General features: G+C 44.4%; 38 protein-coding genes. 15 read left to right on the forward strand and 23 right to left on the reverse strand.

Annotated elements, in window-relative coordinates; translation table 11 throughout:
* Positions 1-175: 175 nt before the first annotated feature.
* The 6 genes from DV872_RS21200 to DV872_RS21225 form a co-directional block, all read right to left on the reverse strand.
* Positions 176-1,339: a uroporphyrinogen decarboxylase family protein gene (locus DV872_RS21200; RefSeq protein ID WP_114631971.1), complete on the reverse strand. Its 1,164-nt coding sequence runs from the start codon at positions 1,337-1,339 to the stop codon at positions 176-178.
* Between the two features lie 28 nt (positions 1,340-1,367).
* Positions 1,368-2,873, reverse strand: a complete 1,506-nt coding sequence (locus DV872_RS21205) for a sugar ABC transporter ATP-binding protein (RefSeq protein ID WP_114631972.1) — start codon at positions 2,871-2,873, stop codon at positions 1,368-1,370.
* The gene (locus tag DV872_RS21210; RefSeq protein WP_216664429.1) at positions 2,866-3,876 is read right to left on the reverse strand and encodes an ABC transporter permease; all 1,011 of its coding nucleotides are present in this window, start codon (positions 3,874-3,876) and stop codon (positions 2,866-2,868) included. Before DV872_RS21210 ends, DV872_RS21205 begins: the two co-directional genes overlap by 8 nt.
* Before the next feature lie 87 nt (positions 3,877-3,963).
* Positions 3,964-4,956, reverse strand: a complete 993-nt coding sequence (locus DV872_RS21215; protein WP_158547099.1) for a sugar ABC transporter substrate-binding protein — start codon at positions 4,954-4,956, stop codon at positions 3,964-3,966.
* A 47-nt stretch (positions 4,957-5,003) separates the two neighbouring features.
* Complete coding sequence (locus DV872_RS21220; RefSeq protein ID WP_114631974.1) at positions 5,004-6,224, reverse strand: ROK family transcriptional regulator; 1,221 nt, start codon at positions 6,222-6,224, stop codon at positions 5,004-5,006.
* Between the two features lie 161 nt (positions 6,225-6,385).
* Positions 6,386-7,219: an AraC family transcriptional regulator gene (locus DV872_RS21225; RefSeq protein ID WP_158547100.1), complete on the reverse strand. Its 834-nt coding sequence runs from the start codon at positions 7,217-7,219 to the stop codon at positions 6,386-6,388.
* Between the two features lie 103 nt (positions 7,220-7,322).
* Here DV872_RS21225 and DV872_RS21230 point away from each other — a divergent pair, with 103 nt between their 5' ends.
* From DV872_RS21230 to rbsK, 3 genes are all read left to right on the forward strand, one after another.
* Positions 7,323-8,378 carry a uroporphyrinogen decarboxylase family protein gene (locus DV872_RS21230; protein ID WP_158547101.1) on the forward strand — a complete coding sequence of 352 codons (1,056 nt, stop codon included), beginning with the start codon at positions 7,323-7,325 and terminating at the stop codon, positions 8,376-8,378.
* 81 nt (positions 8,379-8,459) lie between these two features.
* Positions 8,460-9,014: a tRNA-uridine aminocarboxypropyltransferase gene (locus DV872_RS21235; RefSeq protein WP_114632007.1), complete on the forward strand. Its 555-nt coding sequence runs from the start codon at positions 8,460-8,462 to the stop codon at positions 9,012-9,014.
* Positions 9,015-9,038: 24 nt separating this feature from the next.
* Positions 9,039-9,956, forward strand: coding sequence for a ribokinase (gene rbsK, locus DV872_RS21240; protein WP_114631977.1), 918 nt, complete (start codon positions 9,039-9,041; stop codon positions 9,954-9,956).
* A gap of 120 nt (positions 9,957-10,076) precedes the next feature.
* Here the strand turns inward: rbsK and DV872_RS21245 are convergent, their stop codons facing one another.
* The 12 genes from DV872_RS21245 to DV872_RS21300 all read right to left on the reverse strand — a co-directional run bounded on the left by DV872_RS21245 (position 10,077) and on the right by DV872_RS21300 (position 22,636).
* Positions 10,077-11,075, reverse strand: coding sequence for a Gfo/Idh/MocA family protein (locus DV872_RS21245; protein ID WP_158547102.1), 999 nt, complete (start codon positions 11,073-11,075; stop codon positions 10,077-10,079).
* Positions 11,076-11,108: 33 nt separating this feature from the next.
* Positions 11,109-11,678 carry a flavodoxin family protein gene (locus DV872_RS21250; protein WP_114631979.1) on the reverse strand — a complete coding sequence of 190 codons (570 nt, stop codon included), beginning with the start codon at positions 11,676-11,678 and terminating at the stop codon, positions 11,109-11,111.
* A gap of 81 nt (positions 11,679-11,759) precedes the next feature.
* Positions 11,760-13,154 carry a sulfatase-like hydrolase/transferase gene (locus DV872_RS21255; RefSeq protein WP_114631980.1) on the reverse strand — a complete coding sequence of 465 codons (1,395 nt, stop codon included), beginning with the start codon at positions 13,152-13,154 and terminating at the stop codon, positions 11,760-11,762.
* The gene (locus DV872_RS21260) at positions 13,147-14,496 is read right to left on the reverse strand and encodes a sulfatase (protein ID WP_114631981.1); all 1,350 of its coding nucleotides are present in this window, start codon (positions 14,494-14,496) and stop codon (positions 13,147-13,149) included. Before DV872_RS21260 ends, DV872_RS21255 begins: the two co-directional genes overlap by 8 nt.
* Positions 14,493-15,512, reverse strand: a complete 1,020-nt coding sequence (locus DV872_RS21265; RefSeq protein ID WP_114631982.1) for a LacI family DNA-binding transcriptional regulator — start codon at positions 15,510-15,512, stop codon at positions 14,493-14,495. Before DV872_RS21265 ends, DV872_RS21260 begins: the two co-directional genes overlap by 4 nt.
* 2 nt (positions 15,513-15,514) lie before the next feature.
* Complete coding sequence (locus DV872_RS21270) at positions 15,515-16,339, reverse strand: carbohydrate ABC transporter permease (RefSeq protein ID WP_114631983.1); 825 nt, start codon at positions 16,337-16,339, stop codon at positions 15,515-15,517.
* The gene (locus DV872_RS21275) at positions 16,336-17,232 is read right to left on the reverse strand and encodes a carbohydrate ABC transporter permease (protein WP_114631984.1); all 897 of its coding nucleotides are present in this window, start codon (positions 17,230-17,232) and stop codon (positions 16,336-16,338) included. The genes DV872_RS21270 and DV872_RS21275 overlap by 4 nt, the downstream gene beginning before the upstream one ends.
* Before the next feature lie 120 nt (positions 17,233-17,352).
* A complete protein-coding gene (locus tag DV872_RS21280; protein WP_114631985.1) occupies positions 17,353-18,651 on the reverse strand; it encodes an ABC transporter substrate-binding protein in 1,299 nt (432 codons plus the stop codon).
* Between the two features lie 174 nt (positions 18,652-18,825).
* Entirely contained in the window at positions 18,826-19,587 is a 762-nt protein-coding gene (locus DV872_RS21285) for an epoxyqueuosine reductase (RefSeq protein WP_114631986.1), read from the reverse strand.
* 107 nt (positions 19,588-19,694) lie between these two features.
* Positions 19,695-20,069, reverse strand: a complete 375-nt coding sequence (locus tag DV872_RS21290; protein ID WP_158547103.1) for a rhodanese-like domain-containing protein — start codon at positions 20,067-20,069, stop codon at positions 19,695-19,697.
* A 108-nt stretch (positions 20,070-20,177) separates the two neighbouring features.
* A complete protein-coding gene (locus DV872_RS21295) occupies positions 20,178-20,867 on the reverse strand; it encodes a response regulator transcription factor (RefSeq protein WP_114631988.1) in 690 nt (229 codons plus the stop codon).
* Positions 20,867-22,636 carry a cell wall metabolism sensor histidine kinase WalK gene (locus DV872_RS21300; protein WP_114631989.1) on the reverse strand — a complete coding sequence of 590 codons (1,770 nt, stop codon included), beginning with the start codon at positions 22,634-22,636 and terminating at the stop codon, positions 20,867-20,869. Before DV872_RS21300 ends, DV872_RS21295 begins: the two co-directional genes overlap by 1 nt.
* 142 nt (positions 22,637-22,778) lie before the next feature.
* On the opposite strand from DV872_RS21300, the gene DV872_RS21305 reads away from it, so the two are divergent.
* The 8 genes from DV872_RS21305 to cmk all read left to right on the forward strand — a co-directional run bounded on the left by DV872_RS21305 (position 22,779) and on the right by cmk (position 31,824).
* Positions 22,779-24,089, forward strand: a complete 1,311-nt coding sequence (locus DV872_RS21305; protein ID WP_114631990.1) for an efflux RND transporter periplasmic adaptor subunit — start codon at positions 22,779-22,781, stop codon at positions 24,087-24,089.
* Between the two features lie 57 nt (positions 24,090-24,146).
* Entirely contained in the window at positions 24,147-24,836 is a 690-nt protein-coding gene (locus DV872_RS21310; RefSeq protein WP_114631991.1) for an ABC transporter ATP-binding protein, read from the forward strand.
* Positions 24,829-26,193, forward strand: coding sequence for an ABC transporter permease (locus DV872_RS21315; RefSeq protein ID WP_114631992.1), 1,365 nt, complete (start codon positions 24,829-24,831; stop codon positions 26,191-26,193). Before DV872_RS21310 ends, DV872_RS21315 begins: the two co-directional genes overlap by 8 nt.
* 35 nt (positions 26,194-26,228) lie before the next feature.
* Entirely contained in the window at positions 26,229-27,545 is a 1,317-nt protein-coding gene (locus DV872_RS21320) for an ABC transporter permease (RefSeq protein WP_158547104.1), read from the forward strand.
* Position 27,546: 1 nt separating this feature from the next.
* Entirely contained in the window at positions 27,547-28,863 is a 1,317-nt protein-coding gene (locus DV872_RS21325) for a TolC family protein (RefSeq protein WP_114631994.1), read from the forward strand.
* A gap of 99 nt (positions 28,864-28,962) precedes the next feature.
* A complete protein-coding gene (gene murC, locus DV872_RS21330) occupies positions 28,963-30,423 on the forward strand; it encodes a UDP-N-acetylmuramate--L-alanine ligase (protein WP_114631995.1) in 1,461 nt (486 codons plus the stop codon).
* The gene (locus DV872_RS21335; protein WP_114631996.1) at positions 30,420-31,286 is read left to right on the forward strand and encodes a YicC/YloC family endoribonuclease; all 867 of its coding nucleotides are present in this window, start codon (positions 30,420-30,422) and stop codon (positions 31,284-31,286) included. The genes murC and DV872_RS21335 overlap by 4 nt, the downstream gene beginning before the upstream one ends.
* Positions 31,276-31,824, forward strand: a complete 549-nt coding sequence (gene cmk / locus DV872_RS21340) for a (d)CMP kinase (protein ID WP_114631997.1) — start codon at positions 31,276-31,278, stop codon at positions 31,822-31,824. The genes DV872_RS21335 and cmk overlap by 11 nt, the downstream gene beginning before the upstream one ends.
* A 57-nt stretch (positions 31,825-31,881) precedes the next feature.
* Here cmk and DV872_RS21345 read toward each other — a convergent pair whose 3' ends face one another.
* The 3 genes from DV872_RS21345 to DV872_RS21355 all read right to left on the reverse strand — a co-directional run bounded on the left by DV872_RS21345 (position 31,882) and on the right by DV872_RS21355 (position 34,977).
* Positions 31,882-32,139, reverse strand: coding sequence for an SHOCT domain-containing protein (locus tag DV872_RS21345; RefSeq protein WP_158547105.1), 258 nt, complete (start codon positions 32,137-32,139; stop codon positions 31,882-31,884).
* 83 nt (positions 32,140-32,222) lie between these two features.
* The gene (locus tag DV872_RS21350) at positions 32,223-34,664 is read right to left on the reverse strand and encodes a heavy metal translocating P-type ATPase (protein WP_230391635.1); all 2,442 of its coding nucleotides are present in this window, start codon (positions 34,662-34,664) and stop codon (positions 32,223-32,225) included.
* A 19-nt stretch (positions 34,665-34,683) separates the two neighbouring features.
* Positions 34,684-34,977, reverse strand: a complete 294-nt coding sequence (locus tag DV872_RS21355; RefSeq protein ID WP_114632000.1) for a metal-sensitive transcriptional regulator — start codon at positions 34,975-34,977, stop codon at positions 34,684-34,686.
* A gap of 121 nt (positions 34,978-35,098) precedes the next feature.
* Between DV872_RS21355 and DV872_RS21360 the strand changes: the two genes are divergently transcribed.
* A complete protein-coding gene (locus DV872_RS21360) occupies positions 35,099-36,004 on the forward strand; it encodes a DUF89 domain-containing protein (RefSeq protein WP_114632001.1) in 906 nt (301 codons plus the stop codon).
* Positions 36,005-36,062: 58 nt separating this feature from the next.
* Here the strand turns inward: DV872_RS21360 and DV872_RS21365 are convergent, their stop codons facing one another.
* A complete protein-coding gene (locus tag DV872_RS21365) occupies positions 36,063-36,677 on the reverse strand; it encodes a TetR/AcrR family transcriptional regulator (RefSeq protein ID WP_114632002.1) in 615 nt (204 codons plus the stop codon).
* Positions 36,678-36,758: 81 nt separating this feature from the next.
* Here DV872_RS21365 and DV872_RS21370 point away from each other — a divergent pair, with 81 nt between their 5' ends.
* The 3 genes from DV872_RS21370 to DV872_RS21380 are packed head-to-tail and all read left to right on the forward strand — an operon-like array spanning position 36,759 to position 40,770.
* Positions 36,759-38,048: an aconitase X gene (locus tag DV872_RS21370; RefSeq protein WP_230391634.1), complete on the forward strand. Its 1,290-nt coding sequence runs from the start codon at positions 36,759-36,761 to the stop codon at positions 38,046-38,048.
* The gene (locus tag DV872_RS21375) at positions 38,048-38,497 is read left to right on the forward strand and encodes an aconitase X swivel domain-containing protein (protein WP_114632004.1); all 450 of its coding nucleotides are present in this window, start codon (positions 38,048-38,050) and stop codon (positions 38,495-38,497) included. The genes DV872_RS21370 and DV872_RS21375 overlap by 1 nt, the downstream gene beginning before the upstream one ends.
* 5 nt (positions 38,498-38,502) lie before the next feature.
* Positions 38,503-40,770, forward strand: a complete 2,268-nt coding sequence (locus DV872_RS21380; RefSeq protein ID WP_171832148.1) for an FAD-dependent oxidoreductase — start codon at positions 38,503-38,505, stop codon at positions 40,768-40,770.
* 50 nt (positions 40,771-40,820) lie between these two features.
* Here DV872_RS21380 and DV872_RS21385 read toward each other — a convergent pair whose 3' ends face one another.
* Positions 40,821-41,666 carry a sugar phosphate isomerase/epimerase gene (locus DV872_RS21385; RefSeq protein ID WP_158547106.1) on the reverse strand — a complete coding sequence of 282 codons (846 nt, stop codon included), beginning with the start codon at positions 41,664-41,666 and terminating at the stop codon, positions 40,821-40,823.
* Positions 41,667-41,788: the final 122 nt, after the last annotated feature.

The following is a 41,788-nucleotide window of genomic DNA, read 5'->3' on the forward strand; positions in this document are numbered from 1 at the left end:
TATTGTTCATGAAAAAAGATATCTGGCTATGGTTGAATAAGCCAAAACCAATGGCAGAATCAATGTTTTTTTCAGATGGTCAAATGGGGCTGTTTTTATGAAGCAATTTTATCTTGGACAGCTGTGATGTTATTTATTAAATCGATTGACATATCCTATTCTCCTTATCAATTCATCAGTATGTACATTTTAGTGATTCATCGAAAAATGCTTCCAGTAATGCAGGTTTTGCATCAAAGAAATGATCAGAGGGAGCCAATATAAAGCCCCCGTCTTTTCCAGCCTGTTCAAAACAATTTCTTACAGCTTGACGAGTTTCAGAAGGAGTAGCACGATCAAAAAACAGACCCTGGTCAAAACCTCCGATCATACAAACTCTGTTCCCTATTCTTTTTTTTGCTTCCACCAGATCCGTATCCCCCCCCATTCCTATGGGAGTGAAGGTTTCCATGGCATCAGGGCCCATATCCGCAATATCTTCAAGGATAGGCATCATGCCTCCGCAGGTATGATACACGACCTTCTGATCTACCTTATGCACAGCCTCTATGATTGCACTGTCATAGGGTGCTACAAAATCCCGGAATATCTGGGGTGAGATAATTGTGGTGGATGCATCTCCTCCACCAAGTTCATGAATGTCGTAGGCCGCCCCTTTGAGTGTTTCCACATAGCGTATCTTTCGGTCTCTGAGGATTCCCAGAAAAGTATGAACCCATTCCGGATCATCAAATGTTGCCATGATCATTTTTTCAACGCCAAAAAGACAACAGGCATCCTGCCAGCATCCAGGTTGTCCAAAAAGATCAAAGGTTGGAATGTGACCTCGGATAATCCCTCTGTCTCCAAAGTTTTCTGCAGCAGCATTGACGGCTTCAACATCACAGGCAGGAAAGGTTACATGCTTGCCAATAATGTCAATATCACTCTCTTTTTTTACCAGAGGTTCGGCTACCCATGTTGTATATTCATTGGAATCAAGAATTGTAGTGAGATTTCCGCTGGGAGTCTGGATTGTATATTCCACTCGACGGAAGTTTTCTTTCTCCTCCACCACTTTCTTATCAATCTTCCAATCATCAGATGAGATCATTCTGGTTTCAAGAAATTCCATTTCTGACTTCTGAGCAGGATTCAGGTAATATCCTGTTGATTCGGGAGCTTTATAATCATATACCCAATCGATTGCATCAGCGTTGTATTTATTAAAGAAATCAATGATCTTTTTTCCAGGCATATATTTTTTTAAAAAGTAGGGCAGGATATGATGGGTTGTTACAGCCAGTCTATCTATAGGTTTCCGGTCTATTGCAGCCAGAAGCCTTTCTCTTGAGGTCATAATTTTTTACCTTCCATTTTCTTAATATTTAAGAGTGGATTGCTTTCGCCAGTAATTTCTCTTCATTGGCGTCTTCAATATCAAATTCACCGTTGATCCGGCCATCCTTCATCACATAGATACGGTCACACATGCCCAATATCTCGGGTAACTCAGATGACATCATGATGATAGCAAGCCCATCTTTTGCCAGTTGATCAATCAAGGCATAAATTTCAGATTTAGCACCTACATCAATTCCTCGTGTAGGCTCATCAATGATGAGTACACGTAGATCTTCATTCATCAGCCATCTGGCTAATATGGCTTTCTGCTGATTCCCACCGCTGAGCTTTGATATATTCTGACTGATAGAAGGAGTCTTTACAGATAGTTTCTCTACTATTTCTCCTACCTTTGTTGATTCCATCTGTGAATGAATTGTAAAACCCTTAAGGAGAGATTTCAGTGAAACGATGGATATATTCTTCAAGACATCCATATTTGTGAATATGCCGTCATGTTTACGATCTTCCGGAATCAGACCTAAACCCATAAATCGGGCTTTTGAAGGACTGTTGGAAGTAAAAGACATCTCGTTTATTAAGATTGTTCCATTCAGCTTTTTATCAGCCCCAATAAGAGCTCTGGCCAGTTCGCTTCTACCTGAACCCATCAGGCCTGAAAATCCGACAATTTCACCTTTTTTCACATTGAAGTTGATATCATGAATCTTTTCAGTTGAGAGATCTTTGACATCCAACATTATTTTTCCAACAGAGTGTTCTGTTTTAGGGAACAGATCTGTTAACTCCCGTCCGACCATCAGGGAAATCAGTTTATCGTTGCTAAGATCTTCAATGGGGTAGCGGCCTATCAGACAACCATCCCTCAATACTGTTACCATATCTGCCAGTTCAAAAATTTCATCGAGTTTGTGAGAAACATAAAGGATTCCAACTCCCTCTTTACGAAGTTTTTTTATCAGGGAAAATAAATTTTTAATCTCTTTCGGACTGAGTGCGGATGTAGGCTCATCCATAATTATCACTCTGGCATTTTGTGAGATGGCTTTCGCGATTTCTACCAACTGCTGCTGGGCAATCGGAAGGCGATCCACCTTCATCATAGGATCCACGTCCAATCCAATTTTTTTGAGAATACCAGTTGAATCTTCTTTCAGTTTCTTCCAGAGTACCCGGCCGCTTTGTGTATGGGGTAATCTTCCAAAATAGATGTTCTCTGCAATGGAGATCTCCTGAACCAGGTTCAGTTCCTGATAAATAACGCTTATTCCTTTCTTGATGGCATCCATGGGGTGGGAGACTTCTGCAGGCTTATTTTCAATAAGATATTCTCCCTCATAGACAGGATAAGCACCGGACATTATTTTTATTAATGTGGATTTCCCCGCTCCATTCTCACCCATCAGTGCATGAATAGTTCCGGGTAGAATTTCAAGATTGACAGCCCTGAGAGCATACACTCCAGGAAACCGTTTATGAATATCTCTCATTGAAACAAGAGGATGATTTCCTGCATTAGTATCAGTCATTGCATTCTCCGATCTTGTCAGTTTCCTTCAGAAGATCTTTTTCCAGTTTTCTTTTTCTGTATCCATCAAGATAAACTGCCAGTATTAATACAAGCCCTCTGGCTACTTCCTGATAAAAGGAGGAGACATTCATAAGAGTCAGTCCATTCTGAAGAACTCCCAGAATTAAAACTCCAAGGAAAGCACCGGTGAGAGTCCCTATTCCACCATTTAGACTCAATCCACCAAGTATTACCGCTGAAACAACTTCCAATTCAAAACCTATACCTGCATTGGGTTGTCCGGAATACATGCGTGATGCCAATATGCACCCTGTTAATCCGGTCAAAAGACCGCTGATTACAAAGGTTTGAATCTTGATGCGAATAACGGGGATACCTGACAGATGAGCTGCACTGCTGTTTCCACCGACAGCATAGATATAGCGTCCGTACATTGTATGATTCAGGATATAGTAGAACAGAATCAACAAGACAATCATTATCAGGACAGGAACAGGAACAGGTCCTATAAACCCGCTGCCTAATTCACTGAATTCCATTATTTCGACCTGAAAGGAGACTGCTTTGGTTGTAATGAAGGCAATCCCTCTGAGGATAGACAACATTCCCAATGTTGCAATGAGAGAGGCAATTTGCCCCTTCGTTACAAGAAGTCCATTGATAAGACCGATAAATCCGCCAATAAGTACTCCCGCCAGGACAGCCAGGAAAATACTCCCTGTATGATTTAGAACCCAGACACATGCGACTCCAACGACTGCAACCGATGAACCTACGCTCAGGTCTATTTCTCCTGTCAGAATAATTATGGCCATACCTATTCCGGTAATGGCAACAAGAGAGGACTGACGTAAGACATTCGTCAGATTAAAGGCAGTAAGAAAAACAGGAGATATTATAGAAATGACAACACCAAGTACAAACAGAGCTATAACTAGACTTTGCTGCTCACTTGATTTGATTTTATTAATAAGGGATTTGCCAATAGTTGAACTCGACAATGGAATCCTCCAGTATGTACTTTTTTTATATATAAATTTTGGTTAAGATGGAGGAGCGAAGTGCTCCTCCCTTATGAATTGTGTTATTTAGTCTTCGAGTTTTCTAACGGCTTCGAAGTCTATTACGTATTTTTCTCCGTCTTTGTTATAGAACTGATCAAAGTTATTAATATTTATGGCAACAGTAGGAGTCTTGTAATGTTCGGGGAGTGCTTCGCCTTTCGCTGCTTTTACAGCTGCATCGATACATCCAACACCAACATAATTGGGGAACATTGCCAGAGACGCCTTGTAAGGTGATCCGGAGAGAAGAGCAGTCTGTCCGACTACACCTTCAAAACCAAATCCGATTACAGTTAATTCAGATTCATTCAATCCTGCTTCTTTATACGCAGCCATTCCACCTGTTGCAGAGTTGTCATTGATTCCGAAAATAACATTGATGTCCGGATGGGCAGTCATGGCATCCTGTGAAACCATTAGAGATTTTTCTTTGTCTCCACCACCATCAACTTCCTGCTTGATTTCATAGTTCAATCCTGATTCTTCCAAGGCTTCTTTGAAACCATCGACTCTCTGACGACAGTCTTCATAATTAGGTAAACCGACTATGAGAACTTTAGGATCAATATTATTGTCTTTAGCATAACCAACAAACCATTCACCAACAGTTTTTGCTGATGCGAAGTTGCTTATACCAACAAAAGTTTCTGCACCTTCAATAACATTGGATTCAGATAAAACGGGAACTCCTGCCTGATTAGCCATTTTTACAATGGGTGCCATGGCTTTAGCATCAACCGGTGTAATAATCAGTACATCAACTCCCTGAGCAAGCAGGTTTTCAGCAGCGCTTATCTGACGGTTGATATCCATGTTTGCATCGGCTGTTACCAAAGTAATTCCTAATTCATCTGCCCGTGCCTGAGCACCCTGCAAGATATTCTGATACCATTCGTGTGTCATGAGGCTGAATACATAGCCAATCTTCAGTGTGTCATCTTCTTTTTCCTGCTGGCCAGTTGCCCATAAAGAGAAAGAACAAGTAATAAGAACCATAATCAATAAAGCTTTTTTCATATAAACTCCCTTGTATTTGTATCCGTTTTTCACGGTGATACACATTTTTATATTCCTGGAGATTCTTTCTCCAGGTAGTTTTCAAGAACAAGTGCCGCTCCGCCGTAAAGGTCAACATCTTTTCCTAGTGGGGATTTGATAACAACCACATTTTTTGCTATGACCTTAAAGGCTCTTTTGCTGACCAGGTTCTGAATAACAGGTATCATTCGGCTATAGTCGGTATCTCCAATTTCATTAGAAGTAATGATAATTCTCTCGGGTGAATACATATTGGCAAGTGTGACAGCTCCGATGCTTAGAATCTCCGCCTGTTTCCGTATCAATTCCTGGCAGATTAAATCTCCCTCATCAGCTTTTTTAAAGATACTTTCAATATTTCTGACATATTGATTATCTGTTATCTCGTTAAGTCCATAGCCCATTTCCTTATAATAGGAATCCACCAATGACCGGAAACCTCCATAGATTTCCAGACAGCCTTTGTTTCCACAGGAGCATTCAGGTCCATTTAAATCTACAGTGATATGCCCGACTTCACTGAATACATCTTTCTGTCCGCTCTGCATCTCACCATTAAGCACAACCCCGGCTCCGATACCAATTCCGACTGTATATATGACAAAATTGTCAAATCCGCGTCCGGCACCATACCAGCGTTCACCCAAAGCACTTATATTACAGTTGTTTTCAAGATAGACAGGTAGATTCAGGTTCTGTTCCATAACAGATTTAATGTTGTATTCTCCCCACCTATAGGGAGGTAGTTCTGATGTTTCACCTGTTTCAGATATTCCAATATTCTGTTGGCTGATAGGACCTGGACCGGCAATTCCGATTCCCAGTATGGATTCAATATTTAGCTGGCATGTCTTGGTAATATTTTTTACGAGCAGTAATAAGTGATCCAGTATTTCATATTTATTAAGCCCTGATTCACCATGAAAAAGCTCTTCACTGTAGAGCAGATTTCCACTTATATCAAAAAGGCCTCCAATGACTGAAAATCGACCTAGATATAAAGATATTGTCCTGAACTTGACGTTATTTATTGTCAGTGGAATAGTTTTTTTATTATCTGTCTGATCGGTCACTTCTGTAACCAATCCATCATTCATCATTGTGCTGACAATGCTTGTAATCGCGGCTCGGGTTAATCCGGTTTTCTTAGCAATTTCAGCGCGAGTAATCTGATCATTTTGTTGAATCATTTTCAGGATGACTGCCCTGTTTCTGATTTTATTAATTCTAGAATTGTTGCCTTTCATAATCACCACTTGTTAACTGAATTAACAATATTAAAGCATGTGGACGTGTTTATGTCAAATTAATTGTTCTTAATTGTGATAAATGGTACTTTTAAGGGATCTGTATTGTTAACATATTTAACTATAAGAATATAATAAAAGAAGGTTTCATAAGCGATTTCTCAATTTATATGAGATTCTTTCTCTATCTTTTTTTGATATTGCAGGGGAGTCTGATTGTAGAGACTTCGGAATTTCCTGATGAAATAGGAAACATCGGAAAACCCCGATTTCCCGGCTGTTTCTGAAACAGAAAAACCCCTGTTCAGGTAGTACAGACTGTTTTCCAGTCTCAGATTCATGAGGAATTCCATATAACTGGAGCCCGTATGGGCCTTGAACTTTCTTGAAAAATGGTAGCGGCTCAGGTTAACGGCAGAGGCCGCATCATCGAGGGTAATCTGTTCGGTAAAGGAGCTCTCAGTCCACCCTATAATCCTATGCAGGAATGGATTCAGCTTCTTCTCTTCTTCATTTTTCCGTTTTGGATTATAGAAAAGGTTAAGGAGCTGCAGAATGCCGGCGGTTCTGGACAGACCGTTTTTTTCATCAATCCGGGAGAGGAGCTCCAGGGCATTGTTCATACGGGTCCGGTTGTCGCTTATTCTATAAGAATCATATCGAAACAGCCTGTCTATGACTTCATGGTGTACCATATCCAGATGCTGCAATCCGATATGCCATACCTTAATGGTTCCGCTATTTTTCAAAATCCTGTAAGAATGGATGACATCAGGTGGAAAAAAAAGGAGCTTCACATCTGTCAGATCATGAGTGGTTCCTTCAATATTGACAGTTCCCTGCAGATTTTCACAGATATTAATCTCATAACTGCTGTGGTAATGCATGCGGACATAAGAATCTTCACTATAGAATTTTTGATGAAATTGCAGGGGATTCTTGAAATTCAGACCCTTTTCTTCATGCTTTACACCAGATAATTCTTCAATGATCATAAGGAACAATATCATGGAAACAGCAATACTGTCATATTATTGAGCAATATTCATCTAACATGAAGAGGGTATGGAGCAATATAATAGATATAGGAGTATGAACATGTTAAAAGATTTTAAACCTGATTATAGGCGACTGGTCCGGGCTGCCAGAAATGAAATAACAGAGGGGCTGCCCCTATACGAGCACCACATCAATCTAAAAGTGATCGGCAGTATTCTCAGTAGAGATCTGGAGCAAATGTATGAGAGCCGGGAGCCCGGGCAACTGGAAGAGATGTTCAGCCTTATTGCTCAGTTTCATATAGATTATGGATATGACTGCTACTCCTTCGAGGGCTGCTTCACCGAACTGGTTCAGGGAGGGAAGGGATTAACAGGACAGGCCGGACCCATCATCCGCAGTATGGATGACTTCAGAGCATTCCCCTGGGATCAGGTCATTGATGATTATTTTGAGCGTTTCAATCCCTACTTCGAGGCCATTAAGGTGACTTTGCCGGAGGGAATGAAAATCGTTGGGGGTGTGGGAAACGGATTGTTCGAGACAATACAGGATTTTGTGCCCTTTACAGAGCTTGCCTATCTTGAAATTGATGATCCTGAACTCTTTGCCGAATTATGGATGAAAGTAGGAGACACTCTATACAGAATCTGGGAAAGATTTCTTCTCTCCTACAGCGATATTCTCGCCATCGGCCGCTTTGGAGATGACCTGGGTTTTAAAAGTGCACCCCTCCTTAATCCTGCTACTATAAGAGAATATATTATTCCTCAGTATAAAAGAATTGTGGCCCTTGTTCAGTCAAAGGATATTCCCTTTCTTCTCCATAGCTGCGGCTGTATCTTTGATGTGATGGATGACATTATCAACAAGACTGGTATCGATGCCAAACATTCCAATGAAGATGCTATTGCTCCCTTTTCACACTGGGTTGATGAGTACGGAGATAGAATTGGTAATTTCGGTGGTTTTGATATGGATGTTATCTGCAGAGAAACACCTGAGAATATCAGAAAATATGTGCATGATATCGTCGTACCCCTTCAGGGCAGGAGAGGTCTGGCCTTTGGATCTGGCAATCAGATCGCCGACTATGTTCCCCCCGAGAACTTCCAGGCCATGGTGGAGGAATTCCGCCTGATCCGGGGGTTCTGATACATTCAATTAAAATTTGAAGCCCTAAATAAGTTTCCCTCTTTATGGGAACTCCCAATGTTTTCTGTTAATATAATAGCTGTGAAAATCCATCTGCTGACCCATCAGAAAGAATTGAAGAGGCCCACGAATACCGCTGCCCTTGTGGTTAAAACATTGGGGAGTGGCCTGGCGGAGCAGATCCTCTGGGGGAGAAAAAATCCCGACCAGAGTCTTCTTGACTCCATAGCCCGGGGGAGGGCAGTTCTTCTGTACAAGGATTCAGAAGAGAAAGGGATTGAGGATCTCTCAGAGATCGATGACTTTATCATTCTGGATGGAACCTGGCAGGAGGCCCGCAAGATCTATAATAAGAGTCCCTATCTTCATGGGGTGAAGACATTTTCATTTTCATCACAGAGCAAATCAAAATACAACATAAGACGCAACCAGAAAGAAGGCGGCCTGTGCACCGCCGAATGCGTCATTGAGCTGCTGAAAATGAAGGGGGAATCTCAGAAGGCCGAGAAATTAAACACGGCCTTCCTTGAGTTCCTGAAAGCAATGATCACAAGGGTAGTGGTCCTTTCCTCCCCCTGCTCTCCCGAGGTGTATACGGCAGAAAAAGTCAGGGAAAATAAAGAAATAAAGAAATAAAGAAATAAAACAGGGAAAAACAAGATGCAAAAACCAAAGATAACCGTTGTCGGCAGTAATATGGTCGACCTCATCTCCTATATCGAAAGAATGCCCCAGACGGGAGAAACCATCACGGCTCCGGACTTCTCTCTGGGATACGGCGGCAAGGGGGCCAATCAGGCTGTTGCCGCGTCCCTTCTGGGGGGAGATGTCCGCATGGTAACCAAGGTGGGGGATGATCTGTTCGGACCCAATACCATCAAAAATCTGGAGTCCTTCGGAATCAATACGGAGTTCTCCGAAATTGTCCCCGGCGTCTCCAGCGGCGTGGCTCCGATCTTTGTCAATCCGGACTCCCATAACAGCATATTGATCATCAAGGGGGCAAACTCCCATCTTCTCCCGGAGGACATAGACCGGGCCGGAGATCTCATTCTGGATAGTGATATGGTCATCATGCAGTTGGAGGTGAATCTGGAAACCATTTACCACACTGTTGCATTGTGTGAGAAGAATAATATTCCAGTCATACTGAATCCGGCCCCTGCCGACCCGGCACTGGATGCCGAGAAGGTTAAAAGTGTCGCCTTCTTTGTTCCCAATGAAACCGAACTGCAGACCCTCACTAAGATGAACACAGACAGCATCGATCAGGTCAAAGAAGCCGCCGGGAGCCTCCGTGACAGGGGATTTCAGAATATTATTGTGACCCTGGGTGAAAAGGGATCTCTGTTCTTTTCTAAAGACAAAACTGAAATTATTCCGGCTATAAAGGTTCAAAGCATCGATACGACGGGAGCCGGTGATGCCTTTATCGGCTGTTTTGCTGTCTACTACTGTGAGACGGGAGATGTCCTGAAGGCCATGAGTCTCGCCAACCGCTATGCGGCACTGTCGACGACATGTCAGGGAACTCAGAAATCCTTTGCCAGCAGGCGGGAGCTGGAAGATCTTATATAAGAAATCCTGTCCACACATATCCTGTATCCGACTACCTGATGAACTGTCGATCAATCAGGCTGTCAGGGTTTCCAGGAATTCTCCCTAAAAATGGTCCTGCCAACTTTGGGCGGAAGCAGCTTATCTTCTTTTATCATTGTCATACACCAGACCTAACTGATCCTTGATCTCATCAATAGTTTCCATCAATTGAACTGTATCGGATAAAGGCATGATCTCATTTTCAAGTTTCCCTTCTCTGATAGATTGGGAGGCAGCAGAAATCTCAAACTGGAAGCCCACCTTATCATCATACTCAAATCTTTTTTTGACAGTATCTGAATCTATAAGATCCAGACAAACTTCATCGGCTCCATGAAATCTTTCAGGAAGGGTTATTCTTCCCTCTGTTCCGATAATTTCGGCTCGGGAAACAACAGGAGCATTGACTGTAGAGTTCAGCATTGCCAGGGCACCTGATTCGTAACGGAATATATAGGTAGATTGCACATCCACTCCGGTTGTACCAATCTCTGCCAGAGCCTTTATCTCTACAGGTTTCTCTCTCATGACCATATTGGCAAAGGATAGGGGATAGATTCCCGCATCCAGCATGGCTCCACCGGCCAGGGCGGGATTAAAAAGACGATGTTCCGGTTCAAAAGGGAATTTGAAGCCGAATGTGGCCCGGATCTGTTTGATCTCCCCGATGACTTTTCTATCCAGAAGTTCTCTGACATAGACGATAGCCGGTATAAATCTGGTCCACATCCCTTCCATCATAAATAACTTTTTTTCAGCTGCCAGAGCCTTCAGGGCTCTCATCTCAGCCCCGTTAACTGTCATTGGTTTTTCACAGAGCACATGTTTGCCGGCCTCTAGAATCTCTTTTATATTTTCATAATGATAGTTATGAGTCGTGGCAACATATACCGCATCAACATCATTATTATTCAGCAGTGAAGTGTAATCAGTATATACATTTTCAATTCCATGTTTCGCTGCAAAGGCTTCGGCTTTTCCTTCTGTTCTGGAAGCAGCGGCAATGACTTCTGCATCATTAACAGCCTTGGCACTATATGCAAACTTATTGGCGATACCACCACAGCCGAGGATACCCCAATTGATTTTATTATTCATAATTTGATTCCTTTTATGCCTCATCATTTCAGTTTATTTAAGGGATGCCAGCTTTTTACCCAGGGCCGCCGCTTTTTTTATGACGTCCTCATTCTTTTCTATATCCCCCGGATCTGCGGCACTGCCGTATACCATCCCTGCATTGACTGCTCCTAGATAGTTGAACATGTCCTGAAGGGATCGTAATGCATTTACAGCACCCGAATCAAAGGGATTATCATCAGCAAAGCACATGAGCGCTGCCATATTTTTGTCCCGGAAGATATTTTTCTCATCGACACCCACGGCATAAAGACGGTCTATGAAGGTTTTAAGCTGGGCGGAAAGGTTGAACCAGTACACAGGGCTTGCGAAGACAATGGCATCCGACTCTTCCAGCTTCTTGTAGAGCGGGGTCATATCATCTTTGATGATGCACCCGGGAGATGTTTCCTTCTGGCAGTGGTTACAGCCCCTGCAGGGACTGATGTCGAGACCGGCGAGGTAGACAGTTTCTACGTCAGCTCCGTTTTCTACGGCAGCATTAGCAAGTGCTTCAGCAAGGGCTGCTGTATTTCCATTCTTTCTGGGACTGCCCAGGATAACTATGATTTTCTTTTTCATAAATCTGCCTCATATTAAATGATCTCACTGACTGACAGATTTATTGTAATTCATATCAGTGATATATGGGACAGGAAAGTCTCAGTTTTCTGAGTAGAAATCCCAGAAGGCCCTCCCCGTAGGGTGTTTCAGATCATCCCAGTCATCACGAAGTTTATATAGCTTCTCTTTCATCTCTTCTACTTTTTCGGGATTCTGACTAACCAGATTATTCAATTCCCATGGGTCTGATGCCAGATTAAACAACTGGGTCTCTCTGAAATCAGATCCTGCATATTCAACCAGTTTATATTCATCCGATTTTACGGCTCTCAGTTTATCCTCATATGCAAAATACATATCTTCTCTGTGGCCGCTTCTGTCATTTTTCTGCATGGAATCTTTCAGGCTGTTCCCTTCTACAGAGACGGGGCGTTCAATGCCTAGAAGATCAATTAAAGTAGGGAAGATATCAAAGAGGTAGCAGTGATCATTACGCTGTTCATTGGAGGGGATTCCTGGACCTTTAAAGACAAGGGGAACCCTGGTGCTGTGTTCGTAGGCACTCTGCTTGCCAAAGAGCCCATGCTGTCCAAGGGCCAGGCCGTTGTCTCCGGCAAAGATGATAATACTGTTTTCCATCTCTCCCTTTTTTTCGAGGGTTGCAAGAATATCACCTATGGCATCATCCAGATGGGCAATCATGGCGTAATATTCTGCCATATGCTGGCGGACCTCTTTCTCTGTCCGGGGGTAGGGTGCAAGAACTTCATCTCTAACATCCCTGATTCCATAATCGAAACTATGCTCCGGGGCAAAATTCTCAGGGAGTGTAATCTTTTCTGGATCAAACATATCCATGTATTTCTGGGGCATGGTTCTGGGGTCATGGGGTGCCATAAAGGCTACACTTAAGAAAAATGGTTTATCACTCTCCCTGTTCTCCAGCCAGTTTATTGTTGTTTCTGCAAAAAGGTCGGTGGAGTGCTTTCCCGGGCTTATATGGTCGCTCTGCATTACATCCATCTCTCTGGAATGAAAGGCATCCTTGATATAGGGAACAGCGCTGTCATATTTACCTGTGGGATCAAAGCTGTGGGCGGGGACATTCCAATGATCCCACATCCCTCCAAAGAATATTTCTCCCCCTTCGCTGAAGCTTCTGGCATAGGCATCAGAGCCGTTGTGCCATTTTCCTGTTCCGAAGCAGTCATAGCCCTGTTTCTGAAGATGTTCTCCCATCAGTACATGTTCTTTTGGTATCTCCTGCCCTTCTTTCTGAAGATGGAAGAGGGATCTCCCCGTATGAAGCATGGCCCTGCTGGGCATACAGACTGCCCCACAGGTTCCACCAGGTATATGGGCATGAGTAAAACTGCAGCCCTCTTTTACAAGTTTATCCATATTGGGGGTGTGTACTTCTTTGTTGCCAAGGGCATTGATTGTATTAAAATGTTGATCATCTGTAAAAAGCAGTATTATGTTTGGTTTATTCATGGAGACCTCGCTTTTCTATTTCCTGTTCCGGAAAACTATAATCCCTGTACCAGGGAGGTAATTCCTTTGCTAATAATTCTGCCTCTGTTGAGCAGTTCTCTATAAGATTTTCTTTTTCTGAAAAGTCGGAGCGTGAGTAGAGCTCTCTTTTTCCATCTTTCCACTCAATCAGTTTGTAATTGTCATTAAGGACAAGACGCCAATCATAGCCCTTTCCCTTTTCTGTACTGAGGGAAGAACTTCCATGTTCTCTTACATGCTCAGACTTTCCTGAAAGAATTGGCCAGAGTGATCTGCTGTCCGTTTTGCTGCTGATGGGCACTGCAGCGGCTTCAAGAATTGTGGCATAGAGGTCAATTAGTTCTACGATTGAATTATTTACGGCGCCTTTTTTTATACCGGGACCACTGAATATCATGGGAATACCCAGGGATGGATTGTAGGGGAGACATTTTCCATAATGTCCTCGATCCCCAAGCATCTCACCGTGGTCTGAGGCAAATACTATTACTGTATTTTTAAGATCTCCCCTCTCTTCCAGTTTTTCAATAAAACCTCCGATCAGGCTGTCTATATTATCCATCATGGCAGCATAACAGCGCCTGATCTGCATATGATCTATGGATTCATCTCCATTTTCAGGGACAGGAAAGTTAATGTCTTTATAGAGGCCGGCCATCTTTTCAGTAATATCAAAGGGGAGGTGGGGACCTGTAAAATTAACCTGAAGGAACCAGGGTTTTTCACTGTCTGAATTTTCAATCAGTTTCAATCCGTTTCGGCATACCCAGTCGTCGCCATACTGTTCCTGTTTCAGAATGGAGGGTGAAGTTCCAAGAGATCCCCGGTCTTCCATATTACTGATATATTCTTCAACAACACCCTGATCTTTCAGATAAGTTATATAAGGACCGCAGCTCCCTTTTTTGTATGCTGCAACTGCGTCAATTTTTCCTTCGGAGTCTATGCCGGAGCTGAATCCCCAGTCTTCCAGAAGATTCTTTCCATTAGTTCCCCAAATAAAAGCGGGTTTATGAAGGTCGAATTTCCCACAGCCCAAGACTTCATAACCGCTGTCTCGTAGTTCCTTGTAAAAGGTCTGAGAGTCTAGAGGCAGGTTCTCTGTATTATCTTTAACACCTGCGTTGTGGTATTTCATTCCTGTTGCCAGGGCAGCCCTTGCGGGAGCACAGAGAGGTGAGGGTGAGATGGCATTGCTGAAATAGCATCCCGACTCTTTTAATTCTTTGAGATTCCCGGTCCTTAGGGGTATCTCTGATTCACCTTCAAGCCAGGCCGGTCGCCACTGGTCTGGAAAAAGAAGTAAAATATTCGGTCTCATATAGATTTCAAGTCCTTTACGGATTTTCGGATATTCAATGACATGGGTATTTCAATATCTTCAGGTTCTGTGGGGTTTCCATTTTCAATGCGTTTCAGAAGAAGCTTTCCTGCGGTACTTCCCATTTTTTCAAGATCATGTTCTACGGTGGTCAGAGCGGGTGTAATAATTTCTATTCCCGGGTAGTAGTCATGTCCTATGAGTGAGACATCCTCCCCCAGTTGCAGATCACTCTTGTTCAGAGCCAGAACACATCCCATAGTAAGGTAATAGCTGGTGCAATAGACTGCTGTGGGAGGATTTCTCTTAAGTTCCTCCAAAACAATATCCCTGGCATTATTCATTGTATAGTCTGTCCAGAGTATGGAGTATTCACTCTCTGGGATACCGTATTTTCTGAAGGCTTCACGACAGCCTTCCATTCGCTCATTAGTAACCATTGTACCCCGACGTCCAGTGACAATTCGTATATTTCTATGACCCTTATTTATCAGCTCTTCAATGGCATTATAAGAAGCCATTCTGTTGCCCCCGTGAATATAATCACAGGGAAGGTCTTTTATCTTGTCTGAAAGACAGATAATGGGAGTCTCATTTCTCAGATACCTCTGCATCTCCTCTAAACAGCTGTCTCCGTGGGAGAGAGGGAAAATGATCAGACCGTCAATGGAGCGCTGTTCAAAAATCTTCAGGCGCTGTTTCAAACGTTCCGGGTCTCTTTCATAGTCACTGATTATCAGGGTATAGCCTTTTTCTTCGAGTACCAGGTCGATGGCTTTAAGAATATCCAGAGAGAACAGTCCCGTCAGTTCGGGAATCAGGACTGCCACAGTCATTGAACGGTGAGATTTCAGCCCCTTGGCTATAATGTTTTCTTTAAATCCCAACTCTTCAATGGCCTGCTCTACCTTGATTTTGTTATAATCTCTCAGTTCATAACCGTTGAGGTGACGGGAAATTGTTCCCGGGGAGACTCCGGCCATTTTTGCAACATCGTAGATGGTACTCTTTTTCATAATTAACCCTTTATGGCTCCAGCTGTCATTCCGGATCTCATAAATTTCTGAAAAAATGAGAACAGAACAATAATGGGAACGGCAATAACCACCATGGCTGCATAGTAGCGGCCCAGGTTGTCGGGAGTGCCTCCCAGTGAATCCTTGAATCGACTGACTGCCAGAGTTGCTGTCATCAATTTGGGATCTGATGTAAAGAGTGCGGGTGTAAGATAATCCTTGAAGGACCACATAAATGAGAGCACCGAGAGATTTAGTAATGCCGGAGTAGACAGAGGCATGTAGATTCTAGTGAATATTCTGAAATCTCCTGCTCCATCCATATAGGCAGACTCCATCAGCTCATTGGGAAGACTGTCAAAGAAATTGCGCATCATCAGTACTGAAAAGGGGAGAGTCAGCGCAGCCTCAGGGAGGAATATTGATGCCCTTGTATTAATAATATTCATTCTTGTAAGGGTGAAGAAAAGAGGCGCAATCATTACGGTGATGGGTACACTCATAAATGAAATAACCACCACATAAAGAATCTTTTTCCCAACAAAATGCATTTTTGAAAAAGCATATCCGGACATTGCTGCAATTCCTACTACGATTATACTGTGGATAAGAGCGACATAAAAACTGTTCCCCAGAGTAGAAAATACAGAAACACCTGCTATTTTTGTAGTAAATACAGAAATATAGTTACCCCATCCGTTGAACAGCAGAGATTGTTTTAGAGCTGAATATGCGGGAAACAACCAGATAAAGGAACAGATAAAAAGTATGATCTGCATCATTCTTTTTTCGGAATTATTGACTCTGAAAATATCAGCTGTTTTCATTTATTACTCCTTTTGGCTTTTACAACTTTTGGATTGAAAGCTGAGAGGATAATTCCTGACATAACAAACGCGAGTATAAGTGTCAGGGTAGAAATTGCATTTACATAACCTATATTTCTTCCGCCCCCTTCTGCAAAGAAGGTGTAAATATAGGTACCTGTAATTTCTGTTGATCTGGCAGGTCCTCCTGCTGTCAGCAGATAGACTCTCTCAAAAGCCCTGAATGTAGTTAGCATAAGGGTCATCACAATGGTTTTATGTGAGTGAATTACTGTGGGGAATATAATCTGTGTCGTGATTCTCCAGAAACCGGCACCATCGATCTGTGCTGATTCAAACATCCCTTTATCAAGTGTTGCCAGCTCGGCCTGATAATACATCATGGGTATACCGATCATAAAAAGAGAAATCGTCAAGACAGAGATGTAGGCCATTGCGGGGTCTGAAAGCCAGTGTACCGGGGTTATTCTTAATACTGCAAGAAAATCGTTGAGAGCTCCAAAGCGGTATCGGAGCATTCCTCCAAATATTGCCGCAATTAAGGCATTGGGAAGCAGTGTGGGGACAAAGAACAGTGTTCTGAAAAAATTACCACCCTTGATACTGAATGCCAGAAATACAGAGAAGATGAATCCCAGGCTGATGCCGAAGAATACGGATGATGCTGCGAATACAAGGGTATTGATTATTGCTTTGAAGAAATAAGGGTCCTGCAGGGCTATTTTGTAATACTGAAGACCTACAAACTTGCTTCTGTTAAAAAGCAGGTCAGTCTTAAAGAAACTGCCTTGAACCAGGAGTATAAAACTGTATATAACAAACACCCCGAGAATAAGCATGAGGGGGAGTATGAAAAGATATCCCCTCCAATTATGCTTTTCCGTACTATTCATAAAAGATTCCTTTTTTGTTATTGCAGATTAATTGAGTTACAATTTTAAGGTTTATTTTGATTTTCTGATATAACTGTTTATATAAATTCCCCCTGTGAACAGGGGGATATGAGTTAATAACTATTCGAATTTTCCAGATTCAATTTCCTTCTGGAAATCATCCAGAGATTCTTTAACATCTCCACCCAGAGCAATATTCTGTAATACTTTGCCAAAGGGAGTCGTCAGGAAATCCTGCTGTCTCAGTGCAGATTGAGGATTACTGAGAACATCAATGATGCTCTTGTAGCTGTTACGAGCAAGATCTGTTGTCAGAAGCTCAGGATTGGGTACAAAGTCAGTTTTTCCGGGGACAATCAGGAAATTCTCTGCAAGAAGGTTGATTCCTTCACCCTGAATGAAAAAGTCCATGAGTTTAAATGCCTCTTCCTGATGATCAGAGTAATTTACAACAGAGAAGAACATATCAGGTGTAGCCGCTGTTGTAGGAGTATTTCCTGCCTTGATCGCGGGGTAGGGGAAGGCGCCGATTTCAAAACCGATATTTTTCTTTTCTCTATAGGGCTCACTCAGGAGTCCGGCCATCCAAGCACCGTGTACCATCATGGCTGCATTTCCGCCATAGAACAGTTCGCCGATGGAGTTGTTGTCTATATCAAGAGTATCCATTGCAAAGATGTCTTTCTCGTAAAGACTCTGCCACCACTGTGCCATTTTTACGATTTCAGGGCTGTTATAGGGCTTTCCATCGTCTCTGACAAATGACCAGAGTTCTTCTTCCTGTGCATAGAGACCGAAGGCTGAAATAGTGTGGAGCCATGGTAGTTTCCCTCTGAATGCCAGAGGAACAAGGTCGGGACGTTTTGACTTGATTGTGGCAATAGTTTTCATCAGATCAGTTTCTGTTTCAGGTATGGAGAGTCCTAGTTCATTGAAAATCTCTACGTTGAAGTAGATAACAGGAGATCCGTTCATACCTTCAGGAAGCATTTTCAGGTCACCGGAAGTTCTTCCTCTACTGTATGTAAGGATGCTGGGTTGGAATTTACCTTCCCAGTCAGATCCGTAAGCATTGGAATATAGGGGTTCAAGATCAGCCATGTAGGGTTCAACCTGCATAACAAAGTCCGTATTCATCACTGCCATAGTGTCCAGTTTCTGTTTACTAGCCAGAACTACAGGAACTTTCTGCTGATGTGTGTCGGGTTCTGTCTTTGTAACTTCTACCTTGATGCCGGGATTGAGTTTTTCAAACTCTGCAATCATGGGAGCCAGGATTTCTTCGGGTGGATACCAGCAGTGATAGCTGATTACTACATCTCCGCCTTCTTCAGCGGCTTCCTGGCCTCCTGCTGCAAAAAGAGCAAAAGGGGCAACGACTGTGATAAGCAGTACTATCCATAATTTTTTCAATGACATTTCTTCCTCCGTTTTTCTTTTGAATAATCAAAATTAAACCGGTTTAATTTTGATGTAAAGTTTTACAGATGCATTTCAAGAACTAAATTAAACCGGTTTAATTTAAAGTTAACACCAATATACAAAAAGCGCAACAAAAAATAAAAATTATTATATGGTATTCATTTATGTGGTTCAGGCAGGCACAGTGAAAGTGCAGGGCAGCTTTGTAAGACATTTGCCGCATACATCCATCAGATGTTCGGTTCCAAGATTCTCCGCATTATCAAGGCACTGTTCATAACAGCTGTGGCGGTCATAGTTTTCTTTTGTCAGGGCTCTTTTGGCACAGCGACCAACGCATACTCCGCACTTTTTTCCCCTTTTTTCAATACAGAATTCCTGTTTCGGGAGGGGAGAGGAACTTAAGGGTGCATCTGTAATAAGACTTCCCAGTCTTCCGCTGCATCCAGACCTGGTTATGAGGAGATTGTTTTTACCAAAGGTTCCCAGGCCGCTGAGATATGCAATATGCCTGTGTGACCATCGGCTGGTGAGACTCTCTTTGTCAAAATTATGGGTTGCCGGCAGCTGGACACAGTTGAATCCACCTACTTCCAGAAGATATGTAATTTCATCATTTATTTCCCTGATCAGATCATTGGTCTGGAGGTAAGCCTCGCCCCATGTCCGGGATGCGGGAACTCCCTCATTGTTTGAACAGCTTATCTCTTGGGTAAAGGGTAGAAAGAATGTCACTACTGATTCGGCACCAGGAAGCATATCCTCGGGCATAAGATGGTCCTGCCTGACCCAGGTTCTAAGCTTTTCAAAGGGACGGTCATGGATCATTGCAAAACCAGTTCTAGTTTCTCTCCAGATTTTTTGATCGGGATCTTTGCGGAGTACACAGTTTTGAATCAGATCTGCAATCTGTTTTTCGAGTAAAAAATCCATATATTCCTGATTATGGCAGGTATATATCCTAATGAAAAGCTGTATTCATTATATAAATATTAGGAAGGCTGAGATGTCAGCTCTCCATACATTCCGTGTTTCAGGTTCTAGCTGCTTAGAGTCTCTTTCCACCTTGAAATGCCGCCAAAATTCTGTACGTTGCTGTACCCGGCGGCTTTCAAGGTTCTTGATGCTGCTCCCGAGCGGCTGCCGCTCTGGCAGTACACAACAATCGTGCTGTCTTTAGCTGCCATCTTTTTACCAAGACCCTTGGGAAGTTTGTCATGGGGTACATTTTTTGCACCTTCAATATGTCCGGACTTGAACTCTGAGGGAGTTCTTACGTCGAGTATCACAGGAGGCATGTCGGACTCAAGAAGTTCTTTTAAACCTTTGTATGATAATTGTCCACTGAGTTTCGGGTATAGAAATCTCAGGATAAAAAATGCGGCGATAAGTATTATTACAGTTGTATTATTCATTGTATCTCTCTTTAGATGTTGTAATTTATATATATAATATAATGAATATTGAGTCAACATGAAAAACAGTTATTTATGGTATACAGTGAGGAAACAAGCTCTTAATGATCAGGTGCTAAATCTATATCCCTGTCCCCTGACTGTCATTATATGCCTTGGAAGATCAGACTCATTCAGCTTTTGCCGGAGTTTGGCGATATGAACATCAACTGTACGGGTGGTGGTTTCACTCTCGTATCCCCATACCTCATCCAGAATTTTATCCCGGCTCAGCAATTCACCGCTGTGCTTAACAAGATATTCAAGAAGTCGGAATTCTTTTGCATGGAGGTGGATAAGCAGGTCTCCCATCATAAGGTTTCCTTTTTTCAGATCAAAAGAGAACTCTCCAAATCTAAAAAAGGTCTCAGAATTTCCTGAACTCTGCGCTGTTAGAGCACTTCGTCTGAGGAGGGCTTCGATTCTTGCCAGGAGGAGCCCCATATCAAAGGGTTTCGCCATATAGTCGTCGGCTCCCTGCCTGAGCCCCATGATACTGTCCAGATTGGTGTTGCGGGCAGTCAGCATCAGAACAGGCGTATTAATATCCTTGTTACGAAGATTCTGACAGACCGCAAAACCGTCTCTTCCGGGGAGCATTATATCGAGAATCATAAGATCATAATTTCCTGTTTCGGCTTCCTTCTGTCCGGATATTCCATCTCCTCTGACTTCCGTTGTATAGCCTTCGGCCTGAAGCCTGTCTTCAAGAGTCATCTGAACACCTGGTTCGTCTTCAATTATCAGTATGCGGGGCATCAGATTTCTCCTTCTTTTTCTTCAGATATGACCTTACAGGGGATTTCCAGGGTAAAGCGGCAGCCGCTGATCTTCTCTCCGTTTATTTTTTTATATGGACTCTCAAGTATAAGACTTCCATTAATGAGTTTCGTCTTTTTAAGGGCAATAAACAGCCCCAGTCCACTGCCCCTGGTCTGCTGTTCTCTGCTGATGAGGCTTCGGTAGAAGGGATCAAAGATCTTCTTCTGTTCAGAACCGGCTATGCCGGGGCCTGAATCCTCAACACTTATTCTCAGTTTGCCGGAGACCAGATGTCTAATACAAACTCTGATTCCCGAGGCATGATTAAGGGCATTACTGACAAGATTGGAAAGGATGAGTTTTAGCTCAGATGGGTAACCGTAGAGGCGGGAGGGGAGTCCTTCGTAATCCCAGTGCAGAGTTGTCTGCTTTTCATCTGCCATTGCAGAAAATTTTCCTTTCATCTCTTCCAATAGAATCAAAATATCCATCTCGACGGGAGCACTGTTAGTAACACTCTTTCCTTCAAGACTGGAAAAGAGGAGAATTTCCTCAATCATATTGCTTAAACGTTCTGTCTGATCTTTCATCATCTGGCCATAGCGAACCACTTTTTCTTCTGAGACAATTCCTTTGGACAGATTATCTGCTGCCGACTGAATGACTGTGATAGGAGTTCTCAGTTCGTGGGTCATTGAGGCAACAAATTCTTTCTCTCTGCTGCGAATCTCCTTTGTCCGCCTGAGCTGTATGATCAGGATGAGGAAGACCAGACCAATACCAAGGAGAATCAGCTGGGACATAAGCCAGTTGAGGGCTGTCCTTTTTTCCAGATTACTGTAGTAGGGGGCACCTTCAGAACTGATTATCAGAACATTCCCGCTGTAGCGAAAGGGAGCCGTATCCAAATCCAGAGGGAAAAAACTTCTAACTCCTTTGAATCGGCCGTCGTCATCCTCTTCGGCTTCCGGCATGCTGTCTGGTTTTTCTCCTGGAATAAATGGACGGTGGCTGTTCAGTCCATCAGGCAGGGGGATAATCAATCTCATATCCTCATCATGATCCCAGCCTGTCAGAATCTGAAGCGGTTTAAACGGGTATTTCCCATCCTCTCTGCTTTTTATAGTTTCCCTGAATTCTTCTTTATCCAGACTCACCCATTCAAGGGTGTACTGTTCCAATGCTTCTTTCAGGGCCGGGTTTGCATAGTATTGATCAATTCCATCCTTATTAAGCTCGAAAATTAAGAGGATGTTTTTCTGATCCGGCTGATCCGGCAGATTCGGCAGATTCGGCAGGCCGTAATAGAGGTAGCTGGATTTGTCTTCCTCTCCACTTTTTATCTGAACCTGATCCTCTTTAAGGGGTTGATCCATCTGTGCATATTCGGGCAGTAGTTCAAGATCCTGCCATGAAACTACGGTTTCTGATTCTTCAATTACAATAGATATCTGATTATTCATACTGTAGGCTGCGCTTTTAATTAAATGAGGAATCTGTCCATTCTCTCCGTATCCCTGCAGCAGGAGCTCAAGGGAGTTCTTCAACCCCTCCTCACTCTCATTCTGAATCTGCTGTACGGATTGAATCAGAATACTGATCCTCTGATATTCTCTTATATATGTTCTGAAAACCACAGATTCCAGTCTCTGGCGCTCTCTCCCTACCTCTTTTGACAGTTCCCTGTTGAAGAAACGGGTTGTAAGGATGCTTCCCAGGATCGTAAGAAGGCAGAGAGTCATAATTGATGTTCTATATTTGGACATAGAGACATCCTAGCCTTTTACATCTAATCCATCCATAAAAAAAAACCTCGTAAGTACATGTTTTACATAGTTTACATTCCTTTTACCTCCAGTTCACCAAAAGAGATCCTCACAGGTTTAAGGTAGCCTCGGAGGATAAAAAATGAATGCAGAAAAAAGAATTATCCAGATGGATGAGGTAGCACCGAAAACATCCAAAGAGAAGAAAAAACGCAGGTTACTGCTGATTATAGCATTGCTGGCAGTGGTTGCCGGAATCATGGCTTACATATGGTATTCAGCACAACCCGAGAGTATGACGGTCAGGGATTATGAAAGTTCACTTGTCCGTTCAGGAGAGTTTGTATCAACTACAGAAGCCAGCGGTACTGTTTTATTGCCTACACAGGTGGAGATAGTCAGTCCCCGTGAAGGTTATGCCGAGACACTGCTTATTACAGAGGGTGATCAGGTAGGCACAGAAGATATTCTGGCAGTGCTGTATGTTCCCGACCTGGAGGATGACCTTAATGATCTCAGCCTCAGTCTGGAACAGGCCTATATAGAACTGGAGAGTATTGAAAACACCTATCTGTTCAAGATTCAGAGTCTTGAACGAACAATAACACGCCTGGATGCGGACATTCTGGAGGCTGAATCAGATGTTCAGACCATGAAAGAGCTGGCTGAACTTAAAAGTTCTCGACAAAGCGATTATGAGGATGCCCAGGACAGTCTTGAAGCCCTTGTAGAGGAGAGAGAAGACAGCCAGTCAGACCTTGATGAAGCTGTCATTTCAAAAGATATCGATTTAAGAAAGCAGCAGGCAGCCATAAATCTTCTACAGGTTGATCTGGCCGCTGTGAAAGAAGATATAGAAGAGTGCAGCATTAAAAGTCCTATAGAGGGTGAGGTTCTCAGCCTGAACGAAGATCTTGCCATAAAGAGCAGTCTTATAGAGCAGTCTGATTCTCTCTTTGTGGTTGCAGACAGAACAGATGTTTACATCGATTTTGATGTATATGAACAGTACACATCCCTGTTGGAAGTGGGAGGGCAGATGACTGTCACCATCGGTACCAGCACCATGAATGCCACCATTACCAAAATCGGAAAGATTGCCACCATGGATACAGACGGTCTTTCGGCCATGATCTCTGTCAGAGCCCGCCCTGAAACCGAACTGACATTGACTCCCGGAGCCTCAGCAGTTGCATCCATAACTCTGGAAGTTCAGGATGATGTGCTTCTTTTACCCCGGGGCTCATGGCTTACCACAGGAAATCAGAAATATGTCTATCTCATTGACGGAGACAAGGCTGTCAAAACCAAAATCACCCTTGGTGAAATCCAGGGGAATGATGTGGAAATATTGGATGGTCTGACTGCGGGGGATGAAGTAATCACCGGCAGCTATCAGAACTATATAGACCAGTCAGTCATTTCATTGAAACCCTTAGGCCTGACGAAATAAAACGCCAAAGCCACAAATTGGCTTTGGCTGTACTAAAAAACATAGGAGAAAAAAAAGATGATCAGATTAACAAATATCAATAAACAGTATGACCTGGGAGATACTCAGGTAAGTGCCCTGAAGGATGTATCCCTTACAATCGACAGAGGTGAATATATCGCCATTATGGGTCCTTCGGGTTCCGGTAAATCCACTCTGATGCATATCCTCGGAATCCTGGACAGCATCACTTCAGGACAGTATTTCCTGGAAGATTATGATATCAGTTCACTTCCCGACAGGGAGCAGGCAAGAATCAGAAACCAGCATTTCGGTTTCATCTTTCAGAGTTTCAACCTCTTTCCAGAGCTCAGTGCTCTTGAAAATGTGATGCTTCCCATGGGCTATGCCGGTGTGCCCTGGCTGCAGAGAAAAACCCGAGCCCAGGATCTTCTGGCCGAAGTAGGGCTTGATCATAGGATGAACCATCTTCCCACCATGATGAGCGGTGGTGAGCAGCAGAGAGTTGCCATAGCTCGCTCTCTCTCCAACGATCCTGATCTGATTCTGGCGGATGAGCCCACAGGTAACCTCCCTACTGATAAGGGTGAGGAGATTATGCAGATTCTGGAAGGTTTTAACAAAAAAGGTGTGACCATAGTAATGGTTACCCACAACCCCAGTCAGGGTGAACGAGCCGGCAGGGTCATCAGTCTGAAAGATGGTGTTCTCCAGGGTGAACCCGTAAGGGAGGAAGTTCGTGCATAACGAAGCCGCCAAGATTATCAGCCGCCGCTTTATGGACCGCTTTCTTGAGTCCGGTCTGCTTATTATCGCTGTTGCACTGGGTATTGGTGCCGCCTCATCGGGGATCGCCCTATTGGCTAACACCATAAGTACTTCCAGAGAACTCCTTGATTCTCAGACCTACAAAGAGCTCGTGGTCAGTACCGCTTCTGAGGCAGAAGATATGGAAGAGCCTGTGAGTCTGAAGGCTGTCCAGGAGACAGCTGTGCTCAGCTCAGAAGATCTGAATGCTGCAGACCTGGTACCCTATGTGAGTCACGCCTATGTATATGACAATTACAGGTATCATCTGGTAAATGAGGAGTCAATCTCCAAAGAGACGGAAATGAGAGCTCAGTTTCAGGCAGAGACTCCTGAAGGACCTGCTAATGATGATCCACAAGAAGGTGGTCCGGAAGACGACAGACCTCAACAGGTCTCGGAAGAAGAGTTTGCTCAGATGTCAGAACAGAGCAATATCATCATAGCTGAGCTGGATGAGATAAGCGGCCATAAAGTTACTCCTGAGTTTTTTGAAGCCTGGGATATTGATGTAGCCGCGGGAAGTCTTTTTTCAGAGCAGGATATGACGGGTAACTCGAATATTGCTGTTCTGGGTTCAGATCTGGCTGAGCTTCTGGTAGAAGAGGGTGAGGAAACAGATAGTCTGCTGGGAAAGCAGATTCTTGCTCGTGAAGGTCTTGTGACAGTCATTGGTATTCTTGAAGCCCAGGAGGACAGTGAAGTCTTTTATGAACCCTACCGGAGTAATGCCGTCGGTGATTTTCGCCGCATGGCCATGAATACACAGCTTCGGTTTACAGTCGACGACACAGAAAAACTGGACGAAACAGCAGCCCAGCTGCAGCAATGGTTTGACAGCCAGTTCGGTGAGCAGCAGGTGGTTATTTCGAATCCCCGGGCTGAGGCTGAACAGCTTATCAGCAGAAATACAGGTCTTGCCCTGCTTATCATGTTTCTCTCGCTTTCGGGCCTGTTTATAGCCTCGGTCAATGTTTCAAATATACTGATGAGCCGTGCCATGAGAATGAAAAAACATGTGGGAATCCTGATGGCCCTTGGATCATCCAGAGCCAGAATATCACAGCTCTTTGCCTGGGAATCGGCGGCAATAACATTGATGGGAGCCGTCCTGGGAACATTGATCTCCATACCTCTGGGACGCTATATGCAGTCATCCCTGGATATTACAGAGGGCACCTGGTTCTTTACTCTGATGGGTGTGGTTCTTTCGGCTGCATTGACTCTGCTCTTCGGTCTGCTGCCTGCCAGACAATTTACAAAGATTGATCCTGCCATAGCCATGAGGGCCGCCTGATATTTGAAATCAGGCAGAATTAAAAGGAAATAATGATGAAAAAGTTTATTAACATGCTGATCCGCAACTGGTCCGGATCCGCAGTGAAAATATTGATGACCCTGGGAGCCGTGGCTCTGGGTACGGGGATACTTATCCTCACAAGCAGTGCCGGGACTATCCTGAATGAACAGATATCAGCGGAGATGGACTCGGAAGGAGTCATCCTCTATGTCGCAAATGGAGAGTGGGACTCCTCAGGCAATATTGAAACTATGAGACCCAGCGAATGGGACATTGATGCTCCACAGATTGTTGTCAGCGATATCGAAGAGGTCAGTTCTGCTGCTGTAATTGTTACCCCGCCCTTTAATCAGGTGACTACAGATGGTCAGTCTTATAACCTGAGAACCGCCATCGGTACTGATACCAGTTATTTTGATGTCTTTTCCCTGGACATTATTGCAGGTGTTCCTATGACAGATGCTGACTTTGACTCGGGTCTTAAGAAGGTCTGGATCAGCTCAGAAACAGCAGAGCTCCTTTATGGATCTGTTGAAGATGCTTTGGGAAAATGGATACAGCCTCCCGGTGAAATGATGATGAGAGGAGGACCGGGCAGCCGAGGCAAACAGCAGAATGTCATTCAGCAGTTTTCTGTGGCCGGAGTATATGAGTCTGCCGGAGAAGTGGCACGCCGGTCCTATGGTATTGCAGACCTGATCTATCCCTATACTTCACTCCTTACTGCCGGCGGAAACAGACAGTTGTTAATGAATATGATGTCCTCACAGTTTGCCGTTAAGGCTGAGGGGCAGTCCGTTGAGAAGATATCTGCTTCAATCCGTCAGGTCATAGCCATGAACTATGGTGATGATATCTCTATTGTCAGCTGGGAAGGCTCTACAAAGGGTACGTCCACATATATGGAGGAGCTCAGAAAATCTGTGAATGTATTTTCTGTCTCACTCTCCATTCTTGGAATAGTGCTTCTTCTTATCAGCTCTCTGGGAATCTTCAGCATCATGGTTGTGGAAGCTCTGAACAGACGTAAGGATATTGCCCTGGAGAGGGCCCTTGGAGCATCCCAGAATGATGTTGTCAAGGAATTCTGGCTCTGGTCACTGATGCTGAGTCTTACAGGTGCTGCTATTGGTGTCATATTAGCATTTACTCTCTCCCATCCTGTACTCAATACTCTTTCTCCCCTTGTAGGTGAGGTTTCAACCCAGTTCAGTGAGGCTGCGGGAATCAGATTTACATCTGTACTTCAGGGAGTGTTCCTTGCTGTCCTCTTCGGCGGTGTTCTCGGAATCCTTCCATCCTTCTCTGCGGTGAAGGGGAATATTGCAGAAACCCTGAGGGAGGTGTGAGATGAACTCCCTCAAATACTTTTTTATTATAGCCTTTCTGGCACTGACTCAGCTTGGTGCTAATGCGCAGAATCTGAATACTCTTGAAGATATCCGGAATTATGCACTGGAAAACAGTACGGATTATAAAAGAGCCTTACTTGATGTACTGGTCGCCAGGAATAATCTGGATGGAGTCATACAACTGGATGAAACTTCATTCAGCTTCAGCGGGGGCTATAGTCAGAGTACAGCGGATTCTGACGGTTCCGGGAATGTTGATGACTGGTCTGCCACGGCTGGTATCAATCTTCCCCTGATAGATCAGCTGGGAGTGAGTGCAAGTATCTCAGATGACTACAGCGGTCAATTGGGACTCAGTTTTTCACCTCTTTTTCACTCGGATGACAGGGAACAGCTGAACATAAACTATGACAAGGCTCTACTCTATGCAGAGGAGGTCGCAGTAAAGACCGAAAATGAGGCTCTTTCTGCTGCCCTGAACTGGATGACAGCAAGGCAGAGGGTCGATCTTCAGCAGGAGATTGTCGCAGTCAAGGAAGCTGTTTATGCTGATGAGAAAGTTCGATATCAGGCTGGTGAATCAACTCTGGATGATGTGAGGGATGATTTAATGGACTGGACTGAAGCCAGGACAGAACTCTCTACCCGGCAGACTCTTCTGCAGGCAAGGGAATCCATTCTTCTGCAAAAGCTGAGCGCCGATCTGAACACTGCCACCATTGAGGTTCTTTCCTATGATCTGATCAGTTCAGAGCTGGAGGACTTAAAAAAAAATATAAATCCTGAGGAGGCGGATTCTTCGGGAGTCTATTCTGTGACAGCCGCCTATAAAACGGTTGAAAGCTCAGAAGAGAGACTGTCGGATACCTGGTTTTTCGACCCGTCATTAAATCTGACAGGAAAGGTGAATCTCCCTGATATGACAGATTTTGAGACAGAGGGTCCAAGCTGGGAAGCAGGAATCGAACTCTCCTTCTCTCTGGATGACTTTCAGTTCGAGGACCGTTCCATCAGCAGTCAGGAACTTCAGCAGTCCCGGCTTGAGGCGGTACAGGCTGATATGGAGAGCCGTCTGACCCTGCAGCAGGCAGTCACCTCCCTTGATAATACGGAGCAGAACAGGGTTCTGGCCGAGCTGGAGGAGGAGCAGTCAGCCGATCTTTATGATGAGTCCAAGTTTTTGAACACCATGGGTGAGTATTCGGAGGCTGAGCTTGAGGATGCCAGACTGGATTATGAACAGTCAGTGCTGAACACATTTTCCATGCTGGTTGATGAATATCTGGCCTGGAGAGACTTGCTTCTTTATTTCTAATCTGTAATCAGGGAGATCTCCCGGTCTCCTGTTGATCACCCCACATAACAGTCAGGGGACCAACTTGATTTTCACCTACCGGCATACTATTATGATCCTATGTTTGATGAATCATTTACAGTCCTTCCCGGACAGAAAGTATATATGGTCGGCATAAAGGGTACCGGAATGGCTGCCCTGGCCGAAATTTTTCAATCCAGAGGTCTTCATGTCAGCGGTTCTGATGTGGAGGATGAGTTCTATACGGACAAAGTCCTTCAGGATCTGAAAATTCCCTATTTCAGGGGGTTTTCTGAGAATCAGGTTCCTTCTGATATCGATTTTGCGGTCCGTTCGGCAGCCTATGATCTAAATCATCCTGAAGTAGCCCTGCTGGAATCCCGTAATATCCCTTTAATGCTCTATCCCGAAGCCCTGGGAATTCTCTCCCGGGATCTCCCGGCTGCTGCGGTAGCCGGTGTACATGGAAAAACGACTACTACCGCAATCTGCGGCACACTGGTACAGGCCCTGGGAATGACAGGTTCTGTTCTGGTGGGAAGTGCAGTTCCTGCTTTCGGCAACAGATCCACCCTGACACAGGGGAGTGATTTTTTTCTGGCTGAAACCTGCGAATACCGTCGTCATTTTCTCCACTTTTCTCCCGACAGAATGATACTCACCTCAGTCGAGGCTGATCATCTTGATTATTTTAAGGATGAACAGGATGTGGAAGATGCCTTCTGCGAATTTATCGAAAGTTTGCCCCAAGGGGGGACTCTGATCTATTGTTCCGATGATCCCGGTGCTTCAAGAACAGTGAGGCGTATGTCAGATAAGAGGGCCGATCTGAAAATGATCCCCTATGGATTCGGAGCACAGGGTCCCGGCAGAATACGCAAGAAACCATCGGATATACCCGGAGAAAATCACTTTGTCCTGGGAGAGCTTAATGCCCTTTTCAGAGTCAGAATCCCCGGAGATCATGTGATTCAGGATGCCGCTGCAGCACTGCTTCTGGTTATGGATCAGTACTTTTCACAGCCGGAGCATCAGAAATCAGGATCAGAGCATGACAGCTCCTTTCTGAAGGCCCTTGAAGATGGAATCTTCAACTTTACCGGCAGCCGGCGCCGTTCCGAGATTGTAGGTGAAACCCGTGGAATCCTTGTGATGGACGATTACGGACACCACCCCTCGGCAGTAAGGAAAACCCTGGAAGGCATCAGAGATTTTTATCCCGGACGCCGTCTGGTGGTGGATTTCATGTCTCATACATATTCAAGAACAGCAGCTCTGCTGGATGACTTTGCCGCCTCCTTCGGAGCCGCCGATGAAGTTATTCTGCATAAAATATATGCCTCCGCCCGGGAAGAGTTCAGCGGCAGCATAACAGGCAGGGATCTTTTTAATAAAACCTGCCGGAATCACGACAATGTAAAATATTATGAAGAGCCTTCTGAGGCTCTCGGATATCTGGAAGAGACCCTGAAAGAGGGGGACCTTTTTGTGACCATGGGTGCCGGAGACAACTGGCAGCTTGGACGAAGCTTATATAAAAAACTGGAGAAGACATCATGATCAGTATGACAGGATACGGCTACAAGGAATTCCTTAACGAGAAGGTCCGCTTCTCTCTGGAAATGAAAACATACAATAACAGGTATATGGATCTTATCCTGAACCTTCCCAATCCTCTCTCTCCTCTGGAAGGGCAGATCCGTTCTATTATCAGCAGTTCCATTAAAAGAGGAAGGGTGGAAGTCTATCTCAGAATGAAGGAACTGGAAGAGGATCTTACCCTTATTGTTGATAAGGCTGCCGTAAAAAGCTATGCAGATACCCTGAGAGGTGTTCAGGAGCTTGCAGGTATATCCGGAGATATCTCTTTAGGTCATATACTTTCCATGGAAGGTGTTATCAAGACTGACAAAAACAGAGACCTGGATTCCATGTTTGAAATCCTGGAGCCCCTGTTTCAGGACGTTCTCGGGCAGATCCACTCCTCCAGAGCCGTGGAAGGTGCAGAAACCGAAAAAGACATTATGGGGCAGATCGGTTTTATGGAGAGCTGTGTTGAGCAGGTCAAGGAACATGCCCCCCGAATGCAGGAGCAGATTACCTCCACCCTGAAAGATAAATTTGAAGAAATTGTGGAAGGAAAGGCCGATGAAAGCCGCATTCTGGCAGAAATTGCCGTTCAGGTTGTCCGCTTTGATATCAATGAAGAGCTACAGCGTCTGACCACACATCTTGAGGGGTTCAGAAATATTGCCGCAAGCTCCGATCCCGTAGGTAAGAAACTGGATTTTCTCTGTCAGGAGATAAACCGGGAAGTTAATACCATAGGTTCAAAAAATACTCTTGTCGAAATCGGCAGGATTGTAGTAGAAATGAAAGATTCTTTAGAGAAGGTTAGGGAGCAGCTTAGAAATGTTGAATAAAGAACCATTCAGAATAGCCATATCAGGAAGAAGCGGATGCGGTAACTCAACGGTCAGCACCATCCTGTCAGAAAGACTGGAACTTAAACTGGTAAACTATACATTTCATAATATTGCCGAAGACAGGGCAATCGATTTTAACGAACTCTGTGAGATGGCCGAAGTTGATCCCCAATGGGACTATTTTGTAGATGAAAATCAGGTCAAACTAGCCATGGAGGGCTCTTCCGTTCTCGGTTCCCGTCTGGCCATATGGATGCTCAAGAATGCAGACCTGAAGGTCTTTCTTACCGCCAGTCCTGAAACCAGAGCCGGACGTATCTACAAAAGAGAAGGGGGAGTCTTCGAGCAGAGAATGGTCGAGACCGCCGCCCGGGATGACAGGGATCATGCCCGCTATAAAAAACTATACGACATTAATAACGACGACTACGCATTTGCAGACCTGGTGATCAATACAGACCGCCTGAATCAGCATCAGGTAGCCGGTATCATCGAAGCTGCCGCCCGTGCTATGGCCGGAGTCTCTGAAGCCTAGAGCTCTTTTCTCTCTCCTTTCAGGAGAAGAACCCCTCCCCCGAGGGAGGGGCAAGACTTATTTCTGTTTGAGAATTTCTTTTTTCTCCATAAACTCATCCTGTGAGATATCTCCATTAACATAACGCTTCTGAAGAAGCTCAAGGGGGGATTCCTTTTCCCCTGATATCTTTTGACTGATTCCTGCATTTTTAAAAATAAAATAGGCAATGACCAGTATCAGTATTAAACCGGCAAACATCATTATGATACCTCCATATCCAAAGCGACTCAGTCCGAAAAATCCATCATGCAGATTGTAGTAATTTCCGTGCATACGAAACTCCTGTTTCATTAGTTATTGAAATAATAGTTGCAAAATATGAATAAAGTATAAACAGAGTGTAGTAAGACTTTAGTTTAGAGTGCTGTGAAGCCGGCTTCTCTGATGGCGGATTTTACCTCATCAATCCTGCTTTCATCCACAGAAAGTGAGAGCTCTTTTTTCTCCAGATTCACAATAGCAGAGCTCACAGATTTCACTGATCCTGCAGCTTTTTCAACCGACATTTTACAGTGATTGCAGCTCATGCCTTCTACTTTAATAATTGTTTCCATGTTTTTTTCCTTTGCCGCCTCTGGGGTCGGCAGTTTTAATTTGAATTTTTTAAGACTCAGCGAATTGCTGACTACAGAGACGGAGCTGAATGCCATGGCGGCTCCTGCAATAATCGGGTTTAACAGACCCATTGCAGCAAAGGGTATTCCGATTGAGTTGTAGAAGAATGCCCAGAACAGATTCTGCCTGATCTTTCCCATTGTCCTGCGGGAGAGTTGGATTGCTGCTGCGATTTCCCTCAAGTCCCCCCGCATCAGTGTGATGTCGGAGGACTCCATTGCTATATCGGAGCCCTGGCCCATGGCAATTCCCGTATTCGCCGTTGCCAGGGCGGGAGCATCGTTTATACCGTCTCCCGCCATAGCGACAATATGACCGGCCTCTTGAAGTCTCTTTATTTCACTGGCCTTCCCTTCGGGGAGGACTTCCGACAGCACATGGTCCACACCGGCTTCTTCGGCAATAGCCCTGGCGGTCCGTGCATTGTCTCCGGTGATCATGTAAACTTCCAGCCCCAGATCTTTCAGCATCTTGACTGCCTCGGCAGAATGCTCCTTGATTCTATCGGCTACAGGGAGGAGTGCCAGAACCTTTCCGGACTCATTGTCCGCCATGATAATCACGGTATTGCCCCTGTCTTCAAGCTCCTCTTTCTGCTTCAGAAAAGAATTCTCATCTCTCTCCAGAGTTATTCCCGCTGAGCGGATAAATCCCTCCTTGCCGATAAGGTATTCCCTGCCCTCTAGTTCCGCCTTGATTCCCTGTCCGGGAACAGCTGTAAAATTTTCAGTTTTTCTTATAGTTGAACCAGCCATACGGGCTGCATTAACTACGGCCTGTGCAAGGGGATGTTCAGAGTTGTTCTCGAGACTTCCGGCCAATTCCAGAAGGGTCTCCGGACTCATTTCCCGGTTTATGGGGATAAGTTCCTTCATTTCGGGTTTCCCCCGGGTTATTGTTCCTGTCTTGTCGAGTACCACAGCTGTCAGTTTGCCTGCAGCCTGCAGAATCTCACCATTTTTAATAAGAATACCCCGACCTGCACCTACTCCTGTTCCAACCATAATGGCTGTGGGAGTCGCCAGACCCAGGGCGCAGGGGCAGGCAATCACAAGAACTGCCACGGCTGCCACAAGGCCTCCGCTGAAATCATTAAGAACAAGGGTCCAGGTAAGCAGGGTGACCAGTGCTATTCCCAGTACTACGGGAACAAATACCGCCGCTACACGATCCGCCAGTTTCTGAATTGGAGCCTTGGAGCCCTGTGCCTCTTCCACCACCGCAATAATCCGGGAAAGAACTGAATCTCTACCAACATGCTCTGCGGTAAAACGGATAGAACCGTAACTATTTATGGTTCCACTTACGACGCTGTCTCCGGGGCTCTTTTCAACCGGCATACTCTCTCCGGTTATCATGCTCTCATCAACAGCCGTATTCCCTTCCAGAACCGGACCATCCACGGGAATACGTTCACCCGGCCGGATTAGTACTATGTCTCCCGGTACTACATCTGCGATGGGAACTTCTATTTCGATTCCTTCCCGTTCGACTCTGGCTGTCTTAGTCTGCAGTCCCATTAGTTTCTTTATGGCTTCCGAGGTCTTTCCTTTGGCTCCGGCTTCAAGATATTTTCCCAGAAGAACAAGAGTAATAATGATGGCAGATGCTTCAAAATAGAGATCTCCCATACCTGAGGCAGCTTCGGAAGATAAAAATCCTGTATAAATACTGAAAAAGTAGGCCGAGGAGGTTCCCAGGGCCACGAGGAGGTCCATTCCGGGACTACCTGCCTTGAGTGACTTCCATGCTCCTTTGTAGAATCGGAAGCCGATCCAGAACTGAACCGGAGTGGCAAGCAGCAGTTGCAGCAGCGGCTCATGGAGTATATGCAGAGCCTTTATATCAAAGAGCATTGCAACCATTGCTAAAAGAAGGGGAGTGCTGAGGAGTGCGGAAATCAGGGTGTGAATTTTCAGTTTTTTCAATTCCCCGGCTTTTTCTTTTTCCTGATCGCTATCATCTTCATCCTGAGGGAGGCTGGCAGCGTAACCGGCGTCAACCACACTCTTGATGATCTCTTCTATATCTGTTTTTGAAGGATCATAGCTCACGGTTGCTTTTTCTGTAGCCAGATTCACGGCCGCCATATCGATGCCTTCGGTTTTTTTAATTCCTTTTTCAACATGGGCCACGCAGGAAGCACAGGTCATACCCTTTATATTTAGCTGTATTATTTCCATTTTCATGTCCTTTCAGGGATCATTTTGTCATTTTTCCTATGGTCGCAAGTAGCTCATCCACAGCTTCCAATTCTCCAGCCTGAATCTGATGTACAATACAGCCCTTCATGTGGGCTTCCAGAAGAGCCTTCTTTACTCCGCCAATTGCAGATTCCACACTCATGAACTGATGAAGAATATCGTCACAGTACACGTCTTCTTCTATCATCCGGCTGATTCCTCTGATCTGTCCCTCGATTCTTTTCATCCGGTTGACCATGTTCTGTTTGGTCTCATAGGGATGATGGGCCTTTCTTATCTCTTTTGATGGCATATATAGGATACCCCCCTATGGTATATATAAAGTAATAGTAGTAATGTTGTCAAGTATTGATTCCAGGATATATATGTATCTTTTGCTTTAATAAGATATTTTTTTCAACTATTCTCTACCCATGAGTATAGAAAAACACCATGACTGGAAAGGAATAGCCTCCGACTGCTATCCCTGTTCTATCAACCAGGCAAAAGCCGCATCCCGTCTTGCGGGTCTCGATGAAGAGCAGACGAGGCGAATCATATCCGTCGCAGAAACAGAACTGAAAAACTCCAGAACAACGCCCATTCTTGTTCAGCATATTGTCCGACGGGTGACAGATGCCATTATATGTGAAAAAGAGGAGTCTCCGGATTTTGATATCTATAGGGAGATCAAGAGACAGTCAAATGACCTTGCATTATCTTCGGTAGGGAAATTTCAGAAAATCATCGATGGGAGCAGCTCTCCTCTGGAGAAGGCAATACAAATTGCCTCGGCAGCTAATATTATTGATTTTGGTGCAAATCACTCGGTGGATGTGGAAGAAGAACTACGGAGTCTGAGTGATATAGCCTTTGACTGCTATAATATTACAGAGTTTAGAAACAGATTGGCAGGTTCATCCACTCTGCTTTATCTCTGTGATAACTGCGGTGAAATTGTATTTGACATGCCCCTCATAAGAGAGATTCAGTCCGAGTATCCAGACATCAGGATCACAGCTGTATTCCGGGATAAAGCCATCATCAATGATGCTACTCTGGAGGATGCGGAAGCTGTGGGATTCACATCACTTGTACCTTGTATTTCCAGCGGTTCGGTCTATCCCGGTACGGTTCTACCCGAGACCAGCAATGAATTCAGGAAGCTATATGATTCAGCGGATATTATTATCTCCAAGGGGCAGGGGAATTTTGAAACTCTTCTTCCAACCGGGGATAAGCGTATTTTCTTTCTGCTGCGTATAAAATGCGAATATATGGCACAGCTGTCGGGAGTTAAGAAGGACTATCTGGTACTGATGCAGGGGCAGGAGAAATGACAGGACGACTCCCAAACACTCTTTTATGGATATAAGCTCCCGGAGCTGAATGCTATCATCACTTATTTACCCGGAATAGTTCAATAAGCCTTACAAGCGCCTCATGTGCGGTTTTCTCTATGTCATATTTGCCATCATGCAGACACCAGTCATAGAGAAGACCTCTGGAAAACCTGAGAATATAATTTGTAATATATTCCGGGGAGAGGTCTGAGCGGATTTCATTCTTACCCTGGCCTTCTCCGATAATCTCCTTGAGAATAACAGTGATGACCCGGTCCTCGGATATGAAAAAATCATTTCCATGCTGAATCTGACTCTTGTAGGTCTGGATGATAAGATCTATGCCGAGTTTTACGGCATAGAGAATCTGATAATCAATAAACTCGACAATCCTGTCAAGATAATTCTCTGCACTGAGGGAATTCCGGACATGTTTATCGAAGTACTCATCACATTCCGAATACCCTTCAATGATTATATCATCCTTCGACTTGTAATAATGATAGAAAAGCCCCTTGGAAATCCCTGCAGTCCTGCATATTTCATTAATGGTGACCTTATCAAAACCCTGTTTTTCTATAAGCTCTCTTGCGGTTGCAAAGATATTTTGTTTTGTCCGTTCGGCCTGGAGCTGCCTGTTGGTTTTATTGTTTTCGGATTTACTAATCATTTACATATTATAACATGCCGTGTTAATATCGCATAGACTGACCATGGTCAATGAATGAGGTCAGCGAAAGGAGCACTGGTTTTGAGTAATATTAATATGTTAATAACCCCTGACGAACAGGATGTTCTCGATGGAAACAGAGGAGAGACTCTTCGGAAGGCACTTGAATCTGTTGTCAGGTATGGGGAAGTTTTCGGTGCAGAAAAACTGGCAGATGTCAAACACCCTATTCATATGGTTACGTCTTTTGGAGTTCCTATTCTGACTCCCGTTTATTCACTGATGGATGAGCTTATCGAGGCCGGTCTCAAGACCGAATATCCCTTCACTGTTGATCCCCGTCCCATCGATTATAAGAATGTCTCCTGTTCCCTGCTGGAAAAAATTGTTTTCAGTAAGGTTATGTACGGGAAACAGGCTTCTTATGAAAAACAGCTGAAGGCAGTGGGACTAAAGTCGGATAAAGCTTTTTCCTGCACCTGTTATATGGATGAAGTCGGAAACATTCCGGCCAAGGGAGATATTATTGCATGGGCCGAATCATCTGCCGTAGTCTATGCAAACTCAGTTCTTGGTGCCAGAACCAACCGGAATTCAGGTATCCTGGAACTTCTATGCGGTATAACCGGTAAGACTCCTGTGTTCGGATTTCTCACCGATGAGGGCCGTAAGGCTGACTGGCTTATTGAAATTAAGACATCAAAAGTTCCTGAGGCTCAGGTTCTGGGCAGTGCCATAGGCATCAAGGTTATGGAAGATGTTCCCTTTATCAGAGGGCTGGATACTTTTATGGGAGCCGGGCTTGATACCAGTGCTAAAGATTATTTAAAGGATATGGGGGCCGCGACTGCTTCAAACGGAGCCGTTGGTCTTTATCATGTTGAGAACATGACTCCCGAAGCTGTCGAGGAGGGAGATCAACTGCTGCGCAAAGATTATAAAACTTATGTGATCGATGATGCAGAGCTGAAGAGAGTTAAAGACTCCTATCCTGTGATGTGGAAGGATAAGGACGCCCAGCCTAAATACTGCTTTATCGGATGTCCTCATCTCTCTTTCAACCAGATTCAGCAATGGACGGAGCGTATAGAAGAGGGTCTTAAGAATTCAGGACGGAAGAAGGTCGGTATTAAAACGACTCTAACTGCTGCTCCGGAAGTCGTTGAGAGGCTGAAGGAAGATACATCCCTCCATAAACGGCTCCTGGCAACAGGAGTGAGCATCAGTTCAATCTGTCCTCTGATGTATATGAATAATCCCCTATGCAGCAAGAAGCCTGTAATAACCAATTCAAACAAGCTCAGAACTTATACAAGCTGCAGATATTTAACTGATGATGAAATAATTGAGTCAATTACAAGGAGTCGATAATGGAATTTAAAGGAAGGGTCATTCTTGATGGTTCATTGACTGCCGAAGCCGTAGTCAGCAGGCAGGGTTTTAATACACTCGCATCTTGTCAGAAATCGGTCATGGCCAAAAAGAAACAGATAATCTGTTCAGATCAGAATAATCCCTCAATCTATAATAAAAATCTCACAGGGAAAGTTCTCTGTTTGCCCAAGACCATTGGTTCAACCACCGGAGGGATGGTTCTTCAGACGATTGCGGATCTGGGTATTGCTCCTGCAGCAATGCTTTTCTCCGAGAATATCGATTCTCTTGCGGCAAGTGGAGTGATACTGGCAGATATCTGGAATGGTCATAGAATCATCACAGTCGATGGACTGGGAGATGATTTTCTAAATAGTGTACAGGATGGCATGACAGTCGAAATAAGAAAAGACGGAACCGTTATTCTGAAAGAAGGGGAACAATAGAACATATGAATAATCAGGAAAGAATTAAGAAACTGGTGGACGGCTTCGGCACATGGTATGAAGATGAAAAGCTCCTTGAAAGTGGAAAGATGAGCTCTGCACTCCATCCTTATACCTCAATGTTTTCACCCATTCAGATTAATAGACTTAAGATAAAAAACAGGCTGGTGATGGCACCCATGGGAAACATCAGCATGGCCGAAGAAACAGGGCGGCCCTCCACAAAAATGGTCCAGTATTTTGCCAGACGTGCCGAGGGTGGTGTAGGTTTGATTACATCGGGACTGGTTCCCATAAGTCATGGAATTGATAATACGGTGACCGAAATGGGAGACCGCTCGTATTTTCCGCGTATAGACAAGAGCCGCTCTGTTTTCTCAGGCTGGCGCGATATTGCAGAGAAGTGTCATGCCCATGACACATCCTTCTTTATTCAATTGACCCCCGGCCTCGGCAGGGTGGGATCTCCGGAATGTCTGGTTAATAAGATGAAATTCCCCATCTCCGCATCCTGGAATCCAAACTTTTATATACCGGCCATTCCCTGTAAACCTATTTCGGGCAGAGCCGCCTGGAAAATCATAAAAAATGCAGGACAGGCTTCTGCAGATGCTAAATCATTAACAATCGATGGAGTCTATCTTCATGGTCATGAAGGTTATTTTCTGGAACAGATGACCAATCCAGCCTTTAACAGAAGGAAGATCGGCAAGTTTGCAGACTGGAAGGCTTTCGGGGTAGAGATGGTTAAGGAGATCAGAAAGAGGACCGGTAAATCTTATCCTATAATGTATCGAATTGATCTTTCTCTTGTACTCAACGAAACCTATACCACAAAGATGAATGATGTAAAATCTCTCAAGAAGTTCAGAAACGAGCGCAGCGTAGATATGACACTGGATTACATGAAAGACCTTGTGGCAGCGGGTGTCGATGTCTTTGATGTTGACCTTGGCTGTTATGATAACTGGTGGCTTCCCCATCCTCCGGGACCCATGCCTCCCGGATGTTTTCTTGAGGTTTCACAAATCGTCAAGGAGTATTTCGCAGAGAATAAAATTATCTCTAATGCGGGAGTGGAAGTGCCTGTGGTAGGTGTAGGAAAGCTGGGATATCCCGATGTCGCCGAGGCTGCTCTCCGGGATGGCCAGTGTGATATGGTAATGCTTGGCAGGCCTCTTCTTGCGGATCCTGACTGGCCTAAAAAAGTCTATGCGGGCCGTGTCGATGAGATTGCACCCTGTATCGGTGATCAGGAAGGCTGCATTAATGAATTTGTAGAGGGTGGCCATCCTCAGTGTGCCATTAATCCTATAACAGGATTTGAAGATATATTTAACGGCACGGAGATGACAAGGGTTGATAAACCTAGAAAAGTCGCCGTTATGGGAGCGGGTCCTTCAGGTGTTATGACAGCTCTTACGGCAGCACGCCGGGGCCATGATGTAACCCTTTTTGAGAAGAGAGACGAGATCGGAGGAATGTTGAATCCCGGCTCCCGTCCCAGTATCAAGTTTGATATTATCAACTATTTAAATTATCTGAAAAAACAAATTGAGCTTTGTTCCAAAGAGCATAACTTGAGTCTGAAGCTTAATACAGCACCCACTCCGGATCAATTGAAAGCTGAGGGCTGGGATGTCATCGTAGCCTCCACCGGAACCGCACAGAAAAGGCCTCCTGTAAAAGGGATTGAAGCCTCCAATGTTATTTTTGCAGTTGATCTTCTCAGAGACCCGTCCCTTGCCGAAAAAGCTGAAAATATTGTTGTTGTGGGCGGCGGTGTCGTAGGTTGTGAAACTGCCTATTTTCTCAGACATGAGAAGGGTAAAAATGTACAGCTTGTGGAGATGCTGCCCCAAATAATGGAAGGTGTCTGTACGGCAAACAGGGGATACCTCATACATTATCTGGAAGAGCTGGGAGTACCTCTTCATAACTGCACAATGCTTAAGGAAGTAAAGGGCAGATCCGCAGTGATAATGAAGAACCAGTCGAAGACTGTTCCCGACCCCTATGTAACCTGGTCTCCCATTCTTCCGGAGAATATTGAAAATCCCTTTGCCAAGGCAATAAAGGATAAACCGGAAGAGATTGAGATCGATGCGGATCTTATCGTTCTTGCTGCCGGAGCTGTTCCTGATGACTCCTTCTTTTATGAGTGTCAGGAAAAGAACAGTGCGCCGGAAATTCATAATATAGGTGACTCTTCCAGATGCGGAAGAGTGTTTGAAGCGGTAAAGGCTGCCTATCAGATAGGTACCAGTATTTAAAACAATTTCATGCACATGGATAGGGCAGGGTCTGAATGATCCTGTCCTGTCTACTCTGTTTTAATATCTCTGCATTCTTTCAGGAATCTCAGGCTGTTTTCCTGTTTTTCCAGTTCAAATTCATGGGAAACAAATTTACCGTGATATCCTTCCAGATCCACAGCCCCCCTGTAACCTTCCGACTGAATCAGACTGAATAGTTTATGCCAGTCAGTCATTCCTTCACCGGGGAATCTAAACTCTGAAAAATCCTTTGAGAGGGCATCCTTTCCATGAATATGGTATATCCGGTGGATCCATTGCTTCATCAATTCCAGGACTGGTAATCCAAGCTGGACACAGTGTCCCGGATCGAATTCCAGGCCCACAGAATTATCCGGGAAGAAATCATTAAAGAGGATCTCCCATACTTCCGGAAGAAAAGCTATATTCCAGTCTCCACTGGATCTGTCTCCTTCCATGGGACAGTTTTCAAAGGCCAGTTTTAACCCTTTTGCCTGGCAGCGGTCTACGATTGGTGAATAAAAATCCTTAACCCGCTGGTAGGATGCTTCCAGGGGGGTATTGGGAATCCTACCTGTAAAACCAGATATTACAGGCACTCCAAAACGGTCAGCAAATTCAATAAGTGAATTCCAGTCTGAACGGGCCTTTTTTTCCGATTCACCGTCTCTCAGGGGATTGGAATACAGTGCCAGGGAGGATATTTCAATTCCATTCTGCTCACACTTTACTGCAATATTCTCCATCAAAGAGATATTCACAGAGTCTGGAATGCTCTCCCAGAAAAAAAACTCAACGGATTCAATCCCAATGGGGATAAATCGCTCTATTGATCCGAGTGTCTTCTCACTGCCTCTGATCATGGTTCCCAGGGAACTTATATGAGTGCTCACAGCTGTCCAAGATAAAATTGCTTCATAAAAACAGCCCCATTTGACCATCTGAAAAAAACATTGATTCTGCCATTGGTTTTGGCTTATTCAACCATAGCCAGATATCTTTTTTCATGAACAAT

The organism is Oceanispirochaeta sp. M1 (assembly GCF_003346715.1).
Taxonomy (GTDB): Bacteria; Spirochaetota; Spirochaetia; order DSM-2461; family DSM-2461; genus Oceanispirochaeta.

Coding starts and splice junctions, on each gene's coding strand:
- DV872_RS21200 (WP_114631971.1), bottom strand. CDS start 1,339: ATGACCTCAAGAGAAAGGCTTCTGGCTGCAATAGACCGGAAACCTATA.
- DV872_RS21205 (WP_114631972.1), bottom strand. CDS start 2,873: ATGACTGATACTAATGCAGGAAATCATCCTCTTGTTTCAATGAGAGAT.
- DV872_RS21215 (WP_158547099.1), bottom strand. CDS start 4,956: ATGAAAAAAGCTTTATTGATTATGGTTCTTATTACTTGTTCTTTCTCT.
- DV872_RS21220 (WP_114631974.1), bottom strand. CDS start 6,224: ATGAAAGGCAACAATTCTAGAATTAATAAAATCAGAAACAGGGCAGTC.
- DV872_RS21225 (WP_158547100.1), bottom strand. CDS start 7,219: ATGATCATTGAAGAATTATCTGGTGTAAAGCATGAAGAAAAGGGTCTG.
- DV872_RS21230 (WP_158547101.1), top strand. CDS start 7,323: ATGTTAAAAGATTTTAAACCTGATTATAGGCGACTGGTCCGGGCTGCC.
- rbsK (WP_114631977.1), top strand. CDS start 9,039: ATGCAAAAACCAAAGATAACCGTTGTCGGCAGTAATATGGTCGACCTC.
- DV872_RS21245 (WP_158547102.1), bottom strand. CDS start 11,075: ATGAATAATAAAATCAATTGGGGTATCCTCGGCTGTGGTGGTATCGCC.
- DV872_RS21250 (WP_114631979.1), bottom strand. CDS start 11,678: ATGAAAAAGAAAATCATAGTTATCCTGGGCAGTCCCAGAAAGAATGGA.
- DV872_RS21255 (WP_114631980.1), bottom strand. CDS start 13,154: ATGAATAAACCAAACATAATACTGCTTTTTACAGATGATCAACATTTT.
- DV872_RS21260 (WP_114631981.1), bottom strand. CDS start 14,496: ATGAGACCGAATATTTTACTTCTTTTTCCAGACCAGTGGCGACCGGCC.
- DV872_RS21265 (WP_114631982.1), bottom strand. CDS start 15,512: ATGAAAAAGAGTACCATCTACGATGTTGCAAAAATGGCCGGAGTCTCC.
- DV872_RS21270 (WP_114631983.1), bottom strand. CDS start 16,339: ATGAAAACAGCTGATATTTTCAGAGTCAATAATTCCGAAAAAAGAATG.
- DV872_RS21275 (WP_114631984.1), bottom strand. CDS start 17,232: ATGAATAGTACGGAAAAGCATAATTGGAGGGGATATCTTTTCATACTC.
- DV872_RS21280 (WP_114631985.1), bottom strand. CDS start 18,651: ATGTCATTGAAAAAATTATGGATAGTACTGCTTATCACAGTCGTTGCC.
- DV872_RS21285 (WP_114631986.1), bottom strand. CDS start 19,587: ATGGATTTTTTACTCGAAAAACAGATTGCAGATCTGATTCAAAACTGT.
- DV872_RS21290 (WP_158547103.1), bottom strand. CDS start 20,069: ATGAATAATACAACTGTAATAATACTTATCGCCGCATTTTTTATCCTG.
- DV872_RS21295 (WP_114631988.1), bottom strand. CDS start 20,867: ATGCCCCGCATACTGATAATTGAAGACGAACCAGGTGTTCAGATGACT.
- DV872_RS21300 (WP_114631989.1), bottom strand. CDS start 22,636: ATGTCCAAATATAGAACATCAATTATGACTCTCTGCCTTCTTACGATC.
- DV872_RS21305 (WP_114631990.1), top strand. CDS start 22,779: ATGAATGCAGAAAAAAGAATTATCCAGATGGATGAGGTAGCACCGAAA.
- DV872_RS21310 (WP_114631991.1), top strand. CDS start 24,147: ATGATCAGATTAACAAATATCAATAAACAGTATGACCTGGGAGATACT.
- DV872_RS21320 (WP_158547104.1), top strand. CDS start 26,229: ATGAAAAAGTTTATTAACATGCTGATCCGCAACTGGTCCGGATCCGCA.
- DV872_RS21325 (WP_114631994.1), top strand. CDS start 27,547: ATGAACTCCCTCAAATACTTTTTTATTATAGCCTTTCTGGCACTGACT.
- murC (WP_114631995.1), top strand. CDS start 28,963: ATGTTTGATGAATCATTTACAGTCCTTCCCGGACAGAAAGTATATATG.
- DV872_RS21335 (WP_114631996.1), top strand. CDS start 30,420: ATGATCAGTATGACAGGATACGGCTACAAGGAATTCCTTAACGAGAAG.
- cmk (WP_114631997.1), top strand. CDS start 31,276: ATGTTGAATAAAGAACCATTCAGAATAGCCATATCAGGAAGAAGCGGA.
- DV872_RS21345 (WP_158547105.1), bottom strand. CDS start 32,139: ATGCACGGAAATTACTACAATCTGCATGATGGATTTTTCGGACTGAGT.
- DV872_RS21350 (WP_230391635.1), bottom strand. CDS start 34,664: ATGGAAATAATACAGCTAAATATAAAGGGTATGACCTGTGCTTCCTGC.
- DV872_RS21355 (WP_114632000.1), bottom strand. CDS start 34,977: ATGCCATCAAAAGAGATAAGAAAGGCCCATCATCCCTATGAGACCAAA.
- DV872_RS21360 (WP_114632001.1), top strand. CDS start 35,099: ATGAGTATAGAAAAACACCATGACTGGAAAGGAATAGCCTCCGACTGC.
- DV872_RS21365 (WP_114632002.1), bottom strand. CDS start 36,677: ATGATTAGTAAATCCGAAAACAATAAAACCAACAGGCAGCTCCAGGCC.
- DV872_RS21375 (WP_114632004.1), top strand. CDS start 38,048: ATGGAATTTAAAGGAAGGGTCATTCTTGATGGTTCATTGACTGCCGAA.
- DV872_RS21380 (WP_171832148.1), top strand. CDS start 38,503: ATGAATAATCAGGAAAGAATTAAGAAACTGGTGGACGGCTTCGGCACA.